A 45129-nucleotide genomic window follows, 5' to 3' on the forward strand; every position below is an offset into this window, starting at 1 on the left:
GAACATTGCTTAAAGTTACATTTCCGGTATTGGTTACCACAAAGTTATAAGTGATGATATCCCCTACACTTGCTGTATTGTCCGCTCCTAAGTCTAAACTTCCATCTTTGGTGATGGCAATAGATGGAGCTAAACAAGCAGTTGAAACTGCATTATTAATTGCATTTGCGTAATTTCCTGTATAAGAAGCTGCTGTTACTTGGCCGTTAGCTGAAACTGCTGGTGTACCTGCACCATACATTCCGCCATCGCCACCATCTGCAATTGCAGAATTGTAATACTCATTAGCATCTGAACATGTGTCATTGTCAGAGTCTAAATCAACTCGATTTGGAATTCCGTCCATATCGGCATCACACTCCAAATACATGTTGATTGCATACGTTGGTTCTGCGAGTGCAACTGTTGTTGAAAAACCAAATGATTTTGCTCCAAAATTAGTGTTTACAAATCTCCAATTTCCAAACTCTTCTGTTGAAGCATCTGTGTTTAGATTGCTTAATATTTTTTGATTTGGTGTTTCAGAAGTACTCCATTGACCTGCTACTGGTGCTTGATTTGTAAGACCAGGAATTGTAACAGGTGTTACAGATGCACCATCATAAATATGTAAAGTTTTTGTATCGTTTGCATAAAATCTTGGATCATGAGACAAAGCTACAAAGGCACTTACACTTCCCGTAATTGTCCAATTTGAAGGTAATTCACCATTTTTAGTCCACCAAGCATCTGCTGTTGGGTGAACTGAAGCATTGGTAATCGAAACAATTACAGCTCCAGAATTTGCTGGATAGCCATAAAGATTACTTAAATCAGCTGATACATTTTGATTTCTTTGACCAGGTGTAAGACCAAAATGAGAAGGTGCAATATCGATAGCTAAGCCACTACCAAAAGCAGTAACCATGTCATCGTAAGTATTACTACATTCTGTTGTGTCTAATACACCATCATTATCATCATCATTATCACAAAAATCGCTAATTCCATCTCCATCAGAGTCAGGATTAGTAGCAGAGATAACACATGGATCAAATATTATTACTGTAACTGTAGCCGTATCACAATTGGTTGGATTAGCAACTTCACAAATTGTATAATCAATTGTATAAGTTCCAGCAGGTGTATTTGCCGCAACTGTTACTTCTCCCGTTGCTGGGTTGATAGACAATTGTGGTGTTGCTGTAGAAGTTAATGTTACATCCGATGGCACAACTGGTGCTCCATTAAGTGTATCATTTGTAAATACATTACCTACAACAGTAGATGTTGTAGCCACTGGAGCTGGACCATAAGTATCATTTACTGCATCAATTGGATTATTACATGCAAAAGCAATATCAGTATATGAAAAATCTGGACTACCCGTAGCCATTGTTGTATCATACTTAAACACAACTGCTCCGATATTAGATAAATTAACTCCTGTACCTACAAGCGGCGTAAAACTATTAAAGTTGATAGTTTCTGTTTGATTTGTTAAATTAGGTAACGCAGGATACGTTTTAGTATAGCTTGAAGCCGCACCAGCATTTGACCATAACTCAATAGTTACTTTTATTACAGTTGCATCTTTATTTGCCTTTAAAGAAAAACCATCAATTCCACTAAAATCTAAACCTCCCAATCCTGTTGGGTTTAAGTTTTGAGCATCACCATCGACACCATCATACTGTATAGTTACCAAAGAACGGTTACCTGATCCGTGCGATACTTCGTGTGTTGAACTGATAACGCTAGCAACAATACTATTTAAACTTGTCGAAGAAGATTTGTTGGTTATTGAAATATCTCTTTCTGTTCCAAGATTTGATGTTCCATCTAAAATTTGAGTTGCATAGTCATTAGCAAGTGAAGTTGAATTAATTGAAGTAAGTACAGTGCTATTCCCTTCAATAAAATCACCACATGATATTGGACCAAAAACAGTTACCGAAACCGTAGCCGTATCACAATTTGTTGGATTAGCAATTTCACAAATTGTATAATTTATAGTATAAGTTCCTGCTGGTGTTCCAGGAGCAACTGTTACAGCACCTGTTGACGGATCAATTGATAATTGAGCCGTTGGTGTTGATGTTAACGTTACATTACTTGGTGTTGCCGGATTAGAACCCAATGTATCATTACCATAAACATTAATTCCCGCATTACCACCTGTAACTCCATTAACTGGTGTTGAAGCGGTATCGTTTACTGCATCGATTGGGTTGATACAATCATACGTATATTCAACTTCATAGTAATACATTGCTCTGGTAGTCTGATCTTGACTTCCTAAACTTGTTGATGAACCCGTTAATGTATACATTTGATTAGTTACATTTCCTGTACCAATAAAATTGGAAATTTCAGCAGGTGTAGAATAGGTTGCTGAACCTCCAAAAACAAAGTTATCATTTCCAAACTCATAATTACCTGTTGGGTAAAAATTTGTTCCTGGAAAATTAGGATTTTTAACTAACTCAAGCGTGTTGCTATAAGTATTACCAGCAATATCAAAATTAATAGTTGAGAATGTTCTAAAATAGACATTAGAGCCTGTTGGTGAATCTATTCCAAAAGAAAGGCTATGACTAAATCGCACTCCATAATCTACTTTTACATTAGTTAATATTCTATTTGTACCTTGATCAAACTGCGGAACTAACCCAGAAGTAAATAAATCTGTAGTTAAAAATGGTGAATAGAATTTGTATGTAATTACATTTCCAGTAGAAGCAGTACTACAAGCAACAGAGCAAGTGCCAGTATTAGTCACAGTTACTGTTTCTGGCGAGCCAGTAGTTGGTGAAATTGTGATTGTAAAATCACCAGCTCCAAGAGTTCCATTTGGTATTTTAAAATAGGTTGGAACGCCACCAAAAACATTGGTTGCTGGTGCATTATCCAGGGTTGTTATAGTAACCGGATTTCCTGCAAATGTTGCTGTTACGCTATAATTAGATTCTGTAGCAGGATTTAATTGAAACATCACGTAATCATCGGTAGCATCTTCAAATGTTCCGTTGTTTGAACATGAAATATCTGAAACCTCAGAATTTACAACACATACAGTTACGGTTGCTGAATCACAGTTATCATCAACTAATAGTTCTGTATTGGCATTCGGCCCCTTACCTTCCTTATCAATAGCTGTTTGTCTTGAAGAACCAAAACAAATAGTATAATCTATTGTGTAAGTTCCTGATGGTGTATTTGGAGCTACAGTCACAGTTCCATTTGGATTAACTGTCAAATAAGCAGTTGGAGTAGATGTAATGACAACATGAGCTGGATTTAAAGGATTTCCAAATGTTGTATCATTTGTTAAAACGTTAAAATCAGTATTACCTCCTGCCGAACCAATTACACAATTTGGACTAGTATCATCGTTTGCAACAATTGACGGCACTAGCACTTCAACAGTAACTGTAGCAGTATCACAAATCGATGGATTGGTCGCATCACAAATAGTATAGTCGATAGTGTATGTTCCTACAGGTGTATTGGCAGCAACTGTTACATTTCCAGTAGCTGAATCAATAGATAGTTGAGCAGTTGGTGTAGAAGTTAAAGTCACTTGAGTAGGAACAAAACTTACACCGTTCAATGTATCGTTAATATACACGTTTCCAACAACAGTTGCTGTACTTGGAGTATTTAATGGATCGAAGAAATCATCTACTGCGGTAATAGCAAGAGGCTCATTACATTGCTGAGAATTGAGTGTAACATTAACATATCTCGTGACGCAATCGTCCCAAGTAATTTTACACACGTACAGGCCATTATACGAAGGCGTGTAGTTGGCAATTGAATAACTTCTTATATTAGAAACAACAACACCTTGAGGATTTGTCCACTCATAAGTTGCACCTGCATAAAATGGAATTTCAAGAGTATAAGTTTCATTCTCGCATGGATGTTCAGTGTTTGATGTAACTAATGCTCCGATAGTATTTATTAATACTGACGAATTAAATGTTCCCCCACAAGCATCGAGTAACTGAAGCTCATATAGGGAATTTGCCGTTAAATTCTCAATTTTAGTGTTAGTAGAAGCATTATTTATTGTCGTCCAAGTAGATGCTCCTTGCAATCTATAATTTAGCGTTAATGGAGCAACCCCATTCAACACTACGTTTGCAGATCCTGTAGATAATGGATTCCCCATAGAGTCTTCACAAACTACACCTATCGACGAAGATATAATAGGACCTGTAGATTGGTTGGTAATCGTTACTGTTGAGCCTGGAACATAATAGAAGTTTCCAAGACAAGTATCTATACGCATTCTTGTAGTGTAAGTTCCTACAGGAATATTATTAAATGTACCCGTAAAATTACTTGCAATTATAGTTCCTGAATTATCTAAAAGTTCAACCACATTAGTATATGAACCGTTGTAAACTCTGGCAGAGTTTATGGTTCCTCCTCCAGAACAAAAAGAAGTTGCTGTTGAGCTAAGTCTTTGGTCAAGCATTTGCGCTTGTGTTGGCGCAACTGTAAAGCTTCCAGTATAGGTAGTTCCACACGAAGAGTAAGAAACTGTATAATTTCCTGGTAGCATGTTAGACCAGCCATAATACTGTAGGTTTAATAATGTAGCATTCACACCAACATTTGAAGGCCCTGCAGTAATTGTTACAACCGCATTGTTTCGGTCTGGTAAATATCCGTCTATTTGCACTACTACTTGTGTTGTGCCTGTTTGGGTTAGTGCTGGTATTGATGCATTACACTCATATAATCTGTACTCACGAAACGTTAAATTTGGTGTTCCAAGCGTTGTTGGATTATTTACTGTATGAGTAAGCGTATGTCCGCACGCGTCAACATAGGTTACCGTATAATCACCTAATGGCAATTGTGGCGTTTGCCAACTTCCAGGATCGTTATAATTTGTTAAGCTATAAACAACAGCATTGGCAGCATTTCTAACAGTAACATTTATTGGAAAAGTCCAATAATAATCTTGCGCTGAATAGGACGAAATCGTCATTGTTTCACTCGGAGCACATCCTTGTGTTCTAACATTCGGATTTATATCTAAAAATTCCGGATAATCTGTCGATGCAAAATTAATAACATTTGTCGATGTCAATCCACAAGCATTCGTAGTTGTAATATGATAAATACCCGAAGAACTTTTTATTAAATCGAGGGTAGATCCGGTATAAAAACCATCAAACAATATCGCTCCAGAAGCATTAGTATCCCTGATTACCAATTTGGCTCCCAAAGGTAAAAATGTCGAAGGAGCAACAATAGATCCTGTAGAAGGAGACGAAGCATACCATAAATCTGCCGTGATTTTAAGAATACCTGTGCCATCATCACAAGCTTTACGTGGTTTTAAGTAAATATTAAACGCCGGTAAAGCAGCCGAAATAGTCCTTGTAAACGTTGAAAAATTTCCACAAGCATCTTTAACACGGATTTGATAAGTACCAAATGATGTAACATTCACAACATTACTCGATGAATATGAACTTAAAGCGTCGTCATATGCTGGATTATTGTTTAGAATTACTGAATATTGATATGGTGCATTTCCACCTGTAACACTATTAATAGTAAAAGTTCCACCTGCTGTAAAATTTGTACAAACGTTAGATATGCTAATATTTGCATCCGTTATTGGTACATAATTTTCTGCAACATTGATGTTTGATGTATTTGAATACACTACGCTATTATCTAACGAGCATACAAAACGCACTTGGTAATTAGCACTTGCCTGCAAGTTTGAAAACGTAAAAGGACTCGTAGGATTAACTGTTGATTGCAAAACGGATCCGTTCAGCAATAACTGTATCGTAATGTGATCCACCGTATTAAAGGTTGCTGTAATGCTTCCATTACCTGCACAACTATTAGGTACAGTTACGATTGAAGATTTAACACTTCCCGGATCATCACAACCGCTTTGCGAAAAAACGTTACTCGACACCAATAAAAGCAAAAATAACATCAAACTTTTGAGCTTGTTGTTAATTAGATAGGAACTTGGCCTTCTATTTGTATAACGATTGAATATCATTTTTTCCATCTGTAGTTGTTTTTAATTAAAAAAACTGATTGTTTTAAGCTCGTTAAAGCAACAGTGGGAGAATTTTTTACTTGTTGTATTGTAGGACAACCCCTATTTGACTCATTAAAAAGTTCTTCAGACAATTGCGTTCGAAATGAAGAATTTTTTTTGAGAACTGTTGCATTTAAATTGTCGATGCCAGTAGTTTTTAGAACAAAATCCATATTAGCAACGTATGTCGCATGCGATGGTCTTAAGAGAAAACTCTGGTGGGTGCAAACCTTCTCGTTCGCGCAATGAGCAACACTAGAAAAATGAACAAATGACACAAACATTAATAGCATTTGCCACTTGTTAAAGATTTTTAGATAGTTTTTTTGTTTCATTGTTTTTGGTTTTAAGTAAAGACACGCTTCACTTCATTAAAATGTTTTACCAATAATTAAAAATAACATAGACACAAAAAGCAAGCTTGTAGGCTTGTGCTTTTTAAAATAGTAGGATTTATTTTGGAGATATTGGGCATGAGATAGCGTACAAATAACTTCGCAGCTATATTCAATTTACTTTCATCATAATTGCATTTTTTTTAGAAAATGTTAATAATTTCACTTTCATATGCATTCAAGATTTAGAAAAAATAGTAGATTGGGCGATTTCTTTAAAATTCAAAGCTGGAAGACACTAATAAGAAAACTGAAAGTCTTCTTAAAGTATCAAAACTTTATAGGAACAAATATTGGCATTTTTTATACACACCTTAGACGACACAGGTAGTCATTTCTTAAAATAACTTACTTAAAAATATAATTTATTAACATTCAAATATTTACATAATTATTACGAGTAGGTATAAGGGACTTTTTCACGTTTTAGCTTAACATTTTTAGGTATTTTGGCTATATTTGCGAGACAAAATTTGTCTATCAGTTGTGCTTTTTTAAGAAATAGTTAATAATTTCGAACAAAGACTTTTTACCGTAATGGAAAATTATTTTAACGAAAAAAAAATAAAACGAAATGAATTTGGTAGAAAATTAATGTTCTCGTTTTTGGGTATATTCATCTTTTATAACTTATTGATGTTAACCCTAAAATTTTTTGGCGATTACAAATTTTCAATTGACCAGCCTACCGTTTTTTTTAGTTTAATCATCACCTCATACTTCTGTTTTCTCACCACTAGAAAAAAATATGATTTTTGGCCACTTTTTAAAATCATAACTGTTGGGTTATATATTCTCGTAACCTATTTGGCACTGGTAACAGCTCATAAATCAATGATTCCTTGCTTATTTTATGTGCCCATTATATTAATGAGAATGATGCAAGCACCATTGGTAAAAAACATAATACTTTCAATACTTACCTTAATATTTTGTTTTTTCGTTGAATCAATTTCTGAATTTTTTGAATTCTCACAACCAATGATCCTATCAGAGGAACAAAAAAAAACGCTAGAATATTTAAGTTATATCATTCAAGTTTTAACAGCCTACCTTTCTATGCTAATATTATATTATTATAATGTCTTAAATAAGATTGATAATATCATAGAAACCAAGGAAATGATTAAATTGCACAAAAATGAGCGCCCACAAACTACTGAGATGAATGCCATGCAGCAATTATTTGAAAAAATCGTTTCTTATATGGAAGAAAAACAGCCGTACACTGATCCAAATTTTTCAATTCAACTGCTGTCGCAAAAGCTCAAATCTAATCCTACCTACATTTCCAGAGCATTGAACCAAGAAGGCGGAAAGAATTTTCCAGAATTTATTCAAGAATACCGAATAAAAAAAGTTATTAAAGAAATTGAAGCTCGTAATGGAAGAACGCTTGAAGAATTATATAAAAGTGCGGGATTTAAACAACAAACAACCTTTAATCGACGATTTAAGGAACTCACAGGAAAAACACCGTCAGAATATGTACTGCATATAGAACAAAATGGACTTAATCATTTTACTTGATTAATTTTGATTGCTCAATAAAAAACCAACAACCATGAACTTCAATAAACATCTATATGATAAGCAACGTCAATTTGGACTTTACCTCGTTTGGTCGGTTTTAGCAGTAATTATATATTTTTTGGCGTTGTCATTGTACCTCCCAACAATTGGGTATAAATTGTTAGTGCCTATTGAACTTTTAGTATTCACGTTTATCGTCATCTCATACACAAGTTACATCATTTCAAAAACAAGTTTTGAGTTTAAAACCATTTACAGGATTATTACCATCTCAATTACAATTATCGTATTTATTTTCAGCTTATTTATCAGTCATGCATCAATTATAATCTATTTTTACTATATCCCAATAGTAATGTTAGTACTCATGCTAACTAATTTAAAAAGAGCAACGATAACGGCATTAACACTATTATTTTTATGCTACCTAACCCCCACAATATCAAAAATGTTAGGCATCGGAAAACCAATAATATATTCCGAAACTGATATCTTCCTAAATAAAATTCAAGACTATTCAATTTTAGGATTTGTAACATATTTTTCATTTCTAATCCTTTATTTCAGTAATCAATTTAATAAAATTCAAACTCAAATTGACCTAATTGGTGAAGATCAAATCGCAAAGGACACAGAATTTATTGAAAAATTGAACCTAAAAACAGATCTCTCAAAAGAAAAGGTGGAAGAGCTATCCCGAAACATAACCGATTACTTTTCTCAAAAAAAACCATTCAAAAACCCCGAATTCAACCTCTCTATTATGGCTAAAGATCTCAATACCAATACCAATTATCTTTCACGAGTATTGGCAGATGCCTTTGGTAAAAGTTTTCGAGACCTCGTAAACGAATATCGCGTCAATTACGTAGTTGAAAAATTTAATGAGTCAGCCCATAAAAAATTCACAATAGAACATCTATACATCGAAGCAGGTTTCGAACAACAATCAACATTTAACCGAGTATTTAAAAAGCATACCGGCTTCACACCATCTCAATATATAGATATGTTAGAAAAATAAACAATAAGAACAATATAAATGTTAAAATATTTTTTACTTTAGCAATTGTAACCAAAACAAAAAAATAAACTTATGGGAGTAATAAAAGAATTTAAAGAATTTGCATTAAAAGGAAACGTTATCGACCTCGCAATAGGAGTTGTGATTGGTGCCGCATTTAGTGCCATAGTAAAATCACTAGTAGATGATGTTATCACACCATTAATTTTAAATCCAGCCTTGGAAGCCGCCGGTGTAAAAGATATTGCATCGCTAGAATGGAACAGCGTTAAATACGGAAATTTCTTATCAAACGTAATTTCGTTTTTTGTCGTTGCCATCGTTTTATTTATGATTGTGAAAGGAATCAACTCTTTGCGTAAAAAAGAAGAAGCCGCTCCAGCAGCTCCACCAGCACCTTCTAATGAAGAAAAATTGTTAATGGAAATTCGCGACGCACTAAAAAACCGTCCTTAATACCGCTACATTATATATTCTAACCCAACCGTTCTACACATAGAGCGGTTTTTTTTTATTCATATAAAAAAATCCTCGAATATCAATTATATTTGCATCTGCAAAAGATATAGTTTCAAGTTTCAAGTTTTAATCTTATGAAATCTAAAATCATATATCTGAAATAAAAAATTCTAAATCCAAAACAGAAATCGCAAATGAAAGTTGCAGTTGTTGGCGCCACCGGAATGGTAGGCGAAGTAATGCTTCAAGTATTATCCGAAAGAAATTTTCCCGTAACCGAATTAATCCCAGTCGCATCCGAGAAATCTGTAGGAAAAGAAATTGAATTTCAAGGTAAAAAATACGCCGTAGTAAACCTCGAAACTGCCGTAAAAATGCAACCGAATATTGCTCTTTTTTCCGCCGGAGGCGAAACCTCTCTCGAATGGGCTCCAAAATTTGCCCAAGCCGGAACCACAGTAATCGACAATTCTTCCGCTTGGCGAATGAACCCTGACAACAAATTAGTTGTCCCGGAAATCAACGCCAACCAACTCTCAAAAACAGACAAAATCATTGCAAATCCCAACTGTTCTACCATCCAAATGGTTCTCGCATTGGCTCCTTTGCACAAAAAATATAAAATCAAGCGCATCATTGTTTCTACCTACCAATCCATCACAGGAACAGGCGTAAAAGCCGTTCAACAGCTTGAAAACGAATATGTTGGAAACAAAGGAGAAATGGCTTACAAATATCAAATTCACCAAAACGCCATCCCACAATGCGACGTTTTTGAGGATAACGGCTACACCAAAGAAGAAATGAAACTCGTGCGCGAAACCAAAAAAATCCTTTCGGACAACACCATCGCTGTAAGTGCAACAGCCGTTCGCGTGCCTATCGTTGGCGGACATAGCGAAGCCGTAAACGTTGAGTTTGAGCACGATTTCGACCTATCAGAAGTAAGAAAAATTTTACACGAAACCCAAGGCGTGACCATACAAGACAACACCGACACTTTCACCTATCCCATGCCGCTATATGCAAAAGGAAAAGATGATGTTTTTGTAGGAAGAATCCGTCGAGACGAATCGCAACCCAATACTCTCAACATGTGGATTGTAGCCGATAACCTTCGAAAAGGTGCCGCCACAAACACCGTTCAAATTGCCGAATACCTCGTCAAAAATAATTTAGTTTAAAACACAAAAACGGTTGAAATTTCAGCCGTTTTTTTTTGGACGTTCCCCAATTTAGCACCAACCTGCAAAATAGAAAGTAACTGCAAAAATTGGGTTGTTCCGAAGCTTCGGGATCCATTACAAGTCCTCGTTCGTCGTGCCTCCTCACTGTGGGCTTTTCATTGCAATCCCTAACACGAACCCTGCTACAATCCAAATATTTTCTTAATCCAGAAGCCTTTTCAAAAAAACATCCCTACATTTGCAATTCGTATGAAAAAAATTTCCATCATAAGTTTGTCCATCGCTGTTGTGCTGCTGTTTACCATAGCATTTCAGGCCATGCACGCTTTTGAGCATTCGCATCATCACGATGAAAACAATACGGAAACGGCTCTTCACCTTAAAAAAATTCAAGAAAAGCACCACAACCACGAAAAATGTTTTGTGTGCGAATTTGCATTTACAAATGCAGCATTGCCACAATTACAAACATTTACCACCATTAGGTTTATTGACATTACCAAACAGCCAAAAATCACACTCCCCGAAAAAATTTCTACTTTTTCAGGAACCCTTCCCTCCCATCGCGGTCCGCCGTCTTGCTGATAATTTAATTTTTTTAGAAAAACTTTTTTTACGACAATTCCATATTTGAATTTGTCGGCAATTATCATTTTTCAGACCCTGAAAATCATGCGCTTTTTTATTTTTTTAGGTTTCCTTTGCTTAGGAATACCAAGTATTTGTTTTGCACAATTTACGTTTTCCGGTATGGTTGTAAACGCACAAAACCAGCCATTACCAGGAAGTATAGTCACGTTTAGTCAATACCAAACGGTTACTGAAACTAACGGAAAATTCCAGTTTACCAATATTGCTTCAGGAAAATACCGTTTAGAAGTTTCGTTTATCGGCTACCAAAAAAAAGTGCAAAACATTGCCATCAATTCCAATCAAAATGTAAAAATCGTTTTAACTCCTGAAACAAAAATCCTCGAATCCGTCACAGTTACCGCAGAAAATCAACCGAAACAATTACAGCACAAAACTTCCACCAGTATTGAGGTTGTAACTGAAAATTTTCTGAAAAAAAATCTCAGCGGAAGCCTCATGCAAACCCTCGAAAGAGTTGGAGGTATCAGCACCATTGCCATAGGTTCCGGACAATCGAAACCCATCATTCGGGGTTTAGGATTTAACAGAGTGGTCGTGGCGGAAAACGGTGTCAAACACGAAAGCCAACAATGGGGTTCGGATCATGGACTGGAAATTGATCAATTTTCGGTCAATAAAATAAAAATTGTCAAAGGACCTTCATCTCTGGCATTTGGTTCAGATGCGATTGGTGGTGTAGTTGAAATTGAAAAAGCAAAAGCACCAGAAAAAAATACTTTTGGCGGAAATCTTGACCTCACGACCAAAACCAACAATGATTTGTATGGCGGATCTCTAAACCTTTTCGGTAGAAAAAATTCACTTTTTTTCGATGCCAGGATTACTTCAATGGATTATGCGGATTATAAAGTTCCCGTGGATTTTATCAACATTTATTCGTATCAAGCACCACTTTTTAAGAATAGAATGCGAAATACGGCCGGAAAAGAGCTCAATCTCCACTTTAATTTTGGAGTTATGAAAGACAATTTTTCGTCCATTTTTTATGTGAGTAATTTCAAAATGAAATCTGGACTTTTCGCTAATGCTCACGGCTTGGAACCTCGAAATGTGGACACGGATTTACACGATTTTTCTCCGCGAGACATTCAAAATCCGTATCAAGATGTGAATCATTTTAAAGTCATTAATCGAACCAAATTTACCTTTGAAAAACACCGTTTAGAACTGGAGTTGGGTTACCAAAATAACTTTCGGGAAGAATTTTCCGATTACATTCCGCATGGTTTTATGCCTTCAAATTATCCGGAAAATTTACGGTATCCAGAAACGCTGGAGCGAGGTTTCAGTAAAAATGTCTATTCGCTTAATGCCAAAGATATTTTTTCGGCTGGAAATCATCAAATCACAATGGGTTTCAACGGCGAACATCAAGATAATAATATCGATGGTTGGGGTTTTGTAATCCCAGAATTTGAACAAACTAATGCGGGAATTTTTGCCTTAGATCAGTTTAAAATCAATGAAAAATTATTGGTTAATGCAGGTATTCGGTATGATTTTGGGCAAATCACTACCGGAAATTATTTCGATTGGTTTGCTTCGCCAATTAATGATACCGAAGCATTTTTACAACGAGCAACCGCCTTGAAACGAAATTTCGGCAATATTTCTTGGGGAATTGGTGCTAATTATAATCTGGAAAATTTTAGCTACAGAATCAACGTAGGTAAAAGTTTTAGAATGCCGATTGCCAAAGAATTGGCTTCAAATGGTGTCAATTACCATCAATTTAGTTACGAATTAGGAAACGCTAACCTCAACCCAGAAGAAGCGTATCAATTTGACTTAGGCTTAACTTTTGAAAAAAATAATTTTTCCGCAGATTTGAGTCCGTTTTTTAATTATTTTACCAATTATATTTACCTCAACCCTACCGCAAATTTCGATTATTCCTACGGAGCCGGAAACCAGATTTACGAATATACCCAAAGTGAAGTGATGCAATATGGTGCGGAATTGAAGCTGAATTATCGCTTTACGCAAAATTATTCCGCAGAAATTATTGGCGAATATATTTATTCCGAACAATTATCTGGCGCAAAAAAGGGATTCACGTTGCCTTTTTCCCCTCCAGCTTCGGTACTATTTAATTTTTCTTATAACGGAAATTTAGGCAAAAACTTCCCGAATGCCTTTGCCGGAATCGATTTTAAATATGTTGCCGCTCAAAATCTCATCGTTCCACCTGAAAACAAAACTCCAGATTATCAATTGATTAACCTTCAATTTGGCACCGATTTTTTCTTGTCAAAACAAAAAATAGGCGTTTATTTTCAGGTTCAAAATTTACTCAACTCGAAGAATTTCAACCATACCAGTTTTTACCGTTTAATCGGTGTTCCCGAACCCGGACGCAATTTTGTAATGAATGTAAAAATTCCATTTTTATTTTAATCGATGATGAAAAAAGTCAACCTGTCTGTTTTTACAGCTGCAATTTTAGCGATACTTGTGATGTTCACGGTTTCGCTGAAACCTTTGCACGAGTTGACTGTACATCACTTCGAATACAATAAAATTTCCCCTAACAAAACGTTTGTGAGTGAAAAAGAACCGCATTGTCCTATTTGCGAATTGCAGGTTCATTATTTTGACCAATCATTTTACATTTTTGAACTAAAAAAAATTTCTTCGGAAATAAAAAAATCAATAACCCATTTCCACTTTGAGTATCTTGAAAAGAATGTTTATGCTAAAAAAGGACGAGCTCCTCCCTTGTTTTTCGACCCTTAGAAAATTCAATTAAAAAATTCAAAATCTTTATTTATAAAAAATGAAAAACACCACTAAATTTTTAGGAATATTCGCAGTCGTATTATCAACTTTTTTTGTCTCTTGTAGCAGCGATGACAATAATGATATGATTGCCAACAACATTGAGATAGATTTAACCGAAGTGGGTTCGGCAAATTCTGGACAAGCCACAGCAGGACAAGATTTACACTTGGAAGGCGAAATTTTGGCAAGTCAAAAAATTGCTACCGTTGTAGTTGAATTACATCATGAAACGGATACAAATGCTCCGGAAATTACGCAAACTTTCACCAATTATAATGGTCAATTAAATGCTACATTTCATGAACATATCTTGATTCCGGCGAATCAACCCGCTGGTCATTACCATTTGCATTTTACAGTTGTGGACCAAAATGGAAACAGCGAAAGTGTAGATCGTGACGTAGAAATCATTTCTGCTTCTGCTTTGTTTTCGGTTAATTTAACTGAATTTGGCCATGGAACTCCGGGAAATTATCATGGTCATCCGGGTCAGGATTTGCACATTGAAGGCGTTATTACATCAGTTAATCCAATTAGCACAATTTCTATCGAAATGCATCATGAAACTAACGCTTCAGCACCACATATTGAAGCAGTTTACACAGATTATGCCGGACAAACAAATGTGAATTTTCACAAACATTTGTTGATCCCTGCTAATCAGCCCACTGGTGATTACCACGTTCATTTCACGGTAAGTGACAATCAAGGGAACAGCCAGGAATTTGATTACGAATTTACAATTGAATAATGTTCAAAATAAATCGGTTGCTGGAAAATTTTCGGCAACCGATATTTTAAATTTAAAATTTTAATTATGAAAAAAATAAAAATCTTTTCGGCTTTAATTGCTGCGGTTATTTTAACAAATTGTAGTGGCAATGACGATGCTCAAGACACCACAAAACCAGTGATTAATTTAAATATTGAAAGCGGATTTCCTACGAGTTGTGCGGTGGTGCAACGTGGAAGCATTTTTCCGTTTAAAGCCCAATTTTCTGACAATGACCAATTGGGTTCCTATAGTATTGGGTTCCATTCTAATTTCGACCATCACTCACACGACACTGAAATTGACGCTTGTCCGCTTGATCCGGTTAAAACTGCTGTAAATGATTGGCGCGAAATTTTTACGTTTGACATTCCAGAAAATCTTCAAGAATATACTGCAACACACAATATTGAAATCCCGGATGACATTGACACCGGAGATTACCATGTGGAAATAAAAGTGACGGATGCAAACGGTTGGTCCACTTTGAAAGGAATCAGCATTAAAATTGTTGATTAATTTTAAAAACGTTTTTTATTTTTCTGAAAGCATATCGTTAAATTTGGTGAAATTTAAAATCAACACAATGAAAAAAGCAGTAATATTAATCATTACCGCAGCTGCATTTTTATCATGTAAAGAAGAAGTTGTGAAGCAGGAAAAAATAACGCTTAAATATCCGGAAACTAAAAAAGTGGATACGGTTAACAATTATTTTGGAACCGAAATCAAAGACCCTTATCGTTGGTTAGAAGACGACAAATCGGACGAAACCGGAGCTTGGGTAAAGGCACAAAACGAGGTGACTTTTGGGTATTTAGAAAAAATAAAATATCGAAACGATTTGAAAAAACGTTTGGAAAAATTGTGGAATTACGAAAAAATTTCCGCTCCTTGGAAAGAAGGTGATTTTACTTATTATTTTAAAAATGACGGTTTGCAAAATCAAGCGGTTTTGTATAGAAAAAACGCCAACGGCAAAGAAGAAATTTTCATCGACCCAAATACATTTTCTAAAGATGGAACCACCTCACTTTCTGGAATTGAATTTTCTAAAAATGGTGCCATTGCTGCCTATTCCATTTCCGAAGCTGGAAGTGATTGGAACAAAATTGTGATTATTGATGCCGTTTCAAAGGAAAAAATAGAAACTGAAATTAATGATGTAAAATTTAGTGGCATCGCTTGGTTTGGCAACGACGGATTTTATTATTCGAGTTATGACAAACCGACCGGAAGTCAACTTTCGGCAAAAACCGACCAACATAAATTGTATTACCACAAATTAGGTACTTCGCAAAAAGAGGACAAAGTTATTTTTGGGCAAAATGAAAAACGACGTTACGTTGGTGCCGGAGTTACCGAAGACAATCGATATTTAGTAATTTCTGCTGCAAATGCTACTTATGGAAACGAGTTGTATTTAAAAGATTTATCAGTTCCAAACAGTACAATCGTGAAAGTTGTCGATAATTTTAATAGCGATAATAGCGTAATTGACAATGTTGGCACAAAACTTTACATCAACACCGATTTGAACGCGCCAAATCAACGCATTGTCACGGTTGATGCCACAAATCCTGGTGTTGCCAACTGGAAAGACCTGATTCCTGAAACCGAAAACGTGCTTTCAGCCAATAAAGGTGGTGGATACATTTTTGCCCATTACATGAAAGATGCCGTTTCGCAAGTGAAACAATACGATTATAATGGGAAATTAGTTCGAGAGATTAAATTGCCGGGAATTGGTTCTGCTGGTGGTTTTGGAGGCAAAAAAGAAGACAAGGAACTATATTATTCGTTTACCAATTATACCACTCCGGGAACCATTTATAAATTTGACCCAAAAAGTGGAAATTCCAACGTTTATGCACAACCGAAAGTAGATTTTAACCCGAACGATTACGAAAGCAAACAGGTTTTTTACGCTTCGAAAGACGGTACAAAAGTACCGATGATTATTACCTACAAAAAAGGCATAGAATTGAATGGCAAAAACCCAACGATTTTGTATGCTTACGGAGGATTTAATGTGAGTTTAACGCCAGCTTTTTCAATATCCAATGCCGTTTGGTTAGAGCAAGGTGGTATTTATGCAGTACCCAATATTCGTGGTGGTGGAGAATATGGAAAAAAATGGCACGAAGGTGGCATTCAGCAGAAAAAGCAAAATGTTTTTGATGATTTTATCGCTGCCGCAGAATTTTTGATTAAAGAAAAATATACGTCTTCTGATTATTTAGCGATTAGAGGTGGATCAAACGGTGGCCTTTTAGTTGGAACCGTGATGACGCAAAAACCAGAGTTGATGAAAGTGGCTTTGCCAGCCGTTGGTGTTTTAGACATGTTAAGATACCATACTTTTACCGCAGGAGCTGGTTGGGCTTATGATTATGGAACTTCTGAAGATTCAAAAGAAATGTTTGATTATTTGTTGAAATATTCTCCGGTTCACAACGTAAAACAAGGAGTAAAATATCCTGCAACATTAGTAACTACGGGAGATCACGATGATCGAGTGGTTCCGGCACATAGTTTTAAATTTGCTGCAGAATTACAAGCGAAACAATCAGGCGACAATCCTGTTTTGATTAGAATTGAAACTAATGCAGGTCACGGAGCTGGAAAACCAGTTTCGAAAACCATTGAAGAAATTGCCGATATCATGGCGTTTACGCTGTACAATTTCGGTTATGGAGAATTACCGGTTGAGAAGTGATTCTACAACAAAAAACAATCCCGATTCAGTTGAGTCGGGATTGTTTTTATATTCCGAAACTAATTCTACCTTCGCTCCACCTACTATTTAAACTCAAAATTAAACAAAATTCTGCGAAAGTCTCCTTACCTCGCAGCAATCAAACTATTTTAAGTTATTGTATTCGATATAAAATATTTTGGAAAACGACTACTGTAATAGTGAAATAACAGCATTAATTTCTACAATGATTAAATCTTATCTATGATAAAAATTAGCCTGCAAGGTCAGGAGACTTTCGCAGAGCAAATTGCTATGAAAGAAAAATTTCGGAGAGTGTTGCGAACTTTATAACGGCAACATCGCCGAGACCTTCTGGCGCACCAACAGTGACAACATCAAACGTTCCTATGGTTATCAATACGATGCATTAAACAGGCTGAACAAAGCTTTTTACGCTAAAAATAATGGTATTACAAATGCTTATGATGAGGATATTTCTTATGATAAAAATGGGAATATTACCCGGTTAAACAGAAACGGTGCTAGAGACGCAGCTACAGGCATGATGATTGACGACCTCCAATACGGTTATTCCAACTCCAAACCCAACCAATTAGAGATAGTAGATGACAACGCAAGTCCTGAGGGATTTAAACCCGGGCCCAATACAGAAAATCGTTATCATTATGACGATAACGGCAACATGATAAGTGACCAAAACAAAGACATTACAAACATCAGCTACAACCATCTCAACTTACCAATTGCCATCACTTTTGGAAATGGGAATACTATTAAGTATCTTTACGATGCCGCCGGGACGAAGGTGAGAAAACAAGTAGGTGCCAATGGTGAAGAAACCACAACAGATTATATAACAGGTTATCAATATGTTGATGAAACTTTGCAGTTTTTTCCAACTACCGAAGGATATGTGAAAGTCATACCTTCAAGAACGGGATTTAGGTATCCTTATGTTTTTAATTATTTAGATCATTTAGGAAATGTAAGGATTTCCTATGGAGCTGATGGATTGATGCAAACCGCAACAATAATGGAAGAAAACCATTATTATCCGTTTGGGCTTAAACATAAAAATTATAATGTTGAAAAATACAAACACGAGTTGGACAACGAGTTTTTAATTTTAAACCCAACAGTTTCTACGGGGTATAATTATAAGTTCCAAGGTCAGGAGCGCCAAGACGAGTTGGGGCTTAACTGGGACAGCTTTAAGTGGCGTAATTATGACTATGCGATTGGGAGATTTATGAATATTGACCCTTTAGCAGAGGACTATAGCTATCAATCTCCATATGCTTTCGCTGAAAACAAAGTTATTGACCATTATGAACTTGAAGGGCTTGAGGGTGTTCCAGTAAATCCTATTAATAAATTTGGGAGTTATATAAAAAACAAGTTCGATATGGCTGTTTATGAAACTAATAGAGCAGTAAGCAGTGCTGTAAATAGAGTTTCAAATGCAATCAGTAGTTTGGAGATTGAACAAAAAGATGGATATAATTTATCTGGAAACAAAAGAGGCGTTGCAGGAAGCACAGGATTCTTCAATGAAGCGAAAGGTGCTATGGCAAGTGGGACTTTAGATGGTGAAACTTTGTCAACTTTGTCAGACCTTTACGGACCAGATTTTTCTGGAGTTCCAGAAGGAGCGCAATTTCTTGTTGACATATATCAAACTTTCTTTGAAGGTGGTGACAGTAGTTCTTCTTCAAGTTCTGGAAATAAAAAATCATCGCCGAACCCCAAAGAAAGCATAGGGACAACTTCAGAAAAAAGCGATATAATTGAAGTGAAAATACCTAAATCAACATTTTATATTAGCCCTAATTTAAAATCAGCGAATCATCATTTCAAAGATACTACTGTTAAGAAAATTGATTCAGCCAAAGTAGTTAATGATGCTAAAAGTAAACAAAATGAAGATGTTAAAAAATTTAATAAAAAGAATGGAACGAATTTTTAAGATAACTAAGTGTTTTTTAATTGCTCTAATTTTAATTTCTTGTCATACTAGTGGAAAAAAGGATTCAACTGAAATACATGAGGAGCATTTAAATAACAGTAAAATTTTATCGCATACTTTTCCAGATACTGTGAAAATAAATAAAGTTATTGAGGGTAGTCTACAATACGATGTTAACAATATCGGTTTTGACTCCGATTCGATAAGCAGTAGATTCTTAGAACTTCTGTTATCGACAAGTATTAATAAAGAATTAGCAGATTACAAGGATATTGACAGAAATCGTTTATTATCATTTGTTGATTCATTATCTGTCGGTAAATTTAAGTTTTATGCTGTTTTTGAAAAAAAAGGACAACAAACTCTTAACATAGCTATACGTGACTATATGTATTTAAAGCCAGATAAAAATACACCTTTAGATGAAGTAAAGTTAAGAACTAGTGATTGTCTATTTTCGAAAGAAGTTTATGTAATTGATTAATGTATGTCTGTAAAATTTAGTAATTTCCACAACCCCCGATAGCGTGGATTTGCAACCCGATAGCGCGGATTTACAATCCGTGCCCGCAATGAATTGAAAATCAAATAAATTAGGTATATATTTCATATATTTTAAAATAAATTTAAACGCCATGTCCACAAAAACAAACCCCGATAGCGCGGGCATAAATTAGATATCATTTTATTAGATTTATTTTGATGTAGATAATGGGCACGGATTGCAAATCCGCGCGATCGGATTTTTTTTCGTTCGCTATTAAAAAAACCTAATCATTCGACCTCGCAATTTGAAACAAAAAATCCTCGGAAATTAAATTTTTAATACTCCGGAGCCAATTCTATTTCGAGTCCGTTGAGTTCTTCCGTGATGTGGATTTGGCAACCCAATCGGCTATTATCTTTTACGTTAAAAGCTTCCGAAAGCATTGCTTCTTCATCGTCTTGCATTTCGGGCAAAGTGACGTCGTTTAAAACATAACATTGACACGAAGCACACATTGCCATGCCTCCACAAACGCCAATGGTTCCTTCTGGAGCTAATTCATAAGCACGAACGAGTTCCATGATGTTCATATTCATGTCCGTTGGGGCTTCCACTTGATGCGAATTCCCCTCGCGATCGATAATTTTTATTGTGATGTCCATATAAGTAATGAAAATTGAGAATCGAGAATCGGCTTTTAAAAAATCTTAAAACTTGAAACTATAATGTTGTTACTACTCTATTGCTTTTACTACGGCTTTTTCGGCTTCTTTTCTCGACCCATCAAATCCGTCAACACCTGAAACGGTGGTGTATTTCAACACATATTTTTTTCCGGGATTGAGTTTGTTGTAAACGCTTTGACACATTAGCGTTGCTTCATGGAAACCACACAAAATCAATTTTAATTTTCCGGGATAAGTGTTGACATCGCCAATGGCGTAAATCCCTTCGATGTTAGTTTGGTAATCGAGTGCATTGTTCACCTTTATGGCGTTTTTCTCAATTTCTAATCCCCAATTGGCGATGGCTCCCAACTTTGGCGTCAACCCAAAAAGCGGAATAAAATAATCGGTTTTGATGTTTCTGTGGGCTCCGTTTTCTTCAATGTCAATGGATTCGAGTTTTTCGGCTCCGTTTAATCCGGTTACTTCGGCTGGCGTGATTAGATTAATTTTTCCAGCGTGTTTGAGTTCTTGTACTTTTTCGACGGAATCTAAAGCGCCACGGAATTCATTTCTTCTGTGAATTAGGGTAACTTCGCTGGCTACATTTGCCAAAAAAATACTCCAATCCAAGGCTGAATCTCCTCCTCCGGCGATTACAATTTTTTTATCGCGGAAAAGTTCCGGGTTTTTTACAAAATATTCTACACCTTTATCTTCGTAAAATTCGATGTCTTCAATGATGGGTTTTCGGGGTTCGAAACTTCCCAAACCTCCCGCAATGGCAACGGCTTTGCAAGCGTGTTGTGTTCCTTTGTCGGTTGTTACTATAAAAGTACCGTCTTCTAACTTTTGGATGGTTTCGGCTTTTTCGTTTAGGGTAAATCCAGGTTGGAATTGCTTGATCTGTTCCATCAAATTATCGACCAAATCTCCTGCCAAGACCGATGGATAACCTGGAATGTCGAAAATTGGTTTTTTAGGATATAATTCTGCCAATTGCCCTCCGGGTTGTGGCAATGCATCGATGATGTGGCATTTTAATTTTAAAAGTCCGGCTTCGAAAACGGTAAAAAGTCCGGTTGGTCCGGCACCTATGATGAGAATATCTGTTTCAATCATTGTGTAAGGTTCAAGGTATTGGGTTCTGTGATTCAAAGGTCAGAGAAAGCACAATTTTTTTTTATGACATTTGTCACTTTATCTCAAAAAGTTATGATGAAAACGGGGTTGCGTGAGGGATTGCAGCGGCATCCTTTTATCAATTGCCCGGGATTTCAATCCTAGGGGAATTGATAAAAGATACAGCGGAAAGCCCGACCTTTGGCAAAAAAGTTTTCGGTAGAAAAAACTTTTTTGCCAAAGGGCACGCCCCAATTATTTTCATTTTAAGCTACGTTTACCACGGTTTCTATTTGTGGCGCGTATTTTTTTATGGTGGTTTCCACTCCGGCTTTCAACGTCATTTGGTTGACGCTGCAACCTACGCAAGCGCCTTCGAGACGCACTTTTACGTGCTTGTCGTTTTCGATGTCGATGAGTGAAATATTACCGCCGTCTGACTCGAGAAACGGTCGGATTTCGTCGAGCGCTTTTTGTACGTTTTGTTTGATTTCTTCTGATGTCATCTTCTAAATTTTTAGATTTTTAGACTTCTTAGATTTCTAGAGCAAGTCTAAAAGGTCTAAGAGGTCTAAGAAAGTCTTTATTTTTTAACTGCCGAACATCCTGCCATGGTTGTGATTTTCACGGCTTCGGATGGCGGGAGGTTTTCGTTTCGGGCAATGGTTTCGGACACTACATTTCTAGCGATTTCTTCGTACACTTTTTCGAGTGGTGATGCGGTTTGCAATGCTGCTGGTCGACCGTAATCTCCGGCTTCGCGAATGGATTGTACGATTGGGATTTCGCCTAAAAACGGTACTTCTAAATCTTGGGCTAAATTTTTCGCACCTTCTTGTCCGAAAATGTAATATTTGTTATTTGGCAATTCTTCTGGTGTGAAATACGCCATATTTTCGATGATGCCTAAAACGGGAACTTTAATGGCGTCACTTTGGAACATCGCCACTCCTTTTTTGGCATCGGCAAGAGCGACGGCTTGAGGCGTGGAAACGATTACGGCTCCAGTGATGGGCAACGATTGTACGATGGAAAGGTGAATATCTCCGGTTCCTGGTGGCAAATCGATTAACATAAAATCGAGTTCGCCCCAATCTGCATCAAAAATCATTTGGTTCAACGCTTTTGAAGCCATTGGTCCTCTCCAAATTACAGCTTGACTTGGAGATGTGAAAAACCCGATGGAAAGAATTTTAATTTCATAACTTTCAATGGGTTTCATTTTCGATTTGCCGTCAACGTTTACAGAAATTGGCTTTTCGTTTTCTACGTCGAACATAATGGGCATTGAAGGTCCGTAAATATCGGCATCTAAAACCCCAACGCTAAATCCCATTCGGGCTAAAGTTACGGCAAGATTGGCGGTTGTGGTTGATTTTCCAACGCCTCCTTTTCCTGAAGCTACCGCAATAATATTTTTGATTCCGGGAATGGTTTTTCCTTTGATTTCCGTAGGAGTTTCGGGCGTTTCTACTTTGATGTTTACTTTTATTTTGGCTTCCGCCGAAATTTTTTCTTGAATGGTTTTGATGATATCAGCTTCTGCTCTTTTGCGAATGTGCATAGCTGGTGTTGACATTATCAATTCTACCACCACTTCGTCACCAAAAGTTAATACGTTTTGAACGGCTCCGCTTTCTACCATATTTTTTCCTTCGCCAGCAATAGTAATGGTTTCTAATGCTTTGAGGACTTCTTTTCTGTCGATTTTCATTTTTGTATTTCGCTCTTTTTCAAGTCTTTAAATTAGACTGATTTTAAATTGCAAAGATAGTATGAAAACTTAATAAAGTAAAGTTAATAGATTGAAAAAGTTTATGACCCGATAGTTTTCTAGGAATGCAAATTTTTAAAGTTGGTTGGCTGAAATTAAATTGATTTTAAATGTGGTCAACTGAATTTGAAGGTTATTTTTCAAAGCATCGTATTGTGAAGAAAGCAGTTGATTTTTTACCGCAATAAAAACCACGGCTTCTATCAATCCGCTGCTGAATTTTGACTGCGAAGTTCTAAAAGATTCTTGTGCATATTTGAGCGTGTTTTCAATGCTTGGTACTAATTGTTCGTATTGTTGTTTTTTTAATTTTTCAATTTCAATGGTTCGCGCCACTTTTATTTTTTCGTTTTCCGAAAGTACTTTTAAACGTTCTGTGTTAATTTTGGCGGCAGCAATTTGTCTATTTTTTCTAAATCCTGTAAATACTGGGATGTCGAGCTGCAACCCAACCTGTTGGTTTTTATTATCGGTAAATTGTTGATTGAAACTAGGTATATTGATATTCGGCTGGTTAATTGGCGTGGAATAAAAGGTGGACCAACCGTAAAATCCGCGAAGCGACGGCAAATTAAAACCACGTTCCACAGCCCATTCTTTTTTTGCCATTTCAAAGGTAAGATTCGCTACTTCAATTTTTGGATTTTCCGAAACCGGAACTACTTCAACTGGAGCAATCTCCATTTGCAACTGAATTTTTGCCACCTCATCATTTCGATTCATCAACTGAAACAATTCTTTTTTTAGAGTTTCAAATAATTGTTCGGCTTCTAAAAGACGTTTTTGATCTTGGGAAAAACTAAACTGAATGTCGTACAAATCGCTTTGGGCTTTGTTACCAATTTGTACTTCTTTTTCAATTCTTTGCAAATTAAAGGTAGAATTTTGCAATTGTTCTTTTTGGATTTTCACCAATTCCTGCGAAAAAAGCGCGTCGAAATATTTTTGCAAAACCTGCATTTTATAGTCGTTTTCGATCACGGCTTTATCGGCTTTCGCCAAATCAATCGCCAGTTTGTTTCTTTTGGCCAATGCCAATGATGAAAAATCGAGTAAATTGCTGTTGCCATTTAAATAAAAATTATCCCATTGAATATCAGAACTCACACGGTTATTGGTGGCAGGATCAATCGTAGAACCGAAATTATAGCTATGATTTCCGGTAAGCGACACATTTGGAACCAATTCCAGCAAGGGATGTGTATAATTTTTTTTGGCTTGTTCGATGGCTAATTGACCGGCTTTTATTTCTAAACTATTTTGCATGGCAACATTGACACATTCTTGCAATGACCAGGTTTTTTCCTGGCCAATTGCAAAAAAGTTCTGAACTGTAACCAAACAGCAAATTATTTTTTTGATGGAAAGTGACATTTTTTAACTAATGATTTTTGTAAAAAATTACTCGTATTTGAGATATTTTAACACCTGAACTTTAGTGGCTTGAAACGCTCTGGAAAGTACCACGATTAGCGTTAACAACATTAATCCTAAAAAACCAACAATAAATGGAATTACAGAAATCTCGATTCTGTAAGCGAAATTTTCTAACCATTTACTTAGCAAAACATAAATAGGGACGACGGCAAGGATAAATCCAATCACGCAAAACACGATGTATTGTACCGAAAGTTCTTTGAGCAACGTTTTGGTTTCGGCTCCTAAAGTTTTTCTAATTGCAATGTCTTTCATTTTTCTTTGAATGGAATAGGACGCCAAAGCGAACAGTCCAAAAAGTGCGATTAAAATGACCACGAAGTTCAGCAAGCTGAACAAATTGCGCTGTTTGACATAACTTTCGTAAGTTCTGGCGAAACTTTTATCGACAAAATCGTATTGCAAAGGATATTCCGGATCGACTTTTTCACCCCAAAAATCTTCAATGTTGGCGATGGTTTCCGGCATATTTTCAGTATCGATTTTTACATAAATTGAATTTAGATTATATGACATCCAATCGATGGTTTTAAAATGAAAAAATACCATTGGCGGGATTTCGGCTTGCGGACCATACATGTGAAAATCTTTAACAACACCTACAATTTTGAGTTTGTTTTCGTTCCAATCTACCTCTTTTCCCACCGGATTTTTTTCACCCATCATTTTGGCCGCAGTTTCGTTGATCATCATGGAATTGAGGGTATCCGAAGCAAATTTTTCTGACAAAAACCTCCCCGAAGCCAGTTTTATTCCCAAAACTTCCGGCATTTCAAAATCCATCGCCATATTTTGCCCTTGAATATTGATTTCTTTGTACCTAAAACTTGATGACGAACCTGAACCATTCCCGATACTAAAAGCACCCGCGGAAACAGATTGAACCCCTTTAATTTTCTGCATTTCTTGCTTGATGGTATGATAGCGGGAATAAATGATGTCAGCGGAACTCTCATCGGGCTTTCTATAAAAAATATTCAATACTTGTTCGCCTTGAAAACCTAAATCTTTTTTGGTTAAAAAATCGACTTGTTCAAATACAATGTACGAACCCACAATAAAAAACGTGGCGATGGCAAACTGCAAAACCAACATCGAATTTCTAAGCCAAATTCCGCTTTTGCTTCTTCCGAAATTGCCTTTTAAAACTTTCAACGATTCAAAATTAGATACGTACATTGCTGGAAAAATTCCCGAAACAATCACCACAATAATAAAAATGATGATTAATTGAATGAAAAATTCACTGCCAAATAAAACTAATTTTTTATTGAGGAAATCATTGTAATACGGAAGTGAAAGCTCTACAATTAACAAGGCTAACAAAATGGCAAACAAAGTAGTCATAACAGTTTCGAAGATAAATTGATACACAATATTTTTCTTCGAAGCGCCTAAAATTTTTCTAACTCCAACTTCTTTTGCACGTTTTACCGCATTGGCTGTGGCAAGATTAACATAATTAACAATCGATAAAACCAAAATTAAAATACTCAATCCCATCATGATTAAAAGAAATTGGTAATTTCCTCTGCCTTCCGGATAACCGTTGGTTACCGAATGTAATCTGGCGGTTGCCAAAGGTTCTAAAATCGGAGTAATCCTGCCGTACTTTTTAATATAATTTTCTGGCGAAAGTCCTTCTTCTTTTGCCCAAACTTTGATGCTATTTTCAAAAAAAAGATTGCTGATTTTTTGTTTCACCAAATCCGCCTGATTGGGATTCTTTAATTTCACCAGTAAACCGTAACTGTAATTTCCCCAGTTATCTGGACCTTCTTTTTTGATGAATTCATCAATTAAATTGGTCACTACTTCTGGAGCATAAGATGATTTCGATGGAATTTTATAGACACCTTTTACCACTAATTTTCTTCCGGAATATTCAACTGTTTTGCCAATGGGATTTTCTTTGCCAAAAAGTTGCGCAGCAGCTTCTTGTGACAATGCAATTGACGTTTTGTCTTGTAGCGCATTTTCGCGACTTCCTTGCGTAAATTCGAATGGAAAATACCTGAAAAAAGTATTTTGTGCGTCTAAAATGGCTAGTTGCGCTTTTTTGCCATTGTACTTTATAACTTCATTAAAATAATAATTTCGGGTGTAGCAATGACTTTCTAATTCTTTGAAACTTCCCAAATGCCAATCTAATGCGGCAACATTGGTATTCCAAAACATTCCCGGAGAAACTTCGTTTACTACCTGAAAAACGTGGTCTTTTTCGGGATTCCACGCGTTGTATTCGTGTTCGTCATTCCAGTACAAAATTCCGAAAATCACACCTGATATTCCCAAACTCAAACCTAAGACATTCAGAGCCGTAAACAGCTTGTTGGTTTTAATTTGGTGCAAATAAATTTTTAGCCAGTTTTTAAACATTTGATTTTTTGATTTGATGATTGAAACTTTATTTAGCTGATGAGGCTTTTTTTATTTTTTTGTAACCGAACCCGAAGAACTTTTTTCAGCATTCACTTGTTTTGGATTTCCTTTGTAATCAACTGAAGCACTTGAAGACGCTTTTGCATCGAGATTTTCTGTTACAAAAACATCCACGTCTGCAGAACTACTGGCTTCAATTTTGGCATTTTGCACTTGCAAATTATCGGCATTAACATCTGCAGAACTGCTGGCTTTTACATACAATTCTGTCGCTTTTCCGGAAATATCAGCATCGGCAGAACTGCTGGCTTGAATATTTATTTTTTCGGTATCCACCTGCAAATTCGCATCAGCACTTGACGAAATATCAACGTGAATTACTTTGCTAGAAAAATTTCCAGAAATACTTCCGCTTGATGACGCATCAATAGAAAATTCATTGGCAGAAACCGGCTTTTCTACTTTTATTGATCCTGAGGAACTGGCTTTAAAACCATCTACATTTGGTGCGGAAACCCAAACTTTTAAAACTTTGAAATTGACGTTATTGTTCCAATTTCTATTTCTTCGTTTGCGTTTTTTATCATCGCTACCAATTTGAACACTATTGGCATCGATAAATACTTTAAGTGTATTGCCTTCCATTTCAGTTTTAATCATTTTCAATTTTTCATTGTCATCCGTTTCCACCTTGATGCTTTGCGTAGCACTTGGCGTGTAAAAAAGTTCAATTCCTTGTGACACTTTTATTTTAGAAAAATTTCCAACGGTACGGTTTTCAGAAACTTGCGCAGTAGCGATTGTTGCTGTGATTAAGATGAGGGTGTAAAAAATAAATCGGATCATGATATTTAATTTTGCGGGATTATTATTCGTATTTAAGATATTGTAAAACATTGACTTTGGTAGCATTAAACGCATTTGACAATACCACAAAAAGCGTGGCAATCATCAAAATTAAAAAACCTAATACAAACGGTACAACAGAAATTTCAATGCGGTACACAAAATTTTCAAGCCATTTGTTGAGCAAAATATACACCGGAATTACGGCGATGATAAAACCAGTTACGCAAAACCAAATGTATTGTTTGGAAAGATTTTGCAACAGCGATTTGGTTTCCGCTCCAAGTGTTTTCCGGATGGCGATTTCCTTCATTCGTCTTTGAATTGAGTACGAAGAAATGGCAAATAAACCGAACAACGCAATCAGAATTACAACGATGTTTAAGAGGGAAAACAAATTGCGTTGGTACACATAATTTTGATAAGACCTGGCAAAACTTTTATCGGCAAAATCATATTGAAACGGAAATTCGGGATCTACTTTGGTTTTCCACAAAGTTTCGGTTTTTGCCAAAACTTCTTCGATTTTTCCCGCTTCTACCTCTAAATAAATGGTATTGGCATTGAGAATCATCCAGGGAATCGTTTTGGGATGAAAAAAGGTCATCGGCGGAATTTCCTCTTGAGGTCCATTGATGTGAAAATCTTTGACAACACCCACAATTTTCAACATTTTGTCGTTCCAACGAATTTCTTTTCCAATAGGATTTTTTTCCTTCATCAACCTCACCGCGGTTTCATTGAGTATCACACTTGAAACGGTATCTAACGCAAATTGTGACGAAAAATACCTGCCTTCTTTTATTTTTATTTTCATCATTTCGAGCATGCCAAAATCAATCAGCATATTTTTGCTTTGCACAGAATGAACGCCATACTCAAAACTCGAGGAAGCTCCAACATTGTTTCCAAAGGAAAAAGAACCTGCCGAAACGGTTTTCACACCGTCAATTTGCAACAATTGTTCTTTGGTACTAAAATATTTTTGGGCTACGGTTTTTTCAAAATCAGGGTCAATCAAGTAGTCATAATTATTGTTGTACACAATTTGCAAAATTTGCTCACCATTAAAACCCAAATCTTTTTTCATCACAAAATCAATTTGCTGGTACACAATATAAGAACCTACCATAAAAAATGTGGCGATGGCAAACTGCAAAACGAGCATGAAGTTTCGGGTGAAAGTACCCTTTTTGCTTCGCGAATAATTTCCTTTTAAAACTTTTATCGTTTGAAAATTAGCCACATAAATCGCCGGTAGCATTCCTGCTAAAACAATAACCACCACGAAAATTAATACCAATTGCCCATAAAACTGACTACCTTCAATCACTAAATTTTTGCCTAAAAAATCATTGTAGTATGGCAAAGTCAATTCTACTAACAATAAAGCAAAAAATATGGCAATACCTGTAATAATCGCCGTTTCAAATAAAAACTGTGAAACGATGTTGGATTTTGTAGCGCCAAAAATTTTGCGAACGCCAACTTCTTTAGCGCGTTTTACTGCATTTGCGGTAGCAAGATTGATGTAATTTACAATCGACAAAATTAAAATCAGCACCGAAATTCCTACCATAATCATCAAAAACTGATAATTTCCGGCGTGTTCCGGCAAGGCTTCCACGGAAGAATCTAACCTTAATTGCGACAATGGTTGTAGCTTAATCGAAAATTGATTTTCCTTTCTTTTTTTCCATTCTTCAATCGAAACACCTTCGGCTTTGGCGCGTTTTACGTCGCGGTTTTCAAAAACAATTTGTGTCATTTTTTGTTCAACTGCTTGTTTTTGCTCCGTATTTTTTAATTTAATCAGCAATCCATAATTAAAATTCCCCCAATTATTGACGTCATCGGTAAGGCGTTTTTCCATGTTATTAATTACCACTTGTGGTTTTAACATAGTATTGCCCGGAATTTTGTAAACACCTCTTATCAAGTAATTTTTATCTCTAAAAAGAATTGTTTTACCTAAAGGATTTTTCTCGCCAAAAAAAGCTTTTGCCAAGTCTTCCCGAAGCGCCACACTATTTTCGTCTTGCAAAGCCGTTTTCGAATTTCCGTGTGTAAACGGAAACGGAAACATCTCGAAAAAATCTTTTTGAGCCGCAATTACTTTGGCAATAGTCCTTTTATTACCGCTTTGCAACACATTTTCATCATACCAATTTTCAAAATAGCAATACGACTCAATCTCCGGGAAATTTTTCTCAAAATATGGCACAAAACCAGATACGTTCGAAGCCCAAACAAATTCATCAGCAATGGTCGAAACCGAAACGTACACCTTATCTTTATCAGGATTCCAACTCTCGTAGGAATGTTCGTCATTCCAGTACAAAATGGCAAAAATGATTCCGGCAATCCCAATTCCCAAACCCAAAATATTCAGTATGGCGAAAATCTTGTGATTTTTAAAGTGGTGAATAAAAAGCCTTGCCCAATTTTTTATCATGGTGCTATGAATTTGAAATTAACACATCTACATTTCGGCTATTCATTTTTTCCGAAAGAATCATTCCATCTTTCATAAAAATAGTTTTTTGCGAAAATGAAGCATCGTAATCAGAATGTGTTACCATTAAAATTGTGGCTCCATTGGCGTGCAAATCCGTCAACAATTCCATCACATCGTTTCCGTTTTTACTGTCAAGATTTCCAGTAGGTTCATCGGCAAGGATTATTTTTGGGTCGTTAATCAAGGCTCTTGCCACGGCAACACGCTGTTGTTGACCTCCCGAAAGTTGCTGCGGAAAATGTTTCAACCTGTGTGAAATGGCCAAACGTTCGGCGATGGCTTCTACTTTTTTCTTGCGTTCGCTTGCCGAAACTTTGTTGTAAATCAGCGGTAATTCGATGTTATCATACACCGAAAGTTCATCGATTAAATTAAAATTTTGAAACACAAAGCCGATATTTTGCTTACGCAATTTCGATTTTTCTTTCTCGCTTAACTTTGTAGTTTCCTGATTTAAAAGCTGGTAACTTCCGCCATTAGTATCGTCTAAAAGCCCAACGATGTTAAGCAAAGTTGATTTTCCACAACCCGAAGCTCCCATAATCGTCACAAATTCGCCTTCATTTACCGTAAGCGAAACTTCGTTTAATGCTTTGGTCTCTACTTCTTCCGCTCTAAAAATTTTGCTTAAATTTTCAATTTTGATCATGATATTATTCGTTTTTTGATGATTGATTGCTAATTATTGTTCCGTCCATTGGCTAAAATACGAGCCTTTTGCGCTTTTGCCAACGAATTTTAGATGATAGGTTTTATTTTTTTCTAAAGAAATAATGACCATGTCTTTTTGGCTTTCGCCAAATTTTTTCTGGTAAAGATTTCCCTTGGTTTCCACATCTTCCAAAATGACTTCAATTTCGCCTTTTTTCAGTTGGATATTGATGGCAAAATGTGTGTCGATATTTTCCGTTGGCATTAAAACAGCAAAACTTTCGCCTGAATAATCAAAAAATGACGCTGTAGTGTAAGAATTTCCGTTTTTATTTGCCCAAGATTTATCCGTAACCGTTTGAGAAAAATGAGTGCCATTACTCTGGAGATGAGCATTTTGATGATCCTTAATTTTTTGTGCCGAAACAGTAAAAAAGGTGAACAACAATGTTGTAATTGCGATTATTTTTTTCATTTTATTCTAAATTGATTTGTTCTATTTTTTCGTAATCTTTATAGTTTGATGTGATGACTTTTTCACCAGGTTTTAGTCCTTCCAAAATTTCATAATACAAAGGATTTTCATTCCCGATTTTTATATTTCTGCGTTCGGCAACATTGTCTTTTACCACAAAAATCCATTTCCCTGAAGTGGTTTCGTAAAAACTACCTTTCGATAAAACGGTGGTTTTTTTCTTCCCGGATAAAATCAGTCGAACGCCAAAACTCAAACCTTGTCTCAAATCGAGATCTTTATTTTCGAGGAAATTCAGTTCTACTAAAAAACGACCTTCTTTCACTTCCGGAATTACTTTTTGCACTTCCACCTCTACTGATTTTCCTTGATGCTCGATTACACCTTTTTGTCCCACCGAAATTTTTTCTAAATAAAACTCATCCACATTGGCGAGTAGTTTATAACCTTTCATTACATCAATTTTTCCGATGCTTTCTCCTGCCGTATAATTTTTTCCTAACACAGGTTCAAAAGAAGACAAACGCCCGGAAAGAGGTGCAACCACAAGGAAATTTTTTTTGTTACTACGTAAAATTTCCAAACTTTTCTGCATAATTCCTTGCGATTGATTGATTTGCGAAATCAAAATTTGGTTGGCTTGTTTTTCCTTTTGAATACTTTGCTGAATGATATTTTTTCGTTCTTTTTGAAAGCGGAAATTTTCCTTGGTTTTTTCCCACTCATTTTTACTCAAAATTTCCTCTTTAAACAATTTTTCATTTAAATCATACAAATTTTTAGCATCAGTATAATCGTGTTCAATTGCCACCAAATCTTTCGCTAAATTCAATTCCTGCGTTCGCAAATCGAGTTTTGATTTATTCAAATTGTTGATTTGCTCAATCATCGCGGTTTCCTGATTCATGTAACTTAATTCGGTATTTGGATTGTAAAGCCTTGCTAAGGGTTGGTCTTTTTGTACAAAATCACCATTCCCTACAAAAATTTCCTGAATTGACCCGCCTTCAACCACGTTCAACAGCATTGAATTTAACGGTTCCACTTTCGCTTGAAACACAATAAAATCTTCAAAATAATTATTTTCCACTGTTTTAATTGAAATTTCTTCGCGTTTTACCGTCAAACTTCTTTTTTTGGTAATCGAGCTAAAAACGAAATAGCCGAAAAGCAAAAAAACTGGAATGCCAATCAATAAATATTTATTTTTTCTACTTTTACGAGGAACAACTGTGTCCATTTTATAAATCTTTGTAAGAATAATACGAATTTTTGTGCCAAAGCTTTAAAAAATTTAATAAACTGATTTATAGCATCTTATGGTTTTTAACAAAAATTACAACTGTCCGAAAATGAACACTTTTTGTCCGAAAGCGAACAATCATGAAAAAGACCAATGCCCACATTTTAATCATTGACGATCAGGAAGATATTCTTTTTGCCTCGAAAATGATTTTGAAAAAACATTTCGAACACATTTTTACCCTTAATCATCCGAGAAAAGCGTTAGAAATTTTGTCGGAAAATAAAATTGATGTGGTGTTACTCGACATGAATTACAGAATTGGTTTTGAAGATGGTCGTGAAGGCATTTATTTACTGAAGGAAATCAAAACTTTTTCGCCTTCGACTGTTGTAATTTTAATGACGGCTTTTGGCAAAGTGGAAACTGCGGTTGAAGGTTTAAAATCAGGCGCTTTCGATTATATTTTAAAACCTTGGGATAACGAAAAGCTGATAAACGTTGTAAAATCAGCGGTTGAAGCTGCAAGAAAATTGGAGAAAAAACAAAAAATCCACGCTGAGAATTTTTCGGAAAATCAAATTTTTATTGGCGAATCTTCGAGTATTCAAAAAGCATTTAGTTTAGCAGAAAAAGTGGCAAAAACTGATGCAAATGTTTTAATTTTAGGCGAAAATGGAACCGGAAAATCAATATTGGCACAATTCATCCACGAAAAATCCAACCGAAAAAAAGCAGCATTTGTTCACGTAGATTTGGGTTCGTTGAGTGAAAATTTATTTGAAAGTGAACTCTTTGGTTATGCAAAAGGTGCTTTTACCGATGCCAAAACTGATACCGCTGGAAGATTTGAAGCTGCCAATAACGGCACCATTTTTTTAGACGAAATAGGAAACGTACCTTTTCATTTGCAATCAAAATTATTACAAGTTATTCAAAATAAATCAGTTATAAGATTAGGAGAAACAAAACCACGACCAATAAACGTAAGGATCATTACCGCAACTAACGCTGTCTTAACTGATGAAATTTCGCGAAAAAATTTCAGAGAAGATTTATTTTACAGGATTAATACCTTGGAAATTAAGTTGCCTTCGCTTGCAGAACGAAAAGAGGATATTTTGCCAATGGCGAAATTTTTACTACAAAAAATGGTTCAGAAATATGAAAGGACTGAACTAAAATTTGCTGCAGAATGTTTGCCACTAATGCAACAATATCCTTGGAAAGGTAACATTCGCGAAATGGAAAATAAAATTGAACGCGCCGTAATTTTAGCCGAAAACCAGATTGAAGCTGAAGATTTAGACTTAAAAATAACCCGAGAAGACACAGAAATAGAAGGTCAATTACTGGCAATGGAAAAAATTGCCATAGAAAAAATATTGCAGAAACACCATTTTAACATCAGCAAATCCGCAGAAGAATTAGGACTTTCTCGTGCGGCTTTGTACCGCAGAATGGAAAAATTTGACCTTAAAAATTAATCATGAAACTGAGTATTTATCAAAATATTTTTTTGCAAATTGTAGCCGTTCTCGCTGCTATTTCCATTTCTGGAATTGCATTTTTCAATAACTTAATTTATACGGCTTTATTTTTTGCGTTACTCACAATTTTATTGCTAATTGCTTTATTTTCAAAAATTAACAATACATTTTATTTCTACGAAAAAACCATTAATGCCATTTTAAACAATGATTTCACGGCAGATTTCAATCAAAAATCACAGTCCGGAAATTATCGGTTATTGTTCACACTTTACAATCGATTAAAAGAAAAACAGCACGACCAGGTGTCGCGCGATCTCATTTACCGTTCCATTTTAAACAACATTGAAACCGGAGTTTTGATTCTTCAAAAAGACCAAGACGATTGGAAAGTATTTTTGATGAACGATTATTTTTCGGAGCATTTTCAAGTGCCAAAAGTATCGCGCTGGCATTATTTGCAGAAACAATTTCCAGCTTTTTGCGAAAAAATTGAAGGCTTAGATTTTGGCGAAATAAAAACCACGGTTCAGATAAAGTTTGACCATCAAGAAGCCCAAAACTATATGTTACAGGCCTCAACAACCACGGCTTATCAAAAAGAATACTACGTGATCATGGTAGATTCGATTCAAAAGGTAATTGAGAAAAAAGAAAAAGAAGCTTGGGTAAATTTAATGAAAGTAATTTCGCACGAATTATTAAATTCTATCACGCCAATTCGTTCGCTTACGCAAAATTTACACGAGTTAGTTCAACAGGAAAATTTACAACCAGACGACCTGAGTGACATTCGAGAAAGCGTAGAAACCATCATCAAGCGAAGCAATCATTTACAAAATTTTGTAGAAAGTTACCGAAAACTGGCGATGTTGCCCAACCCCGAAAAAAAACGAATTGAGATGAATTCCCTCATCAATTCTTCGTTGAAATTAATGGAAACTTCGTTTGCCGCAGAACATATTGTGGTAGAAAACAAACTTGATTTTAAACTGTATATTTTTGCGGACGAAACCCAGATGGAGCAAGTATTTATCAATCTTTTTACCAATAGTATTTATGCTTTGCAAGGCAGTGAAAACAAAAAAATTGTGGTAAATGCTGAACTTAAAAACAATCGGGTTTTGATTTCGATTACGGATTTTGGAAACGGAATTGAAAAAGAAATACAGGATAAAATTTTTCTTCCGTTTTTTACCACCCGAAAAGATGGCGCGGGAATTGGGCTTACTTTATCTAAAAATATTGTGGAAGCTCACGGCGGTTATCTTCAATGTAAATTTGAAGAAGGGAAAACGGTTTTTACTATTTCATTACTTCACTAAAGGCAAGTATTTCGATGGATCCCAAAAAATTTCGGCGAAATTTACAATCTGATTATTTTGCACCAAAATCCCTTCGTTTTCCAGCAGTTGTTGCATTAAATTGGTGCCGTCAAAGTGATGTTTGCCAGATAACATTCCGTTTCGATTGACCACACGATGTGCCGGAATTTCAGTTTTTTTCGAAGCATTCATGGCCCAACCTACCATTCTGGCAGAACCTCGAGAACCTAAATAGTTGGCAATGGCGCCGTAACTCGTGGCTCTTCCGAAGGGAATTTGCACCACAACTTCGTACACGCGCTCGAAAAAATTTTCTTCTTTCATCAGCAAAAGTTAATTGCGGAAAATTTTAATCAAATTGACTAAAGCTACAATTCCCGTAATCGTTCCTAAAAAATAATTGAGGTTTCGCATCATCCATTCGGTTTTATGTTCAATTTTTTTGAAGAAAATAATATAAAGGTAAAAAACCGCAAATGATCCCACGGTTACTCCTATTACGAATAAAAAATTGTTCAATGGAGCAAAAATAATATGCTTGTTATTCGCCAAACTCACACTGACAAACACAAAATATGGAATTGGGAAAAAGTTTAAAGCCGAGAGCAACATTCCTAAGAAAAATCGTCCCACTTTAGTACGAACCTTCGGCTCTTCTTCGCTTTTAAGTTTTGGTTTTTTGGCGATGAAAAAAAAGTAAATCGTCAATAAAGAAAATAAAACAAGCCCAATTTCTTGCAACATCATAATTAAATCGGGCTTGCTGTTGATGAGTTTTGCAAATGCAACCGCAATGTAAGCCTGAATAAAAATAATTACCAAAGCTCCAGCGGTAAAAACCAAAGCCCGAGTTTTCCCATCCCGAACACTGGTTTTCGCAGCCGTCATGTTGATCAGGCCGGGAAGTGCAATTCCGATACTGGAGAACAAAACACCCCACAAAAAAGCCATCACAAACACCATATTACTTAATTTTAAATTTAATATAAGTTATGGCTTTATCTTTTTCTAAATACTGTTTTTCATAAAAAGTTTGAATGCTGGTTACCACCTCCGGACTTCCTTCGTTATGGTAAACATTGTGATTGGCATACAACACCTCGTGACCTTCGCCATGTAGCAAACCAAGCGTGTAACCATGCATAAATTCGCTATCTGTTTTCAGGTTCACAATCCCATCCGGTTTGAGAATTTTTTTATAAAGTTGTAAAAAATCCGAGTTTGTCATACGGTGTTTGGTACGCTTATATTTAATTTGCGGATCCGGAAAAGTAATCCAAATTTCGTCCACCTCTTTTTCGCCAAAAATATGGTTAATCAACTCAATTTGCGTTCTCACAAAAGCCACATTGGTATAATTATTTTCCACAGCCGTTTTCGCACCACGCCAAAAACGCGCTCCTTTGATATCAATACCAATAAAATTTTTGTCCGGAAAACGTTCGGCCAAACCTACCGAATATTCCCCTTTCCCACATCCTAATTCCACCACAATGGGTTGATTATTTTTAAAAAAATCTTTGTTCCAATTACCTTTCAACGCAAATTCATTTCCCACCACTTCTTCACGAGTTGGCTGAAAAACATTGTCAAAAGTGGCGTTTTCCTTAAAACGCTTGAGTTTATTTTTACTTCCCACGGCTAAATTTAAAATTTTGGTAAAATTAAGGAAATATATAGATTGAGAAATACTTTTATCTTTCGATCATGTTCTTTTAAATGAGGAGCGAAAGGTTCGGGCATTGCAGGCAAAGGCAATTCCCGCCTTCCCTCCAATCTTTTCCCACGCAAAAAGCGCGTGGTAAAAGGATTTCCGTTCCGTCGGGGCTATTGGAAAAAGTGGGTTTTGTATTTGGAGTCATCTGGAAAAAAATCCAAAACTTAACAAAAAAGCAATATTCTACGATTTAAAGAACCAGAATTGATTACATTTAATTTTTAAAGCCATCCACCATTTTGAAAAACTTAAAAAAAAATATTTTAGTTGCACCGTTAAACTGGGGATTAGGTCACGCCACTCGTTGTATCCCAATCATTCAAGCGCTTCAAGACAATGGTTTTAATCCCATCATTGCTTCCGATGGCGAAGCGTTGCGAATGCTTCAAAAAGAATTTCCAAACGTTCCAACCGAAGTTTTGCCTTCGTATAAAATTCAATACGCTAAAAAGGGTGTGTTTTTTAAATGGAAAATGATTGTGAATATGCCCAAAATGATTTTGGCAACCATTCGAGAAAAAAAAACAACCACCAAACTCATCAAAAAACACGAACTTTCGGGTATTATTTCTGACAATCGCTTGGGTGTTTTTTCTAAAAAAATACCTTCGGTTTTTATCACACATCAACTGAATGTACTAACTGGAAATACTACGGCTTTTACGAGTTTGGTCCACCAAAAAATCATCAAAAAATTCACCGAATGCTGGATTCCAGATGTGGAAACCAAGCCTAATCTTTCGGGAAAATTAGGCCATTTGGACAAACCAGTTTTCAACGTTAAATATATTGGACCGTTGAGCCGTTTGCACAAAAAAAATCTGCAAATAAAGTACCAATTGATGGTTATACTTTCGGGTCCGGAACCTCAGCGAACCCTACTAGAGGAAAAATTACTTATCGAAATCCAGCGTTATCCTGGAAAAATTTTATTTGTGAAAGGAAAAATCGAATCCAAACAAATTTTTGAAATAAAAGATAATGTTACTTTTTACAACTATATGAATACAGAACAGCTTGAAAACGCCTTCAATCAAAGCGAAATGGTGCTTTGTCGATCAGGTTACACAACTATCATGGATTTGGCACAGTTAGGTAAAAAAGCTTTTTTTATCCCCACTCCGGGACAATATGAACAAGTATATTTGGCAAAAAAATTAAAGCGCGAATTGTTAGTTCCTTATGCTAAGCAAAATAATTTTAAGATTGAAAATTTAGAAGAAGTGGCGCTTTACAAGGGTTTAAAAAACTTGAGTTGCGTCATTACCTGGAATAAATTATTTGGTCTTTTCCAAGGTAAATGAAAACTCCGAACCTTTTCCGGGGTTACTTTCCACATAAATTTTTTCATCGTGGGCTTCGATAATATGCTTTACGATTGACAAGCCTAAACCGGAACCGCCTTCATCTCGAGAGCCGCTTTTGTTTACGCGGTAAAATCTTTCGAACAAACGTGGAATGTGTTGTTTTTCGATTCCGCCACCGTTGTCCATGATGCGAACGATAATTTTGTTGTTAACCAGATCTTCCACGCTAATTTCAGTGGTTCCGTCTTCTTTTCCGTACTTGATGGAATTCATGACCAGGTTAGTCACCACCTGCTGAATTTTTTCCTTATCGCCATATACAAAAACGGGTTTCACGTATTTTTGATCGAACATGAGCATGATATTTTTTTCAGAAGCTTTCATTTCGAGTAAATCGAAAACATTTTGAATTACTTCTAAAATATCAAAACGGCTGTTAACCAAATGCAGTTCTCCAGCTTCTAACTTGGTAATCATATCTAAATCCTGAACGATGACGATGAGCCTTTCCACACCTTTTTCGGCGCGTTCTAAATATTTTTTGCGGATGGTTTTGTCTTTCATTCCGCCATCTAACAAGGTTGAAAGATAACCTTGAACGGTAAAAAGTGGCGTTTTCAATTCATGTGAAACATTGCCAATAAATTCACGACGGTATTCTTCACGGACTTTTAAAGTTTCGATTTCGAGTTTTTTATCGGTGGCAAATTTTTTCACCTGTTTGGTCAACGTTGCCATATCCGTTGTGATGGGTTGTGACCTAAAGTTGGTTGATTCTAGTAGGGAAACATCGTCATAGATTTTTTTCACCCTTCGATAAATAAATCTTTCCACGCGGTATTGCAGTACGAAGAACGAAAAAATTAAAATGGTAAATCCAAAAGCAAGACAGAATTGCCAAGAGAACTCAAAAAAAAATGTCGTTAAGATTGCCGCCATTCCAGTTGCGAAAAGCGTAATGTATAACGACGATTTCACCGCAAAGCGGTATGTTTTTTTGAAGTTGATAGCCATTTATACTTCTAATTTGTAGCCAACTCCTTTGATGGTTTTGAATAAATCTTCACCAATTTTTTCGCGTAATTTTCGGATGTGAACATCAATGGTTCTTCCGCCAACAATTACTTCGTTGCCCCAAACTTTGTCCAAAATTTCTTCTCTTTTAAAAACTTTTCCAGGTTTAGACGCTAAAAGGTAAAAAAGTTCAAATTCTTTTCTGGGCAAAATAATTTCGTTGCCGTCTTGAATAATTTTATATTCTTCGCGGTTAATTTCAATTCCACCTACGTTTAAAGTTTCGGAATTTTGCTCTTCTTTTTTCAACCTGCGAAGTAATGCCTTGACTTTGCTTACCAATAATTTTGGCTTGATTGGTTTGGCAATATAATCATCAGCGCCAGCGTCAAAACCAGCTACTTGAGAATAATCTTCGTTTCTGGCGGTTAAAAAAGTGATAATTACATTATTTAATTCGGGCATTTTTCTGATGTTTTCGCAAGCTTCCATGCCATCCATTTCTGGCATCATCACATCCATTATTATAAGATGAGGCAGTTCTTTTTTTGCTTTAGCAATAGCTTCTTTGCCATTGTTTGCTGTAATGATTTGGTAACCTTCTTGCGAAAGATTATAGCCTACGATTTCTATGATGTCCGGCTCATCATCTACCAGTAAAATTTTAATGTCTTTCTTTTTCATGATTTGAGGAATTAGTCGGTTTCCGGTTGTAAATGTAAATATAAAACAAAAGGTTTTAACTCTGTTAACCGTAATTTAATATCATAACAATTTATTAAAGAAAGTGAAACTTAAAGGTAACTCGTGGCTAACACCACCTTTACATTTCGGCTGTTTATTTGCACCAAATTTAAAAGAACAACATAATGAAAATTAAATTATTAATCGTTGCTTTGCTGTTTTGTATAGCCGGATTTGCCCAAAAAGCTACAGTTTCGGGACTAATTACCGATAAAGACCTCAACAACGAAACCCTCCCCTTTGCCACCATTACTATTAAAGGAACTACCACTTCGGTACAAACAGATTTAGATGGAAAATACGAGCTTGAAATTACTCCCGGGAATTTTACGCTCGTTTTTTCTTTTTTGGGATATGAATCAGAAGAAGAAAAAATTACGATTACGGCCGGACAAAATTTAGTTATAAATAAAAGTTTAGGTTCTGGAAGTGTTACTGTAGAAGAAGTGGTGATTGAATCGATTCAAAGTCGTCAAAAAGAAACGGCTTTATTGATGGAACAACAAAAATCTATTGAAATCAAGCAAAATATTGGTGCACAAGAATTGTCGAGAAAGGGAATTGGTGATGTGGCTACGGCTGTTGCCAAAACTTCAGGCGTTTCTAAACAAGAAGGAAGTAACAATGTTTACGTTCGTGGATTGGGCGACCGATATAATTCGACTTCAATGAACGGTTTGCCAATTCCATCAAACGATCCGCAAAATAAAAATGTGGCTTTAGATCTATTTACCACTGATATTGTAGAATATATTTCGATTGACAAAGTATATTCTCCAAGACTTTTTGGTGATTTTGCTGGCGGAAATGTAGATATTGTTTCTAAAGATTACCGTGGAAACGGCATGTTAGAAATTTCAATTGGATCAAGAGCCAACTCTAATGCTTTAGCAAAAGCTGGTGATTTTTATTTACAACAAGGTCCTAACAAAACCGGATTTGTGTCGTACGGAGTTCCTGCCAATCCTTTAACCGCTTATACTTTTGAAAACAGCTTAAATCCTGTAAAAGAAAAACCTTTTGGCGGAAACATTGGTTTAAAAGCCGGAAAAACTTTTGACATTGGCGAAGACGGAAGATTGAGTCTTTTTGCCACGGCAGGATTTGATTCGGGTTACGAATACCGTGATGGAATTGGTAGAACTGTAAATGCTCAGGGTGCTCCAATGAAAGATTTTGAGCAAGCCCAATATTCTTACAAAACCAATGCTACGGGAATGTTTAATGCCAATTACAGAATTAATAATGCCCATAAAATTGGTTACAACTTTTTATTTGTAAATTCTTCTGATCAAAGTCGTGAAACTTATTTTGGTTTCGACCGTGATTTTGAAAATGATGATGCTAATCTTTTTGTGCAACGTGGCACTTTCATTCAAAACACCTTGATGATCAACCAACTTTTGGGTAACCATAAATTAACTGACAAAATTGAAGCAGACTGGGGTGTTTCATATAATAAAGTAGAAGGCGATATGCCAGATCGTGTACAAAATAAATCATTTAGAAATAATATTTCGGGCGAAAGTATTTTGGCACAAAGAACACCAACTGATAATCAGAGATATTTTCAAAATTTAGTGGAAGATGAAATTGCAGCCAATTTAATTTTGAGCTACAAATTGCCACAAAATGCAATGGGAAATTCGCGTGGAAAAATAAGTTTAGGTTATAATGGAAGATTCAAAAAAAGAGATTTCGAAGCCATTCAGTTTAACTTCAATTTGAGTCAAACAGCTCAAAACACGCCCGTAAATCCAAATAATTTAGACGCGTTTTTTAACCAACAAAATTTCAGTTCTGGATTATTTACCACCAGTTCTTTTGCAGGAATGACGCCGCAAACTTATGACGGAGAACAAAACATTCACGCTGGATTTGGAACTTTGGAATATAAAATTTCGGAAAAATTATCAACTGTCGTGGGCTTGCGTTTTGAAAAAGTAGAACAAATTGTAAACTGGAGAACACAACTTGATGCTGGTGGCGGAACAAATAGCTTTGACAGAAATGAATTTTTGCCAAGTTTAATTATGAAATACGAATTAAACGACACTCAAAATTTACGTTTTGCAGCCAGTAAAACCTACACTTTGCCACAGTTTAAAGAGAGAGCTTTGTTTATTTACGAAGATGTATTGGAAACTAAAATTGGAAATCCTGATTTGTATCCTTCGCAAGACTACAACGTAGATATCAAGTGGGAAATGTTCCCGAAAAAAGATGAAATTTTCTCGGCAACTATTTTTGGAAAATTAATCATGGATCCCATAAACGAAGTGAACTTGGCATCGTCTACTAACGATATTTCATGGGTAAACATTGGTGATCAAGGGTATGTATTTGGAGCAGAAGTTGAAGCCAGAAAAAATATTTTTGACTTAGATGGAGATTTAACGAACCGACTTTCTTTCGGGATTAATGCTTCGGTAATGAAAACGCATCAAGACATCGACCCTGAAAAAATTAGAACTGAAACTAACGGAAGATTAAACATCAACCCAACAGATAATACATCGAGTTTTACAGGTGCTTCTGACCTTGTTTTTAATGCTGATTTGACTTACGCAAAAGATTTTTCTAACGACAGAAATATCATGACGACTTTGGCCTACACCTACAATTCTGATAAGTTATACGCTTTGGGAATTGAACAAAAAGGAAACTTGGTGGACAAAGCCATTGGTTCATTAGACTTAATTGTAAAAACGAAATTGAGCGAAAACTTCGGGATTGATTTGGGTGCCAGAAATTTATTAAACCCTACTTTCAAAAGAGTTCAGGAAAATGCCGATGCTGACATTCCCGTATTGACCTACAAACGGGGGGTTTCATTTGCTATTGGAGTGAATTATCAGTTTTAATTCAACATTAATTTAATGCAAATGACTTATCGTTAAATTAACAATCAACTAAAAAACTAATAACAAACTCATTACACCCGCTTAACTTTTATTTCCGCCATTGTTCTCACTTTTGTCAAAACATAACTAATTAATTAAATAATGAAAAAAACAGTTTCAAAAATTTTCGGTTTAGCAGTTTTATCGCTTGCTACTTTAACAACATCTTGCTCAAGCGATGACAGCAATAACAATAATGGAGGAGATTCTACATTTGTGGTAGATAGAAATAATCTTACAGGAACTATTAACGATGGAGAAGTTATTCTCGAATCAGGAACTTATAAATTAACTGGAAAATTAATCGTAGGTAACAACGCTACATTAATTATCCGTCCAGGAGTTAAAATCGAAGCCACCCAATTGCAACCTAACCAGTTTGAAGAAGTTCGATACATCGCTGTTGCTCAAGGTGGAAAAATCGACGTTCAAGGTACGGCTACAAACCCAGTTGTAATGACTGCTGAAGAGGAACGTCCGTCAGCTTGGGGAGGTTTAGTAATTTGCGGAAGGGCTCCAATTAACAAAGGCGCAACAGCTTCGGCAGAAGTTTCTGACTTAACTTACGGTGGTACGGATGTCATGGATAATTCAGGTTCAATTAGATATTTAAGAATCGAATATTCTGGTTATTCTTACAATTCTGACAAAGAATTTAACGGTGTTTCATTTTTTGGTGTAGGTAAAGGTACTAAAGTCGAATATGTTCAAGTTTACGAGGGATCTGATGATGGTTTCGAATGGTTTGGTGGAACTGTTGACGCTAAATATTTAGTGGTTACCAACAAAAATGCTACTAACGTAGGTGATGATTTATTTGACTGGACTGAAGGCTGGAATGGTAACGGTGAAAACTGGTATGGCGTAAGAACAAACGCTGGAAACAGAGGAATTGAAGCAGACAACAATTCTAACAATCACTTGGCTTCTCCAATTTCATTCCCAATAATTAAAAACCTTACTTTGGTAGGAATGGGTTCAGGATCTGATACTAGTGCAGAATCTCAAGCGATGAAATTAAGAGTGGGTACCAAAGGAAAATTTGACAACGTAGTATTAAAAGGATTCAAAACCGGATTTGATGTACAACACAATGAAACATTATCATATGTTGGAGTTGATTTATTAGCAACAAAAGTTAGATTTGAGGATGTAACCACAAAATCTAAAGGTACAGATAGTACTACGCCAGTTGCAAACACGGTTGATGTATCTGGAGTTTACACAGAAGACAATACCGCAACTGGAGCGGGAAACGGCTCTGGAGTGCCTACTTGGGCTGCAGGATGGACAGTAAATCCATAATAACCTATAAAAGCCAAATAAAAATGCCTTCGATTAATGAACATGCCCCAAAAAGTTAGACACTATTTGGGGCATTTTTTATGGAAAGAAAAGTTAAGTATGATTACGCATTTAAATTAGAATGTGTTAAGTTAGTTTTAGAGAAACATTATTCTGTTTTGTAT

The 45129-nt window shown here is 35.9% G+C and carries 34 protein-coding genes; 17 read left to right on the top strand and 17 right to left on the bottom strand.

Features of this window, described 5'->3' with window-relative positions:
- A partial coding sequence (locus GV828_RS11920; RefSeq protein ID WP_166537728.1) for a beta strand repeat-containing protein occupies window positions 1-6034 on the bottom strand: 6034 nt, incomplete at its 3' end.
- Between the two features lie 965 nt (window positions 6035-6999).
- Here GV828_RS11920 and GV828_RS11925 point away from each other — a divergent pair.
- The 12 genes from GV828_RS11925 to GV828_RS11980 all read left to right on the top strand — a co-directional run bounded on the left by GV828_RS11925 (window position 7000) and on the right by GV828_RS11980 (window position 20044).
- A complete protein-coding gene (locus GV828_RS11925; protein ID WP_166537729.1) occupies window positions 7000-7992 on the top strand; it encodes a helix-turn-helix domain-containing protein in 993 nt (330 codons plus the stop codon).
- Between the two features lie 34 nt (window positions 7993-8026).
- Window positions 8027-9019 carry a helix-turn-helix domain-containing protein gene (locus GV828_RS11930; RefSeq protein WP_166537730.1) on the top strand — a complete coding sequence of 331 codons (993 nt, stop codon included), beginning with the start codon at window positions 8027-8029 and terminating at the stop codon, window positions 9017-9019.
- A 72-nt stretch (window positions 9020-9091) separates the two neighbouring features.
- The gene (gene mscL / locus GV828_RS11935) at window positions 9092-9475 is read left to right on the top strand and encodes a large conductance mechanosensitive channel protein MscL (RefSeq protein WP_166537731.1); all 384 of its coding nucleotides are present in this window, start codon (window positions 9092-9094) and stop codon (window positions 9473-9475) included.
- A 197-nt stretch (window positions 9476-9672) separates the two neighbouring features.
- Window positions 9673-10662 carry an aspartate-semialdehyde dehydrogenase gene (locus GV828_RS11940; RefSeq protein ID WP_166537732.1) on the top strand — a complete coding sequence of 330 codons (990 nt, stop codon included), beginning with the start codon at window positions 9673-9675 and terminating at the stop codon, window positions 10660-10662.
- Between the two features lie 252 nt (window positions 10663-10914).
- The gene (locus tag GV828_RS11945; RefSeq protein WP_166537733.1) at window positions 10915-11250 is read left to right on the top strand and encodes a hypothetical protein; all 336 of its coding nucleotides are present in this window, start codon (window positions 10915-10917) and stop codon (window positions 11248-11250) included.
- 165 nt (window positions 11251-11415) lie between these two features.
- A complete protein-coding gene (locus GV828_RS11950) occupies window positions 11416-13716 on the top strand; it encodes a TonB-dependent receptor (RefSeq protein WP_208103194.1) in 2301 nt (766 codons plus the stop codon).
- A 3-nt stretch (window positions 13717-13719) separates the two neighbouring features.
- Window positions 13720-14055 carry a hypothetical protein gene (locus tag GV828_RS11955; protein WP_166537734.1) on the top strand — a complete coding sequence of 112 codons (336 nt, stop codon included), beginning with the start codon at window positions 13720-13722 and terminating at the stop codon, window positions 14053-14055.
- Between the two features lie 40 nt (window positions 14056-14095).
- Window positions 14096-14851, top strand: a complete 756-nt coding sequence (locus tag GV828_RS11960; protein WP_166537735.1) for a DUF4625 domain-containing protein — start codon at window positions 14096-14098, stop codon at window positions 14849-14851.
- Between the two features lie 66 nt (window positions 14852-14917).
- Window positions 14918-15391, top strand: coding sequence for a DUF4625 domain-containing protein (locus GV828_RS11965; protein ID WP_166537736.1), 474 nt, complete (start codon window positions 14918-14920; stop codon window positions 15389-15391).
- A 67-nt stretch (window positions 15392-15458) separates the two neighbouring features.
- On the top strand, window positions 15459-17591 hold the full coding sequence (locus GV828_RS11970) for a prolyl oligopeptidase family serine peptidase (protein WP_166537737.1): 2133 nt from the start codon (window positions 15459-15461) through the stop codon (window positions 17589-17591).
- 544 nt (window positions 17592-18135) lie between these two features.
- Entirely contained in the window at window positions 18136-19560 is a 1425-nt protein-coding gene (locus GV828_RS13210; RefSeq protein WP_235935465.1) for an RHS repeat domain-containing protein, read from the top strand.
- Entirely contained in the window at window positions 19544-20044 is a 501-nt protein-coding gene (locus tag GV828_RS11980; protein WP_166537738.1) for a hypothetical protein, read from the top strand. The genes GV828_RS13210 and GV828_RS11980 overlap by 17 nt, the downstream gene beginning before the upstream one ends.
- A gap of 338 nt (window positions 20045-20382) precedes the next feature.
- On the opposite strand, the gene GV828_RS11985 is transcribed toward GV828_RS11980, so the two are convergent.
- From GV828_RS11985 to GV828_RS12035, 11 genes are all read right to left on the bottom strand, one after another.
- Window positions 20383-20709, bottom strand: coding sequence for a 2Fe-2S iron-sulfur cluster-binding family protein (locus GV828_RS11985; RefSeq protein WP_166537739.1), 327 nt, complete (start codon window positions 20707-20709; stop codon window positions 20383-20385).
- A 72-nt stretch (window positions 20710-20781) separates the two neighbouring features.
- A complete protein-coding gene (locus tag GV828_RS11990; RefSeq protein WP_166537740.1) occupies window positions 20782-21834 on the bottom strand; it encodes an NAD(P)/FAD-dependent oxidoreductase in 1053 nt (350 codons plus the stop codon).
- A 266-nt stretch (window positions 21835-22100) separates the two neighbouring features.
- The gene (locus GV828_RS11995; RefSeq protein WP_166537741.1) at window positions 22101-22340 is read right to left on the bottom strand and encodes a NifU family protein; all 240 of its coding nucleotides are present in this window, start codon (window positions 22338-22340) and stop codon (window positions 22101-22103) included.
- A 77-nt stretch (window positions 22341-22417) separates the two neighbouring features.
- Window positions 22418-23548 (bottom strand): Mrp/NBP35 family ATP-binding protein, encoded by a 1131-nt coding sequence (locus GV828_RS12000; protein WP_166537742.1) that lies wholly within the window; start codon window positions 23546-23548, stop codon window positions 22418-22420.
- 135 nt (window positions 23549-23683) lie between these two features.
- Window positions 23684-24982: a TolC family protein gene (locus GV828_RS12005; RefSeq protein ID WP_166537743.1), complete on the bottom strand. Its 1299-nt coding sequence runs from the start codon at window positions 24980-24982 to the stop codon at window positions 23684-23686.
- Between the two features lie 27 nt (window positions 24983-25009).
- Window positions 25010-27424, bottom strand: coding sequence for an ABC transporter permease (locus GV828_RS12010; RefSeq protein WP_166537744.1), 2415 nt, complete (start codon window positions 27422-27424; stop codon window positions 25010-25012).
- 51 nt (window positions 27425-27475) lie between these two features.
- Window positions 27476-28273, bottom strand: a complete 798-nt coding sequence (locus tag GV828_RS12015; RefSeq protein ID WP_166537745.1) for a head GIN domain-containing protein — start codon at window positions 28271-28273, stop codon at window positions 27476-27478.
- Between the two features lie 22 nt (window positions 28274-28295).
- Window positions 28296-30728: an ABC transporter permease gene (locus GV828_RS12020; protein WP_166537746.1), complete on the bottom strand. Its 2433-nt coding sequence runs from the start codon at window positions 30726-30728 to the stop codon at window positions 28296-28298.
- 4 nt (window positions 30729-30732) lie between these two features.
- Entirely contained in the window at window positions 30733-31440 is a 708-nt protein-coding gene (locus GV828_RS12025; RefSeq protein WP_166537747.1) for an ABC transporter ATP-binding protein, read from the bottom strand.
- A gap of 33 nt (window positions 31441-31473) precedes the next feature.
- Window positions 31474-31917: a hypothetical protein gene (locus GV828_RS12030; protein ID WP_166537748.1), complete on the bottom strand. Its 444-nt coding sequence runs from the start codon at window positions 31915-31917 to the stop codon at window positions 31474-31476.
- A 1-nt stretch (window position 31918) separates the two neighbouring features.
- A complete protein-coding gene (locus GV828_RS12035; protein WP_166537749.1) occupies window positions 31919-33157 on the bottom strand; it encodes an efflux RND transporter periplasmic adaptor subunit in 1239 nt (412 codons plus the stop codon).
- 143 nt (window positions 33158-33300) lie between these two features.
- Here GV828_RS12035 and GV828_RS12040 point away from each other — a divergent pair, with 143 nt between their 5' ends.
- Both GV828_RS12040 and GV828_RS12045 read left to right on the top strand, forming a co-directional pair.
- Window positions 33301-34647 carry a sigma-54-dependent transcriptional regulator gene (locus GV828_RS12040; protein ID WP_166537750.1) on the top strand — a complete coding sequence of 449 codons (1347 nt, stop codon included), beginning with the start codon at window positions 33301-33303 and terminating at the stop codon, window positions 34645-34647.
- A gap of 2 nt (window positions 34648-34649) precedes the next feature.
- Entirely contained in the window at window positions 34650-35975 is a 1326-nt protein-coding gene (locus tag GV828_RS12045; RefSeq protein WP_166537751.1) for a sensor histidine kinase, read from the top strand.
- Here the strand turns inward: GV828_RS12045 and GV828_RS12050 are convergent.
- The 3 genes from GV828_RS12050 to trmB are packed head-to-tail and all read right to left on the bottom strand — an operon-like array spanning window position 35964 to window position 37614.
- On the bottom strand, window positions 35964-36299 hold the full coding sequence (locus GV828_RS12050) for an MGMT family protein (protein ID WP_166537752.1): 336 nt from the start codon (window positions 36297-36299) through the stop codon (window positions 35964-35966). The genes GV828_RS12045 and GV828_RS12050 overlap by 12 nt on opposite strands.
- Before the next feature lie 9 nt (window positions 36300-36308).
- A complete protein-coding gene (locus GV828_RS12055) occupies window positions 36309-36926 on the bottom strand; it encodes a LysE family transporter (protein ID WP_235935466.1) in 618 nt (205 codons plus the stop codon).
- 13 nt (window positions 36927-36939) lie between these two features.
- Entirely contained in the window at window positions 36940-37614 is a 675-nt protein-coding gene (gene trmB / locus GV828_RS12060) for a tRNA (guanosine(46)-N7)-methyltransferase TrmB (RefSeq protein WP_166537754.1), read from the bottom strand.
- A 317-nt stretch (window positions 37615-37931) separates the two neighbouring features.
- Between trmB and GV828_RS12065 the strand changes: the two genes are divergently transcribed.
- Entirely contained in the window at window positions 37932-38996 is a 1065-nt protein-coding gene (locus GV828_RS12065) for a glycosyltransferase (protein WP_208103195.1), read from the top strand.
- On the opposite strand, the gene GV828_RS12070 is transcribed toward GV828_RS12065, so the two are convergent.
- Window positions 38970-40013 carry a sensor histidine kinase gene (locus tag GV828_RS12070; RefSeq protein ID WP_166537755.1) on the bottom strand — a complete coding sequence of 348 codons (1044 nt, stop codon included), beginning with the start codon at window positions 40011-40013 and terminating at the stop codon, window positions 38970-38972. The genes GV828_RS12065 and GV828_RS12070 overlap by 27 nt on opposite strands.
- Window positions 40014-40697, bottom strand: coding sequence for a response regulator transcription factor (locus GV828_RS12075; protein ID WP_166537756.1), 684 nt, complete (start codon window positions 40695-40697; stop codon window positions 40014-40016).
- Window positions 40698-40882: 185 nt separating this feature from the next.
- Here GV828_RS12075 and GV828_RS12080 point away from each other — a divergent pair, with 185 nt between their 5' ends.
- Window positions 40883-43621: a TonB-dependent receptor gene (locus tag GV828_RS12080; RefSeq protein ID WP_166537757.1), complete on the top strand. Its 2739-nt coding sequence runs from the start codon at window positions 40883-40885 to the stop codon at window positions 43619-43621.
- 141 nt (window positions 43622-43762) lie between these two features.
- Window positions 43763-44965 carry a hypothetical protein gene (locus GV828_RS12085; RefSeq protein ID WP_166537758.1) on the top strand — a complete coding sequence of 401 codons (1203 nt, stop codon included), beginning with the start codon at window positions 43763-43765 and terminating at the stop codon, window positions 44963-44965.
- Window positions 44966-45129: the final 164 nt, after the last annotated feature.

The sequence above is a fragment of the Flavobacterium ichthyis genome, assembly GCF_009915155.1.
Taxonomy (GTDB): Bacteria; Bacteroidota; Bacteroidia; order Flavobacteriales; family Flavobacteriaceae; genus Flavobacterium; species Flavobacterium ichthyis.

Excerpts from the sequence above, each read along its gene's own strand:
- GV828_RS12020 (WP_166537746.1), bottom strand. The coding sequence starts at position 30,728 with ATGATAAAAAATTGGGCAAGGCTTTTTATTCACCACTTTAAAAATCAC.
- GV828_RS11965 (WP_166537736.1), top strand. The coding sequence starts at position 14,918 with ATGAAAAAAATAAAAATCTTTTCGGCTTTAATTGCTGCGGTTATTTTA.
- GV828_RS11945 (WP_166537733.1), top strand. The coding sequence starts at position 10,915 with ATGAAAAAAATTTCCATCATAAGTTTGTCCATCGCTGTTGTGCTGCTG.
- GV828_RS12055 (WP_235935466.1), bottom strand. The coding sequence starts at position 36,926 with ATGGCTTTTTTGTGGGGTGTTTTGTTCTCCAGTATCGGAATTGCACTT.
- GV828_RS12000 (WP_166537742.1), bottom strand. The coding sequence starts at position 23,548 with ATGAAAATCGACAGAAAAGAAGTCCTCAAAGCATTAGAAACCATTACT.
- GV828_RS11955 (WP_166537734.1), top strand. The coding sequence starts at position 13,720 with ATGATGAAAAAAGTCAACCTGTCTGTTTTTACAGCTGCAATTTTAGCG.
- mscL (WP_166537731.1), top strand. The coding sequence starts at position 9,092 with ATGGGAGTAATAAAAGAATTTAAAGAATTTGCATTAAAAGGAAACGTT.
- GV828_RS11970 (WP_166537737.1), top strand. The coding sequence starts at position 15,459 with ATGAAAAAAGCAGTAATATTAATCATTACCGCAGCTGCATTTTTATCA.
- GV828_RS12040 (WP_166537750.1), top strand. The coding sequence starts at position 33,301 with ATGAAAAAGACCAATGCCCACATTTTAATCATTGACGATCAGGAAGAT.
- GV828_RS12050 (WP_166537752.1), bottom strand. The coding sequence starts at position 36,299 with ATGAAAGAAGAAAATTTTTTCGAGCGCGTGTACGAAGTTGTGGTGCAA.
- GV828_RS11930 (WP_166537730.1), top strand. The coding sequence starts at position 8,027 with ATGAACTTCAATAAACATCTATATGATAAGCAACGTCAATTTGGACTT.
- GV828_RS11950 (WP_208103194.1), top strand. The coding sequence starts at position 11,416 with ATGGTTGTAAACGCACAAAACCAGCCATTACCAGGAAGTATAGTCACG.
- GV828_RS12035 (WP_166537749.1), bottom strand. The coding sequence starts at position 33,157 with ATGGACACAGTTGTTCCTCGTAAAAGTAGAAAAAATAAATATTTATTG.
- GV828_RS12015 (WP_166537745.1), bottom strand. The coding sequence starts at position 28,273 with ATGATCCGATTTATTTTTTACACCCTCATCTTAATCACAGCAACAATC.
- GV828_RS11925 (WP_166537729.1), top strand. The coding sequence starts at position 7,000 with ATGGAAAATTATTTTAACGAAAAAAAAATAAAACGAAATGAATTTGGT.
- GV828_RS11960 (WP_166537735.1), top strand. The coding sequence starts at position 14,096 with ATGAAAAACACCACTAAATTTTTAGGAATATTCGCAGTCGTATTATCA.
- GV828_RS12005 (WP_166537743.1), bottom strand. The coding sequence starts at position 24,982 with ATGTCACTTTCCATCAAAAAAATAATTTGCTGTTTGGTTACAGTTCAG.
- GV828_RS13210 (WP_235935465.1), top strand. The coding sequence starts at position 18,136 with ATGATGATTGACGACCTCCAATACGGTTATTCCAACTCCAAACCCAAC.
- GV828_RS12085 (WP_166537758.1), top strand. The coding sequence starts at position 43,763 with ATGAAAAAAACAGTTTCAAAAATTTTCGGTTTAGCAGTTTTATCGCTT.
- GV828_RS12010 (WP_166537744.1), bottom strand. The coding sequence starts at position 27,424 with ATGTTTAAAAACTGGCTAAAAATTTATTTGCACCAAATTAAAACCAAC.
- GV828_RS12075 (WP_166537756.1), bottom strand. The coding sequence starts at position 40,697 with ATGAAAAAGAAAGACATTAAAATTTTACTGGTAGATGATGAGCCGGAC.
- GV828_RS11995 (WP_166537741.1), bottom strand. The coding sequence starts at position 22,340 with ATGACATCAGAAGAAATCAAACAAAACGTACAAAAAGCGCTCGACGAA.
- GV828_RS12080 (WP_166537757.1), top strand. The coding sequence starts at position 40,883 with ATGAAAATTAAATTATTAATCGTTGCTTTGCTGTTTTGTATAGCCGGA.
- GV828_RS12070 (WP_166537755.1), bottom strand. The coding sequence starts at position 40,013 with ATGGCTATCAACTTCAAAAAAACATACCGCTTTGCGGTGAAATCGTCG.
- GV828_RS12045 (WP_166537751.1), top strand. The coding sequence starts at position 34,650 with ATGAAACTGAGTATTTATCAAAATATTTTTTTGCAAATTGTAGCCGTT.
- GV828_RS11990 (WP_166537740.1), bottom strand. The coding sequence starts at position 21,834 with ATGATTGAAACAGATATTCTCATCATAGGTGCCGGACCAACCGGACTT.
- GV828_RS12030 (WP_166537748.1), bottom strand. The coding sequence starts at position 31,917 with ATGAAAAAAATAATCGCAATTACAACATTGTTGTTCACCTTTTTTACT.
- GV828_RS11980 (WP_166537738.1), top strand. The coding sequence starts at position 19,544 with ATGGAACGAATTTTTAAGATAACTAAGTGTTTTTTAATTGCTCTAATT.
- GV828_RS11985 (WP_166537739.1), bottom strand. The coding sequence starts at position 20,709 with ATGGACATCACAATAAAAATTATCGATCGCGAGGGGAATTCGCATCAA.
- GV828_RS12025 (WP_166537747.1), bottom strand. The coding sequence starts at position 31,440 with ATGATCAAAATTGAAAATTTAAGCAAAATTTTTAGAGCGGAAGAAGTA.
- GV828_RS11940 (WP_166537732.1), top strand. The coding sequence starts at position 9,673 with ATGAAAGTTGCAGTTGTTGGCGCCACCGGAATGGTAGGCGAAGTAATG.